This window comes from Stenotrophomonas sp. FR024 (genome assembly GCF_047500745.2).
Classification (GTDB): domain Bacteria; phylum Pseudomonadota; class Gammaproteobacteria; order Xanthomonadales; family Xanthomonadaceae; genus Stenotrophomonas; species Stenotrophomonas maltophilia_A.
Genome location: NZ_JAXAXM020000004.1, coordinates 247,218 through 302,881, shown reverse-complemented (window position 1 = coordinate 302,881; position 55,664 = coordinate 247,218). Strand labels below are relative to the sequence as shown.

At 65.7% G+C, this 55,664-nt stretch carries 52 protein-coding genes and 1 other RNA gene (1 of these 53 only partly in view); 27 read left to right on the top strand and 26 right to left on the bottom strand.

Annotated elements, in window-relative coordinates; translation table 11 throughout:
- The 6 genes from ACMZ91_RS07035 to ACMZ91_RS07010 all read right to left on the bottom strand — a co-directional run.
- Positions 1–137 carry the start of an endonuclease/exonuclease/phosphatase family protein gene (locus ACMZ91_RS07035; protein ID WP_201118768.1) on the bottom strand. Its footprint begins 718 nt before the window's first position, so only the first 137 of its 855 coding nucleotides appear in the window; it begins with the start codon at positions 135–137; the stop codon falls past the left edge of the window.
- A 156-nt stretch (positions 138–293) separates the two neighbouring features.
- The gene (locus ACMZ91_RS07030; RefSeq protein WP_134951213.1) at positions 294–536 is read right to left on the bottom strand and encodes a hypothetical protein; all 243 of its coding nucleotides are present in this window, start codon (positions 534–536) and stop codon (positions 294–296) included.
- 135 nt (positions 537–671) lie between these two features.
- Complete coding sequence (locus ACMZ91_RS07025) at positions 672–905, bottom strand: hypothetical protein (RefSeq protein WP_032128272.1); 234 nt, start codon at positions 903–905, stop codon at positions 672–674.
- A gap of 87 nt (positions 906–992) precedes the next feature.
- Complete coding sequence (locus ACMZ91_RS07020) at positions 993–1,697, bottom strand: PA1136 family autoinducer-binding transcriptional regulator (protein WP_049423583.1); 705 nt, start codon at positions 1,695–1,697, stop codon at positions 993–995.
- 5 nt (positions 1,698–1,702) lie between these two features.
- Positions 1,703–2,575, bottom strand: a complete 873-nt coding sequence (gene hchA / locus ACMZ91_RS07015) for a glyoxalase III HchA (protein WP_049462603.1) — start codon at positions 2,573–2,575, stop codon at positions 1,703–1,705.
- Between the two features lie 84 nt (positions 2,576–2,659).
- The gene (locus tag ACMZ91_RS07010; RefSeq protein WP_049462604.1) at positions 2,660–4,681 is read right to left on the bottom strand and encodes an esterase/lipase family protein; all 2,022 of its coding nucleotides are present in this window, start codon (positions 4,679–4,681) and stop codon (positions 2,660–2,662) included.
- A 153-nt stretch (positions 4,682–4,834) separates the two neighbouring features.
- Between ACMZ91_RS07010 and ACMZ91_RS07005 the strand changes: the two genes are divergently transcribed.
- Positions 4,835–5,296 (top strand): methyltransferase family protein, encoded by a 462-nt coding sequence (locus ACMZ91_RS07005; RefSeq protein ID WP_197655778.1) that lies wholly within the window; start codon positions 4,835–4,837, stop codon positions 5,294–5,296.
- 14 nt (positions 5,297–5,310) lie between these two features.
- Here ACMZ91_RS07005 and ACMZ91_RS07000 read toward each other — a convergent pair whose 3' ends face one another.
- The gene (locus ACMZ91_RS07000) at positions 5,311–5,796 is read right to left on the bottom strand and encodes a hypothetical protein (protein ID WP_071229467.1); all 486 of its coding nucleotides are present in this window, start codon (positions 5,794–5,796) and stop codon (positions 5,311–5,313) included.
- Between the two features lie 93 nt (positions 5,797–5,889).
- On the bottom strand, positions 5,890–6,360 hold the full coding sequence (soxR, locus tag ACMZ91_RS06995; RefSeq protein WP_071229468.1) for a redox-sensitive transcriptional activator SoxR: 471 nt from the start codon (positions 6,358–6,360) through the stop codon (positions 5,890–5,892).
- 108 nt (positions 6,361–6,468) lie between these two features.
- On the opposite strand from soxR, the gene ACMZ91_RS06990 reads away from it, so the two are divergent.
- Positions 6,469–7,902 (top strand): MFS transporter, encoded by a 1,434-nt coding sequence (locus tag ACMZ91_RS06990; RefSeq protein ID WP_125895154.1) that lies wholly within the window; start codon positions 6,469–6,471, stop codon positions 7,900–7,902.
- A 48-nt stretch (positions 7,903–7,950) separates the two neighbouring features.
- Here the strand turns inward: ACMZ91_RS06990 and ACMZ91_RS06985 are convergent, their stop codons facing one another.
- Positions 7,951–9,456 carry a S8 family serine peptidase gene (locus ACMZ91_RS06985; RefSeq protein ID WP_223224726.1) on the bottom strand — a complete coding sequence of 502 codons (1,506 nt, stop codon included), beginning with the start codon at positions 9,454–9,456 and terminating at the stop codon, positions 7,951–7,953.
- A gap of 507 nt (positions 9,457–9,963) precedes the next feature.
- On the opposite strand from ACMZ91_RS06985, the gene ACMZ91_RS06980 reads away from it, so the two are divergent.
- A complete protein-coding gene (locus tag ACMZ91_RS06980; protein ID WP_111118560.1) occupies positions 9,964–10,572 on the top strand; it encodes a hypothetical protein in 609 nt (202 codons plus the stop codon).
- A gap of 53 nt (positions 10,573–10,625) precedes the next feature.
- Here ACMZ91_RS06980 and ACMZ91_RS06975 read toward each other — a convergent pair whose 3' ends face one another.
- A complete protein-coding gene (locus tag ACMZ91_RS06975) occupies positions 10,626–12,377 on the bottom strand; it encodes a type 4 pilus major pilin (RefSeq protein WP_111118559.1) in 1,752 nt (583 codons plus the stop codon).
- Entirely contained in the window at positions 12,374–12,739 is a 366-nt protein-coding gene (locus tag ACMZ91_RS06970; protein WP_111118558.1) for a conjugal transfer protein TraD, read from the bottom strand. Before ACMZ91_RS06970 ends, ACMZ91_RS06975 begins: the two co-directional genes overlap by 4 nt.
- 462 nt (positions 12,740–13,201) lie before the next feature.
- Between ACMZ91_RS06970 and ACMZ91_RS06965 the strand changes: the two genes are divergently transcribed.
- Positions 13,202–15,067 (top strand): MobA/MobL family protein, encoded by a 1,866-nt coding sequence (locus ACMZ91_RS06965; RefSeq protein WP_258391271.1) that lies wholly within the window; start codon positions 13,202–13,204, stop codon positions 15,065–15,067.
- On the opposite strand, the gene ACMZ91_RS06960 is transcribed toward ACMZ91_RS06965, so the two are convergent.
- Entirely contained in the window at positions 15,033–15,380 is a 348-nt protein-coding gene (locus tag ACMZ91_RS06960) for a helix-turn-helix domain-containing protein (protein ID WP_258391272.1), read from the bottom strand. The genes ACMZ91_RS06965 and ACMZ91_RS06960 overlap by 35 nt on opposite strands.
- Before the next feature lie 106 nt (positions 15,381–15,486).
- Between ACMZ91_RS06960 and ACMZ91_RS06955 the strand changes: the two genes are divergently transcribed.
- From ACMZ91_RS06955 to ACMZ91_RS06940, 4 genes are all read left to right on the top strand, one after another.
- Positions 15,487–15,795 (top strand): hypothetical protein, encoded by a 309-nt coding sequence (locus ACMZ91_RS06955; RefSeq protein ID WP_111118557.1) that lies wholly within the window; start codon positions 15,487–15,489, stop codon positions 15,793–15,795.
- Between the two features lie 478 nt (positions 15,796–16,273).
- Complete coding sequence (locus ACMZ91_RS06950) at positions 16,274–17,482, top strand: DNA cytosine methyltransferase (protein ID WP_111118555.1); 1,209 nt, start codon at positions 16,274–16,276, stop codon at positions 17,480–17,482.
- Positions 17,482–18,399: a NotI family restriction endonuclease gene (locus ACMZ91_RS06945; protein ID WP_414578132.1), complete on the top strand. Its 918-nt coding sequence runs from the start codon at positions 17,482–17,484 to the stop codon at positions 18,397–18,399. Before ACMZ91_RS06950 ends, ACMZ91_RS06945 begins: the two co-directional genes overlap by 1 nt.
- Positions 18,400–19,361: 962 nt before the next feature.
- The gene (locus tag ACMZ91_RS06940) at positions 19,362–19,538 is read left to right on the top strand and encodes a hypothetical protein (RefSeq protein ID WP_176556913.1); all 177 of its coding nucleotides are present in this window, start codon (positions 19,362–19,364) and stop codon (positions 19,536–19,538) included.
- A 265-nt stretch (positions 19,539–19,803) separates the two neighbouring features.
- On the opposite strand, the gene ACMZ91_RS06935 is transcribed toward ACMZ91_RS06940, so the two are convergent.
- Both ACMZ91_RS06935 and ssrA read right to left on the bottom strand, forming a co-directional pair.
- On the bottom strand, positions 19,804–21,378 hold the full coding sequence (locus ACMZ91_RS06935) for a tyrosine-type recombinase/integrase (RefSeq protein WP_414578002.1): 1,575 nt from the start codon (positions 21,376–21,378) through the stop codon (positions 19,804–19,806).
- Between the two features lie 119 nt (positions 21,379–21,497).
- Positions 21,498–21,890, bottom strand: a transfer-messenger RNA (tmRNA) gene (gene ssrA, locus ACMZ91_RS06930).
- A 489-nt stretch (positions 21,891–22,379) separates the two neighbouring features.
- Here ssrA and ACMZ91_RS06925 point away from each other — a divergent pair.
- Complete coding sequence (locus ACMZ91_RS06925; protein WP_262220589.1) at positions 22,380–22,832, top strand: GNAT family N-acetyltransferase; 453 nt, start codon at positions 22,380–22,382, stop codon at positions 22,830–22,832.
- 141 nt (positions 22,833–22,973) lie between these two features.
- On the top strand, positions 22,974–23,546 hold the full coding sequence (locus tag ACMZ91_RS06920; protein WP_197655779.1) for a hypothetical protein: 573 nt from the start codon (positions 22,974–22,976) through the stop codon (positions 23,544–23,546).
- A 101-nt stretch (positions 23,547–23,647) separates the two neighbouring features.
- Here the strand turns inward: ACMZ91_RS06920 and smpB are convergent, their stop codons facing one another.
- Positions 23,648–24,151, bottom strand: a complete 504-nt coding sequence (smpB, locus tag ACMZ91_RS06915; RefSeq protein WP_010484447.1) for an SsrA-binding protein SmpB — start codon at positions 24,149–24,151, stop codon at positions 23,648–23,650.
- Positions 24,152–24,208: 57 nt separating this feature from the next.
- Here smpB and ACMZ91_RS06910 point away from each other — a divergent pair, with 57 nt between their 5' ends.
- Both ACMZ91_RS06910 and ACMZ91_RS06905 read left to right on the top strand, forming a co-directional pair.
- On the top strand, positions 24,209–24,634 hold the full coding sequence (locus ACMZ91_RS06910) for a type II toxin-antitoxin system RatA family toxin (RefSeq protein ID WP_010484449.1): 426 nt from the start codon (positions 24,209–24,211) through the stop codon (positions 24,632–24,634).
- A 3-nt stretch (positions 24,635–24,637) separates the two neighbouring features.
- Positions 24,638–24,895 carry an RnfH family protein gene (locus ACMZ91_RS06905; protein ID WP_032128285.1) on the top strand — a complete coding sequence of 86 codons (258 nt, stop codon included), beginning with the start codon at positions 24,638–24,640 and terminating at the stop codon, positions 24,893–24,895.
- Positions 24,896–24,931: 36 nt separating this feature from the next.
- On the opposite strand, the gene ACMZ91_RS06900 is transcribed toward ACMZ91_RS06905, so the two are convergent.
- Positions 24,932–25,324 (bottom strand): outer membrane protein assembly factor BamE, encoded by a 393-nt coding sequence (locus ACMZ91_RS06900; RefSeq protein WP_010484453.1) that lies wholly within the window; start codon positions 25,322–25,324, stop codon positions 24,932–24,934.
- A gap of 103 nt (positions 25,325–25,427) precedes the next feature.
- On the opposite strand from ACMZ91_RS06900, the gene fur reads away from it, so the two are divergent.
- Complete coding sequence (gene fur, locus ACMZ91_RS06895; protein WP_005409235.1) at positions 25,428–25,835, top strand: ferric iron uptake transcriptional regulator; 408 nt, start codon at positions 25,428–25,430, stop codon at positions 25,833–25,835.
- Positions 25,836–25,893: 58 nt separating this feature from the next.
- Here the strand turns inward: fur and ACMZ91_RS06890 are convergent, their stop codons facing one another.
- Positions 25,894–27,138, bottom strand: a complete 1,245-nt coding sequence (locus ACMZ91_RS06890) for an SGNH/GDSL hydrolase family protein (RefSeq protein ID WP_197655780.1) — start codon at positions 27,136–27,138, stop codon at positions 25,894–25,896.
- 97 nt (positions 27,139–27,235) lie between these two features.
- Here ACMZ91_RS06890 and ACMZ91_RS06885 point away from each other — a divergent pair, with 97 nt between their 5' ends.
- Positions 27,236–28,153: a LysR family transcriptional regulator gene (locus ACMZ91_RS06885; RefSeq protein ID WP_197655781.1), complete on the top strand. Its 918-nt coding sequence runs from the start codon at positions 27,236–27,238 to the stop codon at positions 28,151–28,153.
- 121 nt (positions 28,154–28,274) lie between these two features.
- On the opposite strand, the gene recN is transcribed toward ACMZ91_RS06885, so the two are convergent.
- Positions 28,275–29,936 carry a DNA repair protein RecN gene (gene recN / locus ACMZ91_RS06880; protein WP_197655782.1) on the bottom strand — a complete coding sequence of 554 codons (1,662 nt, stop codon included), beginning with the start codon at positions 29,934–29,936 and terminating at the stop codon, positions 28,275–28,277.
- 115 nt (positions 29,937–30,051) lie between these two features.
- Here recN and hrcA point away from each other — a divergent pair, with 115 nt between their 5' ends.
- The 4 genes from hrcA (at position 30,052) to dnaJ (ending at position 35,082) form a co-directional block, all read left to right on the top strand.
- Positions 30,052–31,116: a heat-inducible transcriptional repressor HrcA gene (gene hrcA, locus ACMZ91_RS06875; protein ID WP_032128289.1), complete on the top strand. Its 1,065-nt coding sequence runs from the start codon at positions 30,052–30,054 to the stop codon at positions 31,114–31,116.
- A 63-nt stretch (positions 31,117–31,179) separates the two neighbouring features.
- The gene (grpE, locus tag ACMZ91_RS06870) at positions 31,180–31,695 is read left to right on the top strand and encodes a nucleotide exchange factor GrpE (RefSeq protein ID WP_032128290.1); all 516 of its coding nucleotides are present in this window, start codon (positions 31,180–31,182) and stop codon (positions 31,693–31,695) included.
- A 182-nt stretch (positions 31,696–31,877) separates the two neighbouring features.
- Complete coding sequence (dnaK, locus tag ACMZ91_RS06865) at positions 31,878–33,803, top strand: molecular chaperone DnaK (protein ID WP_134951496.1); 1,926 nt, start codon at positions 31,878–31,880, stop codon at positions 33,801–33,803.
- A gap of 154 nt (positions 33,804–33,957) precedes the next feature.
- Positions 33,958–35,082 carry a molecular chaperone DnaJ gene (gene dnaJ, locus ACMZ91_RS06860; protein WP_032128292.1) on the top strand — a complete coding sequence of 375 codons (1,125 nt, stop codon included), beginning with the start codon at positions 33,958–33,960 and terminating at the stop codon, positions 35,080–35,082.
- 60 nt (positions 35,083–35,142) lie between these two features.
- Here the strand turns inward: dnaJ and ACMZ91_RS06855 are convergent, their stop codons facing one another.
- Positions 35,143–35,940 carry an AraC family transcriptional regulator gene (locus tag ACMZ91_RS06855; protein WP_414577997.1) on the bottom strand — a complete coding sequence of 266 codons (798 nt, stop codon included), beginning with the start codon at positions 35,938–35,940 and terminating at the stop codon, positions 35,143–35,145.
- A gap of 72 nt (positions 35,941–36,012) precedes the next feature.
- Here ACMZ91_RS06855 and ACMZ91_RS06850 point away from each other — a divergent pair, with 72 nt between their 5' ends.
- The 3 genes from ACMZ91_RS06850 (at position 36,013) to ACMZ91_RS06840 (ending at position 39,830) form a co-directional block, all read left to right on the top strand.
- The gene (locus ACMZ91_RS06850; protein ID WP_134951497.1) at positions 36,013–37,212 is read left to right on the top strand and encodes an MFS transporter; all 1,200 of its coding nucleotides are present in this window, start codon (positions 36,013–36,015) and stop codon (positions 37,210–37,212) included.
- 588 nt (positions 37,213–37,800) lie between these two features.
- Positions 37,801–38,709 (top strand): pyridoxal kinase, encoded by a 909-nt coding sequence (gene pdxY / locus ACMZ91_RS06845; protein ID WP_032128295.1) that lies wholly within the window; start codon positions 37,801–37,803, stop codon positions 38,707–38,709.
- Positions 38,706–39,830, top strand: a complete 1,125-nt coding sequence (locus ACMZ91_RS06840) for a prephenate dehydrogenase (RefSeq protein ID WP_414577994.1) — start codon at positions 38,706–38,708, stop codon at positions 39,828–39,830. The genes pdxY and ACMZ91_RS06840 overlap by 4 nt, the downstream gene beginning before the upstream one ends.
- A 265-nt stretch (positions 39,831–40,095) precedes the next feature.
- On the opposite strand, the gene ACMZ91_RS06835 is transcribed toward ACMZ91_RS06840, so the two are convergent.
- From ACMZ91_RS06835 to ACMZ91_RS06815, 5 genes are all read right to left on the bottom strand, one after another.
- A complete protein-coding gene (locus ACMZ91_RS06835; protein WP_005409247.1) occupies positions 40,096–40,290 on the bottom strand; it encodes a hypothetical protein in 195 nt (64 codons plus the stop codon).
- Positions 40,291–40,360: 70 nt separating this feature from the next.
- Positions 40,361–42,133: an ABC transporter transmembrane domain-containing protein gene (locus ACMZ91_RS06830; RefSeq protein WP_197655908.1), complete on the bottom strand. Its 1,773-nt coding sequence runs from the start codon at positions 42,131–42,133 to the stop codon at positions 40,361–40,363.
- Complete coding sequence (locus ACMZ91_RS06825) at positions 42,126–42,722, bottom strand: IMPACT family protein (RefSeq protein ID WP_049400110.1); 597 nt, start codon at positions 42,720–42,722, stop codon at positions 42,126–42,128. Before ACMZ91_RS06825 ends, ACMZ91_RS06830 begins: the two co-directional genes overlap by 8 nt.
- A gap of 40 nt (positions 42,723–42,762) precedes the next feature.
- Positions 42,763–43,746 (bottom strand): hypothetical protein, encoded by a 984-nt coding sequence (locus ACMZ91_RS06820; protein WP_414577991.1) that lies wholly within the window; start codon positions 43,744–43,746, stop codon positions 42,763–42,765.
- Positions 43,743–44,261, bottom strand: coding sequence for an RNA polymerase sigma factor (locus ACMZ91_RS06815; RefSeq protein WP_229301232.1), 519 nt, complete (start codon positions 44,259–44,261; stop codon positions 43,743–43,745). The genes ACMZ91_RS06820 and ACMZ91_RS06815 overlap by 4 nt, the downstream gene beginning before the upstream one ends.
- 247 nt (positions 44,262–44,508) lie before the next feature.
- Between ACMZ91_RS06815 and ACMZ91_RS06810 the strand changes: the two genes are divergently transcribed.
- A complete protein-coding gene (locus ACMZ91_RS06810; protein WP_100437557.1) occupies positions 44,509–47,349 on the top strand; it encodes a bifunctional diguanylate cyclase/phosphodiesterase in 2,841 nt (946 codons plus the stop codon).
- 19 nt (positions 47,350–47,368) lie between these two features.
- Here the strand turns inward: ACMZ91_RS06810 and ACMZ91_RS06805 are convergent, their stop codons facing one another.
- Both ACMZ91_RS06805 and ACMZ91_RS06800 read right to left on the bottom strand, forming a co-directional pair.
- Positions 47,369–47,962, bottom strand: coding sequence for an LOG family protein (locus tag ACMZ91_RS06805; RefSeq protein WP_032128301.1), 594 nt, complete (start codon positions 47,960–47,962; stop codon positions 47,369–47,371).
- 217 nt (positions 47,963–48,179) lie between these two features.
- Entirely contained in the window at positions 48,180–49,676 is a 1,497-nt protein-coding gene (locus ACMZ91_RS06800; protein ID WP_032128302.1) for an aminotransferase class III-fold pyridoxal phosphate-dependent enzyme, read from the bottom strand.
- Positions 49,677–49,886: 210 nt separating this feature from the next.
- Here ACMZ91_RS06800 and queA point away from each other — a divergent pair, with 210 nt between their 5' ends.
- The 5 genes from queA to secF all read left to right on the top strand — a co-directional run bounded on the left by queA (position 49,887) and on the right by secF (position 55,575).
- Positions 49,887–50,954, top strand: a complete 1,068-nt coding sequence (gene queA / locus ACMZ91_RS06795) for a tRNA preQ1(34) S-adenosylmethionine ribosyltransferase-isomerase QueA (RefSeq protein ID WP_049462689.1) — start codon at positions 49,887–49,889, stop codon at positions 50,952–50,954.
- A 97-nt stretch (positions 50,955–51,051) separates the two neighbouring features.
- A complete protein-coding gene (tgt, locus tag ACMZ91_RS06790) occupies positions 51,052–52,182 on the top strand; it encodes a tRNA guanosine(34) transglycosylase Tgt (RefSeq protein ID WP_049462688.1) in 1,131 nt (376 codons plus the stop codon).
- A 134-nt stretch (positions 52,183–52,316) separates the two neighbouring features.
- The gene (yajC, locus tag ACMZ91_RS06785) at positions 52,317–52,661 is read left to right on the top strand and encodes a preprotein translocase subunit YajC (protein ID WP_005409257.1); all 345 of its coding nucleotides are present in this window, start codon (positions 52,317–52,319) and stop codon (positions 52,659–52,661) included.
- Positions 52,662–52,722: 61 nt separating this feature from the next.
- Positions 52,723–54,579 carry a protein translocase subunit SecD gene (gene secD / locus ACMZ91_RS06780; protein ID WP_049462687.1) on the top strand — a complete coding sequence of 619 codons (1,857 nt, stop codon included), beginning with the start codon at positions 52,723–52,725 and terminating at the stop codon, positions 54,577–54,579.
- A 15-nt stretch (positions 54,580–54,594) separates the two neighbouring features.
- Complete coding sequence (secF, locus tag ACMZ91_RS06775) at positions 54,595–55,575, top strand: protein translocase subunit SecF (RefSeq protein WP_049462686.1); 981 nt, start codon at positions 54,595–54,597, stop codon at positions 55,573–55,575.
- Positions 55,576–55,664 lie beyond the last annotated feature (89 nt).

Sequence of the window (55,664 nt, the reverse complement as noted above, 5' to 3'; positions counted from 1 at the left end):
CCCGGTTCGGTATCGGCCGGGGTACGGACATTGAACGACATCACTTTCAGTGGCACCGGCGCAGCAGCCCAGGCGACGGCAGGCAGAGCAAGCGCCAGCAGCGCACACAGCGCAGGGCGACGGAAACGCGACAACATCGTGGAATCCCTCCATTCCATGAAAACGGTTTCATGAAGCATGCCATGGACGGTGGGGTCGGCGATATGCCGGGATGGGCGGATGGAAGATGCCGGGCGGGCGGTGAAGGTCCCGCCCGGCGGATCGCGCGGGCGCGATCAGGAGGTCATGGGTGCTCAGTCGGCGGGCAGGTACCACTGGCCATTCTGGTCAATCCAGTACACCTGGATGTAGGGAGTGCCGTCCTCGTCGAAGTACGTCACTTCGCAACGTTGATGGTAATAGGGCCCCATCTTGACCCGAACGCAGTTCGTGTTCTCCGGACCACCGCCACCACCGCCGGCGGTGGCCTGGGACGGCGTGGAGAGAGCTCCCACGGCAAACATCAGTACGGCCATCGAGGCCAGGTGCAGTTTCATGGGCATCATCCTTGTGTCTGCAATCGCGCATCTGCGCGGTGTCGTGCAACTACCCCCGGGTAGAGCATGCACCCGAGCGGCAGCTGCTACATGCGCGCCGGCCCTGCGGGCGGCCCGGCGCAGTCCCCTGCCGGCTCAGTCGCGCAGGTAAGGGTTGCCGTACTCGTCGATCCAGTACTCGGCTTCGTACACGTTGCCGAACTCATCGGTGTAGGTTTCCGTGCAGTGCTGGTGGACCCGGTTGTGGTCCACTTTCACCGGCACGCACGAAACATTTTCTTTCGGTCCCCCGGCATTGGCGTCCGCCACCGGAGCCAGGGTTGCCGTTGCCATCACCAACGCGGCCATCGCGGCCAGTTGCAGTTTCATAAGCATCGTCCTTGCTTTCTGCAATCGCGCACATGCGCATGGCGTGTGTAACACGCGAACCAGAGCGCCGGAAGTGTCTTGCCCGGATCAGTCCTCGATCTCGCCGCGCCGACTGGCAGCACGCACCGCCTGCGCGGTGGTTGCCACGCCCAGGCGCTGGCGCGCGCGTCGCAGATGATTCTCCACCGTACGGGCGGAAAGCCCCAGCGTGGCCGCGATTTCCGCCTGGCGACGGCCGGCGGCGACCCAGCGCAGCACCTCGCGTTCGCGCGTGCTCAACGCACTTCCGGAAAGCTCGGTGGGCGTCTCGGAAAGCCGGCGTGCGGCACGGAATGCTGCAGCTGCAGCAGCATCCAGCAGCAGTCGCGCGCTGGCCGATGCATCGATCGCTGTCCCGGCAAAACTGATCGCGCCTTCCAGCCCTGTGGTGCCGAACACCGGCACCTGCAGACCGTGCAGGCCTTCACCACGTGGCTGCTTTACCACCTGATAGCGTTCGCCGCGAACGCCCTGGCGCTTGCTCCAGAAGAACGGCGCGTCACTGTCCAGAACGTGGCGATTGACCGGACAGGCGTGCAGGTAGCGCGCGAGGTCGGTAGTGCTGCCGTCGCCGAACCAGTCGCCCTCGATCCAGTACACGCGCTGGGTACCGCGTTCCAACCCCGTGCCGGTGGCGAACACCAGCACGCGGTCGTAGCCCAGCGGTGCAGAGATGCCGCGTAGTACCGCGCCCACCGCACTCAGTGAGCGGGCGCGTTCCAGTTCCAGCAACGCCTGCACCAGATCGCTCACGCCAGTCAGCGCCCGGCCAATGCGTCGAGCAGCGTGCGCGCGGCCAGCTTGCCCAGCGCATTGCCGGCCAGCGGGCTGTCGCCGGTCAGCAACAGGCGGTCCTGCAGCACGCTGCCATCGATGCCGTCGTTGACGATCTGCACGCCCTGCTGCGCCAGGCGCTCACCGAAGAACCACGGCAGCTGCCCGGGCATGTAGCCGATCTCCGGCGTCTGCCGGTCCATCGCATCGGGGAAGGCACAGATGCGGTAGCCGCGGAACAGCGAACCACCGTCGGACTCGTCAACGCCTGCGGCCAGCAATGCGGCCGGGCCGTGGCAGAGGGTGATGATGTGACGTTGCTCGGCCATCGCCCAGTGCAGGGCCGCCTTTACCGCGCGACTCTGCGGCAGTCCGATGAGGGCGCCGTGGCCACCGGGAATGAACACGGCTGCATAGTCCGACGCGGCATCGAGGCCTGCCACCACCTCATCCAACGGCAGTGGCTGGCGGAAGCGGGCTTCGTAGCGGTCGTACAGTCCGCCGATCTCCTTGTCCTCATGCGGGAACGCCCACCACTCGAACTTGGCGGCGTTGCCGGACAGCGTCGCCACATCGATGTCGAAGCCGGCCTTGTCCAGGTGGTACATCGGCAGCAGGGTTTCCACCGGATGGTTGCCGGTGGAGAACAGGTGGCCGTTTGCGGTGGGCAGATAGCGTTCGTCCGCAGCGATCATCAGCACCTTCCAGCGGCCATCGCGGCGAGCGTCGGGATAGTCGGCGCCGGACAGGTCGCTCTTCGCCGATGTGAACTGTGACAGCGAGTACGGCGACGGGAAGAAGGCGTCGCGCTCGGCCGGATCGGGGCTGGGGTGGCGGCTGGGCTCTTGCGTGTTCATGCGGACCTCCAGTGGGGTAGTGGAGCCAGCATAGAAGGGCGGATGCGTACAGGCGATGAGGGTTTTCCCCTCATTCGCCCCCTGCTATTTCACCACGGCGCCGTGCTGTTGCATGTCTTCATGCAGGATCCGCCGCAGTTCGACGATGGCCGGCGTGGCTTCCTGCACGCTGTGCCCGGACACGATCACCTTCTCCGAATCCGCGTGCGGAAGGTGCGAGCTCCAGTAGGGCACCAGCCCGTCGTCGGTCTTTTCCAGCGGACCATCTGCCTTGGCGCGCGCGATGATCGAGTGGTAACGCACCTTCGGTGCCATCGGCAGGTCGGCCACGGCGCGCACGAAGGGATCGTCCTTGTCCAGGTTCTGGATGCTGTTCATCTGGTAGCCGTGCTTGCCGTCGTTGCGATCGATCTTGCCGTCGTTGGCGATGGTGGCCACGTCCTCCAGGACGGTCAGTGGCAGCCGTACCAGGCGGCCGATCCAGCGGCCGAGGCGGGTGCTCGCCACATCGGTACCGCGGTGCGGCGTGGCAATGAATACCACGCGCGATACTTCCGGTTCCGGCAGGAAGGTCAGCACCGGCGCGCCCTTGGTGCGCAGCAGCTCCTGCTGCGCAGGCGTCATCTGTGCGGTCGCCAGCAGGGTCTCTACCAGGTGGTCGCCGGAAGAAGACACCATCAGCCGTGAGATCACCCCACCCATGCTGTGCCCGACCAGCACCATGTCATGCGAGGCCTGCGCCTTGCCGCTGGGGTCGAAGTGCTTGAACACCTCATCCAGCGTGTGGCGCATCGCATCGTGGCTCATCGCGATGGGCATGTTGGTCGGGTAGTAGAACTGCCAGACCTGGAAGTCCTGGCGGATCTCGTCGTCGCGCATCAGCTCGTTGGCGACGTTGACCCAGGCTTCCGGGCTGCTGGCCAGGCCATGGATCATCAGCAGCACGCGGCGGTTTGGGTCGTAGGGCTGCATCATGTACAGATGCGGCGTGTCGATGCCGCCCTTGCCACCGAACAGCGAACGCAGCGATTGGTGGCTGAAATTGGAGCGCGCCAGCCACAGTGCGTAGCCTGCGGTGAAGTTCGCGGCCAATGGCACCTGCTGCCCATGCAGGGTGACTTCCGTGACCTGGTAGGGATCGTGGATCTCCAGTTCCGGCTCGTCGTCGTGCAGTACTTCCCACAGGTTCTTTCCGGAGAAGCGCAGCAGCACCGTCATCGATGGCGACGGCATCTCGCTCCAGCTCTGCGTGACGGGCGTGGTGGCCTGCGCGGCGGCTGTGGTGGCCGGCGGCGTGGTGGCCGTAGTGGCGGCGGGATCATCCATCACGGCCACCAGTTCGGCACCGAAGCCATCGCGGCGATGCACGCTGCGCAGCGTGCCGGTGAACGACAGCGAGGCTGCCGGTACCAGTTCGGTGGGCGTACGCGTATCCAGCGGTGATGCTTGGCCCGACGGCGCCAGCACGAACGTCCAGCGGCCCAGCTGGAAGTGGCTGGCTTCACCATGCACGCGCCCGGTGGCATAGGCGTTGTACAACTGCACCGAGGCTTCCTGCACGGCCAGGTTGTAGTAGTCGCGCACCTGGGTCTGGCGGTCTTCGAAACCGCGCTGGTTGGCCGTGCGCTCGGTGAAGAACAGGTAGGCGTAGGCCTGCCGCGCGACCTGCATCCACGCGTCCAGGCGCGGCTGGAAGTCCGCATCCAGTTCGGTGATCGCGCTCTTGGCGCGGCCTGACGTGGAGTACTCGCGCTTGGGCGCGGGCAAGGTCATCGCATACTGCAGCCACAGCTCGGCCAGGCTGGAGCGCTTGTCCTCCTCGCGCACCACGATGCTGCCTTCCATGGCCTCGATGCAGGGCAGGCCTGGCTTGGCGCAGACGCCTTCGTCGAGGCCGGCGACGCGCAGGGTTTCCATGGTGGCCGAACTGAGCTTGCCGGTGGTCAGGATGTCGCCGCGTTTCAGGGCGATGTACTGGCCGGGGGTGACCGAGGCCACCTGCACCGACGGCCCGAACTGGCGCAACGTCGCGCAGCCGCCCAGAGTGAGCAGCACGGTGATGATGAGGGTCGTGCGGCCGATGAAGCCCAAGCCCGTGGTTGCCATACGATCCTCCTGCGCGGTGGCGCCACTCTAGCGGTCGGCATGTCAAAGCGGAAGATACCGGGCGGTCGGTTTGGAGCGCGGAAATGCCGCCAACCGGGCGATTCAGGCATTCCCGTGTGACACTGGGGTGAACAGGATGAATGCGGGGCTGCGATGCGATGGCTTGAGACCCGTGTTCCTCCGCCTCTTGTGATGCTGTTGTGCGCCGCCATCGGCTACATGGGCAGCCGATGGCAGCCGGGCGGGGCGCTGCAGCTACCCGTGCCGGAGGTGCTTGCGGGTCTGGTGATGGCCTTCGGCGTGGTATTGAACCTGCTGCCGAAGCTGGCCTTCCGGCGCGTGGGCACCACGGTCAACCCCCTGCGGCCAGCGACGTCGAGCGTGCTGGTCACGCACGGCGTGTACCGCTACACGCGCAACCCGATGTACCTGGGCCAGGCCACTGTCCTGGCAGGTGCGATGCTGTACCTGCAGAACCTGACCGCACTGCTGGCCGTGCCGCTGTTCGTGCTGTACATCAACCGATGGCAGATCATGCCGGAAGAGCGGGCACTGTCGGCCCGCTTTCCCGAGGCATACGCAGCCTTCCGCCAGCGGGTACGGCGCTGGCTCTAGCGCGGGTCAGGCCGTCACGGTGTGATCTGGCACTTCACGGCAGCGGAATAGCCTTCGTAATCATCACCGGCAATCACGTGCAGGGTGTGGTGCTTGTCGATGCGCTTCACGTAGGACGGTGCTTCGGTGTTGGCGTATTCGTTGACCGTGGTCACCGACCAGGTCTTGGCCAGGCGCTTGGGGTCGACACCGTTCAAGTAGACGAAGATGCTCTTCTCGCCCTCGGCGACATTCACGTCGGCATGGGTGACGGTACCGCCGAACAGGGCGACCGGCGTGGTTTCCGGCTCGAACGTGCCGCCAGGCTTTCTGGCCAGGCCGGCTGCCTGCAGGGCATCGATGGCCTCGGCTTCGCTGAAGGTCGAGCCTGCCTTGCAGGCCAGCAGGGCTTCGAGTGTTGCGGTGCCGGGCGGCGCGATGGCGGGTGCAGCCGCGTGCGCAGCCGGGGTCGCGGCACAAGCAGCCAGGAGCAGGGCAGAGGTGATGATCACGGTTCTCATCGCAGGTCCTTCTGTAGATAGTGGGCAGCAACACGGACGGAGGATGCCGCCTCATTGTGCGATGTTCCAGTCAGTGCCGCGTGCAGCAATGGATCATGACCCATTCCGGTTGCCGTCGTCCGATTCAAGCAAGACGGCGCCGTCGCCGCGTTGTGACAACTGGTCGCCAGGGTTTCGCAACGGACAGTCCTTCAGTGACAGGCAACCACAGCCGATGCAGCCGTCGAGCTGGTCGCGCAGCTGGACCAGGCTGCGGATGCGCTCGTTCAGCATGTCGCGCCAGTTGCTGGACAGCCTTGCCCAGTCCTTCGAACTGGGCGCCCGTTCGGCTGGAAGATCATCCAGCGCGATCTTGATCGTGGCCAAAGGAACGCCCGCCCGCTGTGCGACCTTGATCACGGCAATGCGCCGCAGCACGTCGCGGCGGTAGCGGCGCTGGTTGCCGTTGTTGCGCCAGCCATGGATCAGTCCCTTGGCTTCATAGAAGTGCACGGTGGCAATGCTGACCCCGCTGCGACGCGCGACTTCGCCCACGGAAAGCGGAACGCTGACATCGATCTTCATGGCCGGGGTTCCTTGACCTCATCAATACATGAGGTTTTATAAGGCAGTTCCCTTTTTCCTGCATGTGAACCCTGGGCTGCAGGTCATGAATCATAGGTTTGAACGAAAATGGAACAGCAAGGCATCGCCGTCCCCGGCACCCGCTGGGGCGATCTCCTGTCCGGCCGCAATGCAGTGCGCTCACTTGCCCTGGCGGGCGGGGTCGCACTGCATGCGGTCAACGTCTACATCGCCACCACCATGTTGCCAACCGTGGTGGAGGACATCGGTGGCCTGGATCTCTACGCATGGAACACCACGCTCTTCGTGGTCGCGTCCATCCTGGGTTCGGCACTGTCGATCAAGCTGCTTGAACGTGCCGGGCCTCGTGGAAGCTATGCACTGGCGACGCTCATCTTCGCAGCCGGTGCCGTGATCTGCGCGCTCGCGACCTCGATGCCGATGATGCTGGTGGGGCGGCTGGTGCAGGGTGTCGGCGGCGGCTTCCTGTTCGCACTGGCCTACGCCATGATCCGGCTCGCGTTCGAAGAACCGCTCTGGCCCCGCGCGATGGCCCTGGTTTCGGGGATGTGGGGCGTGGCGACGTTGATCGGGCCTGCGGTGGGCGGCGTCTTCGCCGAATGGGGCGTATGGCGGGCCGCATTCTGGTCGGTCACCGCGGTTGCCGTGTTGTTCGCGCTGCTGGCGTCGAACGTCCTTCCGCAGAGGGAGGCATCGTCTTCAGCTGCGGCCAGGTCCTCGGTCCCGTGGCTGCAGATCCTGCTGCTGACCCTGGCCGTCATCAGCGTCTCCCTTGGCAGTACATCCTCGAGCGCAGTCAACAATTTCATTGGCATCGTGATGGCCGTGTTCCTCGCAGTGGTGCTGGTGAGGATCGAGTCCCGCGCGAAGCAGACGCTGCTTCCTTCCGGCGCTCTCCGGCTCCGCTCGCGGCTGGCCGCGTTGTATGGGCTGATGTCGCTGCTGGTGGTGATGATCACCAGCGGCGAGGTCTTCGTGCCACTGTTCCTGCAGGTGCTGCATCAGCAATCACCGCTTGCTGCGGGCTACCTCGCGGCGCTGATGGCGGCCGGTTGGACGCTCGGGTCGTTGGTCGGCTCCGGCTTCAGCGGGCGCGCCGTTGACCGGGCGTTGATGATCGGCCCGGCGCTGGGGTGGGTGGGCATGATCGGGCTGGCGCTGCGGGTGCCGGCTGCGGGCAGCGGTACGTGGTTGCAGATGGTGCCGATCTGCGTGGCGCTGGCCGTCATCGGGATCGGCGTGGGTCTGGCTTGGCCTCACCTGCTGACACGTGTTCTGACCTCTGCACCGCCGGAGGAACAGGAGCGCGCCGGTGCGTCGATCACCACCATCCAGCTGTTCGCCACCGCGGCCGGGGCAGCGCTTGCCGGGATGGTCGCCAATGCAGCGGGACTGATCGAGCCGGGCGGGGCCGAGGGAACCGCGCGTGCGGCCCGGTGGCTGTTTGCCACCTTCGCGTTGGCGCCGATGCTGGGCATGCTGCTGGTGAAGCGATGCCGCTTTCCGGCAGACGTGAACTGAGGAACGGAGGAGGGCGCAGCGACCTTGCCGGGCCGCTGCGCCATGCCATCAGTTGCTGGCTGCCTTCACGGCTTCGGCCGCGTCAATGATGCCTGGCCCGCAGCCACCCGGGCAGTTCGCTGCGGCGATCGGGTGCGCAGTGCGACGCAGGATGTCCTTGACCTGGTCGGTGGTCTTGGGCACCGGCGCCACCGCTTGCATCAGCGCGACGATGCCAGCGACGTGAGGCGCCGCCATCGAAGTGCCGGACATGAAGTCGAAGGCGTTGTTACCCACCGTGGACAGGATGCCCTGCGCCGGATGCTGACGGGTCGGGGCGCAGTTTGCCTGGCTAGGCGGCGTGGCCAGCGGCAGGAACTCGCCGACGGACGCGCGGCAGGACCAGGTTTCACCACCGGGTGCGGTGATATGGATGCCTGCGCCATAGTTGGAGTAGAACGCGCGTCGCCCGCCCTGATCGTTGGCAGCCACCGCGATCACGCCCTTGCAGTTCGCCGGAGCAAACTCGGACACATCCAGATTGCTGTTGCCGGCGGCGACCACCACGATCGTGCCCTGCGCGGTGATGTCGTCGATTGCATCCTGCTCGGCCGGCGAGCAGGCGCGGCGGCCGCCCAGGCTGAGATTGATGACTTCGGCCGGGTTCGCATTGGCCGGGACGTTGGGCACGTTGATACCGGCACTCCAGAGCATGCCATCGATGATGTCGGCGGAACCGCCATTGCCCTGGTTGCCGAGTACGCGTACCGGCACGACCTTCGCGTTGTAGGCCACGCCGGCCACGCCGATCTGGTTGTTGGTCACCGCAGCGACCGTTCCGGCGACGTGGGTGCCGTGTGCGATGCCCGAGGCATCGAAGGCATCGGCGTCGCGTCCATCGCCATCGTCGGATCCGCCACAGCCGGGATTCATTCCGCCGATGATGCACTGCCAATCACTGAACGGACGGGTCGACGAGATCATGTCGTAGCCCGGCAGCAGGTTGGCCTGCAGGTCGTTGTTGTTGAGGTAGCCCGAATCGACCACAGCCACCACCACGCCCTGGCCAGTGGAGCGATCCCACGCGCCGGGCAGGCGCGCACCACTGGTCGGATTGCTGTAGTGCCACTGCTCGCCGTAGCGTGGGTCGTTCGGTGTGGCGAATGCGCTCATCATGTAGTTCGGCTGCACGTACTCCACATCCGGATCGTCGGCGATGCGCTGCATCAGGATCTGCGCTTCCGGGAGGTCCAGTGGCTTGTCCGTGGTGACCACGTCGGCCCCGCCGCCCATGCGGCGTTGATGGGTTACGGACGCGGCTGCTGGCGGTGCGTTGCCGATCGAACGCTTGCTGCGCTGCTGGACGCCGAGGCGCTTCTTCAGCGCATCCTGCGCGGTGGTGGCGGAGACGCGCTTGCTGCTGCCGTCCCGGTACTTGACGATGAAACTGCTGTACTGCTCGTTGCTGGCCATGCCTCGCGTCCATACCCGTTCGGTGGGTTGGGCGAAGGCGGGGGCGCTGGCCAGGACCAGGGTGATGGCGCTGGCAAGGGAAACCCGAAGCGACGTACGCATGGATACAGTTCCTTTGTGGAAGATGTGTCGAACAGGCCGTGCCCTTCGGGCTCGGCTTGGATGTGAAGGGTGCAGGTGTCCCGTGGTCTCCTTTTGATGGCGACCAAGGACGAACGGCTTCGCGGACACATCCCCCCCAAGGAGAGGGTGGGAAATTTCTGAAGTGGTTTAGTGATGTCGAAAGCGAGAGAAGATGGCGGTTGCCGACATTGCTTGACGGCATCGGACCGCGATTGCGCCGCGGCGTCGAACTTCGCAGCGGCGTAGAGCAGCCAATAAAAAAGCCCGGAAACCCACGCTGGTGGAATTTCCGGGCTTCTCCGGTCCTTGACGAACCGTTCGTTGGTGGAGGTGGGCGGATCGTCCCAGCACCTCTTTCTAAGCAGTTGAACTGCAAGGAAAAGTTGCCGGGCCCGCTCCCTCAAAACGATACCTCAAACGATACCCAATCGTAGCATGCAGGCACGGTAAGGGGCTCGTGGGCGGCCGTTCTCGAAAGAGGACGGCATGCTGTGGAAACTTGTGGCGGTGATGGCTTTGTTGGCCGGCGTTCCGGCCTGGGCGCAGGGCGGTTCGATTCCGCCCACCGGAACGGAGCAGGGTTGGAAGGGGCTGCACCTGGCGGAACTGGTAAGCGAGCCCGGGGAAGGCCTGAGCGATTTCATGCTGCGCATTGCCCCGGTCCTGGACCAGCACACCCGTGAAAGCGGCCACGAGGTTTGCGGCATGGTCGCCCAGTCTGCGGATGCAGAGCGGTTTGGCATCCGCTTGGGCACGACGAAAGGGGCGATGACCTGTTCCATGTCGCGGTCCAACGTGCCCGACGGCATGCACGCCCTGAACGTCTCTATCCACTCTCATCCCCACACCCGTTCAGTGCTGCCGACCGCCGCAGACGTGTCCTTCTACGCGGAAAATCCGCTGTCGTCGGGCCGAATGGTGAAGCGTGGGCGTTCTGAGCGTGTGGGCGGCGCCTACTTCTCAAGCGGCGATTATGCCGCCGGCCCGGGCTACCTGGTGGCAGAAGGTCAGTTGCTCTACCAGGAGGGCAAAGGGACCGAACGAAACCTGGGCCACTTCGTTGTTACGCCGGGGGAGTTGGCGGAACCCAAATAAACCGAAATGAAGCCAAGAGGAAGCCCCGCAATGCGGGGCTTTCTGATGCTACGTCAGGGCAGAACGCGGTAGTAAAACGCAACGCTGCCGCGTATGACGGAGCCATTGTCAGTGGAGGCGTTGCCACGAAACTCAAACTCCACGCGCTTACCGTTGAAGCTGAGAACCTGGTTGCTAGCCGTGAATGACGTCGGGCTTCCCGGACGTGCGGTGTTGCTGCTGCTCCCACCGCCAGTGATGGTTGCAGTGATGCCATTGAACGTGATTTCTATCTGTCCATTGCCCCGCACTGGTCCCCAACTGCTGGACCACTCGGAACTCTGGCCCGCCAGGTAAGTCCAGCTCGTGGCTTCGGTCAACGTGCGGTTGCCCACGGTTCCGTAGGCATTGGCCACAGACAGATTGACGAATCCCGAGGTAACCACCAGCCCCTGCGTGGCGCAGGTGTTGGATGTAGTCCCCCACCCGCTGGTAGCCGTGTAGGTGCCGCTCCAGCTATCCGACGTGCTCGACACCGGCGAGCCGGTGGCGGCCGGGCACACCCAGGACGTGGTGCGCGTGCCGTTCTCGACGCGGCTGCGCTGCTGCCAGTGCTCGCCCACCTGGCCAGCCGGGCAACCGACGTTTTGGCGTTCGGCCGGCGCGTCGCGGGAGATGGCCACGGAGGTAGGCGACGGAGCCACGCACGCGGGCGCGCAGGTGCTGGAAACAGTCGTCCACGGTCCATAGGTCCCCGTGGCCCAGGCCTCGTAAGGCCCGCCCACCTCGCCGCAATAGCCCTCTCGTTGCTGCCAGTGCTCGCCCACTTGGCCAGCTGGGCAACCCACGTTTTGAGATTGCGTCGGCGGCACCGTGCAGACCGGCAAAACCGTCGGCGTGCTCGGAGGTAAAACTCCCGGCGTTGGCGGCGGGGTCGTCGGTGTCGCTGGTGCTGGCGGGGCCGTAGGCACGGCTGGGGGTGGTGCTGAGGGCGTGCCAGGCGTCACCACGCCAGGCGTTCCAGGCACAGCATCGCCCACGCTGGGGGCTCCATTGACCGGGGCGACTGGCGTGGCTGGGTTGGTCGGGTTCACCGATGGCGGAGCCGTAGGCAGCGCGATGGACGACACCGCAACCGACGAGCCGGACGCCAGACCGGAGAAATACACGAAGCCCAGGCGGTCCCCGCCGTGCTGCTCGCACGCAACGGCGGCGCTGGCCGGGTCGTATTTGTTGTTCACATAGACGCTCTCGCCATTGACCTGCGCATCGGCCACGGCCGGGTCACCGGCCATCGCGGCAACCAGCTTGGCGCATGCCGCCTGGGGCACGTCGCGGGTTTCGACTAAAAACGAGTCGTTTCCACGTTTCACCGTGTTAGGCAAGAACGACACCAAGCCGCCCCATGCGTTGCGTAAGCCATCGCTGTGCCGCAGCCGCTGCGCGGCCAGCCCATCGGTTCGCACGAGGGACGTGGACAGCCCAGAGTAGCCGCCCAGGATTCCTAGGCTGCGGTCGATGGCGTTGGCGGTTTCACTGAAATCTAGTTGAGTTTGTTTCACGTCGGCGGCCACCGATGTGGGGCCAAACAGCAGCCAGCCGGCGGCCGCCATGGCCGACAGTGCGGCGAGCACCAACAACACTTCCACCAGCGTATAGCCGCTCGGCTTCTGGCCACGCGGAGCGTTTGGCGGGGGCGTCGGGCACTCCGTCTTGCGCTTGCGACGCGCGTCGAGCAGGTCGCCCAGCGAGCCCAGGAAGTGAGCACGCAGGGCTTCCCGCTGCTGTTCAAGCAGCGGGTCCGTGGGTCTCTTATCGTCGCTCATGACCGGGCCGCCTCTCGTGCGGCCGCACGAGCTTCGAGGTGTTTGATGCCGCGCTCGCGTAGTGCGTCCCGCCTTTGTGGTTCGCGCTCGAGTTGGCTGGCGATGACCAAAAGGGCACCGACTATCTCTGCCTCATCCCAGCCATCGGCACCTGCTGCGATGACCAGGCCGCCCAAGCCAATCTTGCGATGCGCATCGGCCGAGCGGAACAGTTTGGCGCGCTCCTTGGCCTTGTCGCGCGCGGCTTGGCGGGCCTGCCTCTCTTTCTCTTGCTTCTCAGCGACCAGGAGTTTTGCTTGTTCCTTCGCCGCGGCTTCCAACATCTTCGCCAGTTTTAGTTTTTGCTTTTCAATATCTGCCACGGCACGCCTGCATTAAGTCCTGATAAATCATGCAAGCAGATTCAGCGCGGAGCGCAAGGGGGCAGCGCCCATTTTCTGGCGCGAGCGAGCAGCGAGCGCCGCTTTTGACTTTGGCTAAAAAGTTGACAGTTCCGTTGTGCATGTAACTCTGATTCAGGGGGCCAGCGAGCGCAGCGAGCAGCCCCGGTTCTCTTGAGTTTGATGCGGGTGCGAAGCGCCCAAAGAAAACAACAAGAGCGCACTTAGAGTAATCCCTTCGGGATTACGTGCGGTCAGGGGCTTCGCCCCCGACACCCCGGCGCGCTTCGCACGCCAGCCCCCCATTGCTCGCCCCCCAAGGGGCTGCGCTCGGAGACTGGATTGGCGATTTACCACCTCACTGCTAAGGCTTACTCGCGCTCGGGAGGACACTCGTCCACCGCTGGCGCTGCCTATCGTGCAGGGGTGCGGATTGAAGATGCATTGACCGGGACTGTCCACGACTACACGCGCCGCCAAGGCGTCGCGTTTTCGGCGCTCTGCCTTCCCGGCGGACAGACCGCCGACCGGGCCGAGTTTTGGAATCGGGTCGAGGCCCACCACAAGCGTGGAGACGCCATTACTTGCCGCGAGGTGGAGGTGGCGCTTCCTGCCGAGCTCTCTGCCGAGAAGCGCCAAGAACTGGCGCATGGCTTTGCCCGCCATTTGGCCGAGCGCTACGGCGTGGCCGCTGACGTGGCCATCCACGAACCGAGCAAGGGCGGGGACGGGCGCAATCACCACGCCCACATTTTGCTCAGCGCGTGCAGCGTCAACCCAGACGGAAGCTTGGGGAAGAAGGCTGTGGCGTTGGACCCGATTGCGTGCAAGCGCGCCAAGCAACCCACACTGGCCGAAAGGGAACGCGAGTTCTGGGCCACTGCCGTCAACCGCCTGCTGGCCAGCGAAGGCATGGCTGCACGCGTGGACCATCGTTCGTTGTTGAGCCAGCAGGCCGCGGCCGTCCAAAACGATGACTTCGGCATGGCGGCCCAGTTGGACCGCCCGGCCACCAAACACGAAGGCAAAGCGGTCACCCAAGCCCGCCGCCGTGGCGAACGGTTGCCGCGCGCCAAGCGAAACGACCGGGTCCGCCGAGCGGCCGACAGCCGCGTCATCGCCCACGCCGAGCGCTTCGAGGCATTGAGAGCCCAAGCCGCAGCCGAGGGGCGCTTGGCCCATGTGGACGAGCAAGCCCTGCACGCACAAGCGCTTCTGGAACGCCGCAAAGAATCGGCGGTGCGCTTGCGCGCTGCTGCCCAGCCATCCCCCACCGAGGCCCCACGCCATGACCGAACTACCACCAATCCCCAGCGCCGACGCGCCCCCGCTCTCACGCGAGATAGCGTTGATGCTCTCCGAGTCAGAAAACCCGGAGTTGGCAACGAGCGCATGCCTGCGCTGCGCCCACTCCACAACCTTAACCCTGGGCTGGCCGGTGGCGGACGACCAGCCGCCGAAGGGGCCGGATTTAGTCGTGTTTTGCGGACAGATGCACCGCGACATCACGACCCTCGTCCGGCGGTGCTCCGCATTCCAGTCCAACTCCTGACGCCCAAGCCAGGGGCCGCCGTCCAGGCGCGTGCACAGCGTCCCGCTGCGCACAAAGCCGGAGCATCCATGCCCCGGCCGGCCCCCGTTGGGGGCGGTCAGCAGGGAAAGGGGGCGGCAGGCATCGAGCGCGCTTCACGCAAAACCACACCCGACAGACAGGCAGAACTCATGGCAGGCGAGCAAGTCGCAAAAAGCTTGGACGAGATGATTGAACGGATGTTTAAGGTGGCGCGCCGGGCCCTTCAGTCCAGCAATGCCACGCCTGAGCAGCGTTCTGTCTCTCGCACGCTCCTCCAACGGCGTGACGACTTGGCCGAAAAGCGCCAGGCGCATGAGGATGCCAAACAAGCCAGGGAGGACGCCAGGCTGGCCCGCCGCAGGGCCGTGGCCGATGCCAACACGTTCTCGGTGCCCACCGATTTGCGCTCCACGTTGCTGCGCAAGGTAGGACGGCCTACCGCGAAAGACCGGGCGGCGCAGGCGATGCAAGAACAGAGGCAGCAGGCCCGGATCCAGGAGCAGCAGGCCCGCGCGTTGCGCGAGCAGACCAAAGAAGCCACAGACAAGGCCGGGGTGGCGTTCGAGCTAGCAACAGCGGATTTCCTGACGCAGTTCCCGCACCAGTTCCCGCCCGCCAAACCCACTGCCGAGCTTGCACCGACGCGGGACATGTCCCCAGCGCCGCCGACCCCGGACCAAGCCGTGCGACCACCGGAGCCGGTCAATCCGCCCCGCCGTCCGTCGCGGCGGCCTTGAGGAGGGCGGCGACGGCCTTGGCGCGTTGCTCCGGAGACAACTGAGCAAGCGCCAGCACCGCGTCCGCCGTGGCCTCGTCCTCGGCGACGAGGTAGGCCATGGGGACCTGCAGCACCTCGGCAAGCTTCCCCAGGCCGTCCAGGTCGATGCCCCTGGCCTGGCTCTCGTAACGGTTGACCCGATTGGCCGCCACGTGTTTTTCAAGCCCCATTTTCAGCCCCAGCGCCCGCTGGCTGGGCACGTCGCGTAACGCACGGGCTTGCTTCAGCCGAGCGGCAAACAGGGCGCGGGGGTTGGGTGGGGCCTTGGGCACGGGCAGGACCGAAACGACGAGCAAACCACAGCATGACGGCGGGGCTCCCTTTGAGGTAGTTTCTACCTGAAAGGTAGCATCCCGCTGCCTGCCAATGGAATGACTGATGAGCTACCAGCCTGCGCCGACCGTCTCAGTGATGAGCCCACAAGCCCGTTTCACCCTGTGCTTTTGCATCGCTGTCCTGCTGACCGGGCCGTTTGGGCTCATCATCGGGCCGGTGCTGTCCCGCCTGCTGCGGCGGAAGGCAGAACGGCTTCATCCGGGAGCCGCCTATGCCGCAGCCCAGCGCAGTGCGGGGCATTTCAACGCAGGCCAACTTTGGGCAATCACTCTTTGTGGCATTTTTGGCATCATCGGCCTCCTGATGTTGCTTCCAACGTTGCTCTTCCTCGCGCTCAGCGTCGTCGCGTAGAGAGGTTCCATCCAGAGCGCAGCGTGGGATCCCATTCAGGACCCTAGCGACCGTCGGCATGACAAAGGAGCACATGTGGCTCCGTTTGGTTGGCTTCCTGTCTCATCTCACGAGACGGGAAGCCGCTACTATGACCGACTACGTAAGGTTCTTCCCGACAGCCGCCGATCGGGCTCCGGTTCGAGCCCCCGGGTAGGGCCTCGCCAGTTGCCGATGGGCACATATTTGGATACACAAACGTGTATCCATGCGACACTTAAGCCATGATGAGCAAAGATGCTGGACTTCGTATCCGCGTGGCGCTGCAACTCCGCGAGGCGTTCCAAGCGGCGTGTTTGGCCGAAAATCGGCCAGCATCAGAAGTTCTGCGTGAGTTCATGCAGGCATTCGCCGACCGGCATCAAGACGGACGGCAACCGGACATGTTCGCGGCACCTGCTACCAGAAAGAGGCGCCGATCAACCAAGAGAAATACGATATGAGCCTCAAATCATTGGACTTGTTTGCAGGTGCGGGCGGCCTGTCCGAGGGGCTGCGCGAAGCAGGGTTTACGCCGCTTTATGCCAACGAGATTTCGCCTCGCTATGCTCAGACCTATGCGATTAACCATCCGAAGACTCAGGTGGACAGCCGCGATATCCGGCAGGTCGATGCACGTAAAATCCGCAATCGCCTCGGATTGAAGCGAGGCGAGCTTGACTTGGTGGCTGGCGGTCCGCCGTGCCAAGGGTTTTCGATCAATGCGCCGAAGCGTTCCACCGAGGATAGGCGGAATCATCTATTCCGAGAATACCTGCGTTTCGTCGCCGAATTTCAGCCGCGCACGGTCATGATTGAGAACGTGCCCGGCATGGTGTCGTATGAGGGCGGAGCGACACTGGATGCGATCCTTGAATCACTGAAACAGCTTGGCTACGACGCCGACGTGCGCATCCTGTATGCGCCCCATTACGGCGTCCCCCAAACCCGGTGGCGAACGATCATTCTTGGCGGGCGAGATGGCCTGAACCCTGCGGAACTATTCCCTGAACCGCTGCGCAGCGCGCCAGTCCGTGTGAACTTCACTGCACAGTTTGCCGGTCGGAGTCTGGTCGCCCTGCCACGTTCACTGGAACTGCCGTCACATGTCACAGTGCGTGATGCCATCGGTGATTTGCCCATTCTGACCAATGGTGAACTCGGTGCGGCAGAGAAGCCTTATGGGAGTGTGGCCAGCAATCCATATCAGCAGCTGATGCGCATTGGATCGACAGGGGTAACTTGTCACGAGGCCCCGCGGTTGGGAAAAATAAACATGGATCGCCTAGCTTTCATTCCGCCAGGCGGAAACTGGACGGACATTCCCGAAGCGCTGCTGCCGCGGGGGATGCGCATGGCGCGACGCAGTGACCACACTAAGCGTTATGGGCGTGTCGACCCTGATGGATTGGCATCGACCATTCTGACGAAATGTGATCCGCATTGGGGAGCTTACTTCCACTACGATCAAGAGCGTGCTTTCACGGTGCGCGAGGCAGCGCGCATTCAGTCATTCCCCGACACCTATATGTTCTGCGGCTCCCGGGTAGAGCAATACGAACAGGTCGGCAATGCTGTTCCGCCGTTGTTGGGCGCGGCCGTGGGTCGAGCCATCGCCCACGCGCTTCAAAGTGGGCGCAAGTCTCGTCGCAAAGTCGGCGCAGCCTAATGGCGGGAAAAATATGGGAGTTCTTCGGGTATCGCGCTGATGACTGCTCAGCAGCCGCTGTGCAGGCCGCAGACTCTAGACAATGCCCATTTCTAGGCGAGGTTTGCGAAAAGCGTCTGAGCGATGGCGAGATAGCGGGCGTTTGCACTATCAAACCGGTAAAGTCTGAGCCAGTGATCTGCTGCCCGATTCGCTTATACGCCGAGAACTACAAGGTGCTGTCCGACGTGGCGCGCATCGCATTCGGCGGGGATCTGCTGTTGTTTGCTGGTGCTGAAGCCGCCAAGATTGCACGACGTGAAGAGCGACCGGTGGTTGCAGTATTCGGCAAACGCTGGGGTGGCGAACTGCGTCTCCCCCAGAAGGACGGCATAGGAAGCTACTTCGTCGATTGGGTTTTGGCGCTGCTAGATGCCAAAGGCGCTTTGCAGGAGTTTATCGCCGTCGAAGTGCAGACTATTGACACCACTGGCAACTACCGCAACGGACGGCAGGGCCTGCTGACGCCGACACGAACGAACCCGGCGACGACGGCAGGTCTAAACTGGGAAAACGTAAACAAACGTATCTTGCCGCAGCTTATCTACAAGGGACAGGTTTTGCAGCGAGAGGAACTATGCCGCAAGGGCTTGTTCTTCGTCTCACCCGGGCCCGTGTATCAGCGCATCATGGGCCGGCTAGGCGGTGCTGCCGGCTTGGTGCGCTATGCACTACAACCGGCTTCGATTACTTTCCTTGCCTACGAACACGACACAGCGCTGAATCTGCCTGCCGGCGCACTTGTTCCTTTGCGTGCGTTAATGCCGCACTCAACGACGGTCTACAAGGTGCAGGAGGCGTTCAACAACGTGACGCTGCCCGACGAGAATGTCTATCGAGACGCCATCGTGGCTGCGCTGAACGGGCCACGACGATAACCGAGCGGCCCAGCTTTAAGAAAGCTAAGCTACGGGCGGCTGGCGCGGCACGAAACTCATCTTTTAGATGAGGCGCTTGCCATCTCGCAGGTTTCCAAGAATAAGACGCCCCCGGCTTGACAAAAGCCGAGGGCGTTTTATTTTGATTTCACGGCCCCCGAGTTTGACCGACTCGGAGGCGAGCAAGGTAGATGACAGCTACGACATGCCCAGGCAAGGCCCCTTGAGGCCACTCTAACAAGCCTGGACGGACCCGCAAGCCCCTCCTCCTTTCTCTCCTCCCTGTCTGCCCAGCCCGAAGGCCGTTGGTAGCCGTAACTCGTTGCCGGTGGAAAGACCGGCTGCGCACAAGGATATCTGGGAGCCCGCAAGGGCTTGGGTTGACCCCACCAGGGTGCGCAGGCTTTGAAGCAGGGGGACCGGGCGCTGTATGGCCTGCAACCTGCGCCAACCAGGTAGTTCAAGCGTCGCAGAGGCGTGGGGAGTGCTCAATCTGGCCCCACTCGTGTGCCCTGTCGCGGTCCGACTATCAGCGGTTTGTGGCCCAAGGATGGCAGCTAGGATGATATTTCTCAGCGACGGCTGGGGAGCGGGCAAGCCCACAGGAGAGACGCCACATAGTGGTGACGGAACCCTGAGCCGGCGCGGTTGGACCGCGTGAATCCGTCGTAGCGGTGTAGTCCTTCTATCACCGCGCCCGACTGTCGGGCCGTCCTTCGGGGCGGTAACCAACGGGGGCCAAGTCACCCCTGCCGCTTCGCGCGGAGGTCCTAGGGGAGACTTTGCCCTTCATCGTCGGGGGGAGCCGGAGGCGACCCCCAAGATGAAGGGCAAAGCAGGGGGGCTTAGCGAAGCTTTAAGGGGAAGATGGGCAGGCCCGTGCAGGCTTTTCCTGTTTCAGGAAAGCGTATCGGCGCATGTCGGCCCCTTGCGCATCCAGCGAGATGCGCTAAAAACTGTTGATGGACAGTGCCACCCGCCGAGCCGCCGCCAAGGCGGCAGACAAACTTCTGAAAGCCGCCGGTTACGACACGCGGGGCAAAAACTTGCGCAAGACCATGAAGAAGAAACGCAAAGCGGCCCATGTTGCCCGTCAAGGGAAAAAGACCGGGAAAATGCGCGGCAGCCTGGCGCGCTGAAAAATATTTCACCGGTTGTTAGGTTAAAGACTTGCAAGCGCCTGAAATGCATGAGAAAACATAGGGGTCGGCAACGTTCACCGCCCTTTGGGTGGCTTAGAAAGACCCGCCGATTGTTCACCGCCCTCCGGGTGGCTTAGAAAAACATGTTCACCGCCCTTTGGGGCGGATAGTAGGTTCCCCCATAGGGGGTAGTGAATCCTGGCGATGCCGCTAGTATTCAGTCTGGTTTCCCCATTGGGGATAGCAACACCAAAGCCCTCGCTCACGCGGGGGCTTTGCTTTTCTTGGCTTGGCGCGTCTTTGCGGCTTTCTCCCTGCGACGCTCGATGTGGGCCACTTGCTTGAAGGCCCGGTCAAACTGCCCCGGCACGTAAGCCGGCAGCGCAACAGGCGGCCCGTATTCGTTCAACGCCGCATAGCGCTTGGGAATGGTGCCTGGGTTCACGTAATGCTTGAGGCCGCTGGGCAGGGTCAAGTCGTGCCCGGTGATTTCCTGGGTCACCTGGATGGCCGTCCCAAGTTCGTTGACCAGCGTGTTGGCCACGTTGTGCCGGAAGCAGTGGAACGACTTCAATCGGCCGGTCAGGCCGCGCTTGATGGCGTAGGCGCGGAACTGGTCGCCCATCGTGTCCCCGTAGCCGCCGGCTTCCGAATGCTGGAGGTGCGGGAACAGGCGGTCGAACCCGGCACGCTTCACGTCCTCGACGAACGTCAGAAACCCGGCCTGCAGCACGGTATCGGACAGGGGAACGAAGCGCGAAGAATGCGTGTTCTTCAGCCGCTGGTCCGGGCGTAGGGCGCGGATGTGGATGCCCCAATGGCCGCCCACCTCTGCAACGTCGTCCACGTAGAGCTGGGCCACCTCGTTGACGCGCGCCCCCGTGGCCACGCCCAGGATGGAGCCGAACCAGCGGTGCGGGTATTTGCTGGCCCACAGCGGGAATGCCTCGGTATCAAAGAGCGCGGCCAGCTCTTCTGGCGTGAACGGTTCGCGGGTCGGGGCGTCGGTTTGGGACTTGGAGCGGTTCATGATGGCCTTGTGCGGGGCTTTGGGGATAAGGGCCTCGTCGGCCTGAGCGTTGAAAAACGCGGCCAGGTGGTCGCGGCGCTTCTCCTGGGTGCGTTCCAGCAGGGTCGGGTGGCCGCCTCTTTTGGCCTTCGCCAGCACTTCCTTGGGCGTCAGGCCACGAAACTCGGCCTTCTTGCTGGCGTTGGCCGGGTAGACCGCCAGCGCATCCAGAAAAGCCCGCACGTCCGTCGCCGTCACGTCTTCAATGGGCTTGTCGTCGCCCAGGGCGAGGAACAGCCGCAGGGTGTATTCCGTATCCATCACGTTGCGCACGGCGCGCTGGGCCCGCCGCATATCGTTGAGGTAGACGTCGATGCGCTCGGACAGGAGCGGGCCGGAGGGAGGCGCAGGCGGTGCCAGCGGGCGTGGGGGCTCCCAGCCGTGCATGCCGGCCATGAGCGGATCTTTTGCCGCCAGGGCGTTCAAGTCCTGCACGGTCTGCCGAAACAGCCGGCGGTCCTCGGCCGTGTTGATTTCCACGCCGCCGAGCGTCAGCCCGTTGGGCAGCCGCACTTGCTGGATGGTCAGGTCGTTGTGCCCGTTCTCGCGCACCCGTCGCAAGATGTCCTTGATGTCGTCGTTCACCATCGCCCCTGTTCGAATGGCTCGGAAAGACTCCGATAGTGCCACCGCCATGCGTGCAGCGACCAGCCTGGCGGTATCGCCTCGGCCGGGCAGGGCACGAACAAGGAAGCGGCAACCCAGCACCTGGCGTAAATCCACGGGCACAAGAAAGCGGGCGTAAAGCCCGCTGGCGCGCTTCAACAAGAAGGGTTTGGGCAAAACGATACCTCAAACGATACCTGAAAGGGGTATCGTTTGAGGCGCGTTTTCTACCAAAAAGCCTTGAAAAATCAATGCACTTAGCGTAGATTTCAAGGCGAGAATGGTGGAGGTGGGCGGAATTGAACCGCCGTCCGAAGGCACTCCATCCCCAGCACTACATGCTTAGCTCACCGTTGAATCTCATCCCCGAGCAGCACGGTGTGCAAAGCGCACCCGGGAACCAGCCTGTTGTGTTCTAGTGCCGGACTGACAGGCAGCCGCCCAGCGCGATTCCATGATAATGACTCTACGCTGCGAGCATGGACACAAGCAGTTTCGAGGCTCCGCCTAAGTCGGCAGAAGGTCACGCACCGCAGTTTTTAGGCTGCGAGAGCGACCGGAGCGTAGTTGTCGTCGTTGGCAACTAGAGTTTTGCAGCTGGATTTACGAGGAAAGCTACCCCCTCGGCATGCGCCAGGCGACTTCACAACCCCCGTCGAAACCAATGCACCCCCGGTTTCTTCAAGCATTGCAAGGCTTTGGGGTCAGTGCCGTCATGAAAGCTGACACTGACCCTGCCCAACGAGACGGATCTTACGGCAATCTTCCTGAACAGTCACGCGGGTGAGCGTCCGGCTCCCAGCTGATTGGCACGTTGCGATTCCTTGGGGCGCCGTGCTCGAATTTCCGGATACCACTCCACGGGGGGCTCATGGCCATTTCCGTCAGCCCCGGCAACTGGGGACAGTATCGGATCGGGCAAGAGGTGCGCGGTGGCATGCTGTCGGCTGAATCGTCCTGGTACATCCAGCCACACGCAGATCGGGCGGCGAAGGCCCTCGCGGCAGCGTTTCCGGCAACAGGTCCTGCATCAGGGCTGCAGGCCGATCTGTTGTTGAAGGCAGTGGCATCGGTCTGTGCTCAAGACGGGCCGCAATAGCGCCAAACGCTGAAGCGGGCCGGCGTAGGTGCGATCAGGCTTGATAGCATCCAGATTCCTGAAGTTGAGCCAGTGGAAGGACGCCATGACGCTAGATGTTGCAGTAACAGATGAACCCAGCGACGAAGCGCTGGAGGTGATTGGCACTGGCTTGGACCAATTCAATCTGGAGGCTGCAGGGTATGCCGATCGACGCGCGCTGGCGGTACTGGTTACCGATCCGGCCAGCGGCAAGGTGGTAGGGGGCCTTACCGGGCGAACCTCACTGGGCATGTGGTTCGTGGATCTGTTCCATCTGCCAGCGGCCCATCGCGGCAACGGGCTGGGGTCGCGTGTGCTGAAGGCCGCAGAGGATGAAGCGCGGCGTCGCGGTTGCCGTTCCGGCGTGCTGTACACCCTCAGCTTCCAGGCGCCCGACTTCTATGTGAAGCATGGATGGGTCGTGTTCGGCCGGGTGCCATGCGATCCGGCCGGCACATGCAGGGTGTTCCTCAGCAAGGATCTGTCGGTGGGGTGAGCGCTGCGGGCGAGCCGCGCGTCCTGTCAATCCGCAACTTGTTGTAGAGCGTCTGTCATAGCGGATTGCTAACTTCGTGGACACGAATTTGCGACACACTGGCGATGACCATCCGAGCCAGGACAGACACGGAGACCATGGGTGACCGATGCAAGCCAACAACGCAGCCTGCGGCAGCTGATCGGGCCGGTCGGTGCCGACTACCAGCGGCGTGCGTTGCCGCCGGGCTGGGTCTGGGCGGTGCTGGCGGTGCTGCTGGCGGCCACCTGGGTGACGGAGTTGCCGGCCACGGCAGCTGCGGCACTGGTCGCCAGCGCGGTGGTGGTGCACTGGTCGCAGCGCGGCCGCATCCATTGGCTGGGGTGGCGCCTGCCGGGCCTGGCGGTGCTGGCTGCCCTGCTGTGGGGGCCGGAGGTGCTGTCGCAGTGGTTCGAGCACGGGCTGGCTGTGGTGCTGATGTCGCTGGCCAGTCTCAGCATCGGCGTGCATGTGTGGCAGTCGCGACAGATGGCACGCCAGCTGCAGGGCGCGGCCGATGCACTGGACGACGCCCAGTTGCTGGCGTTGCTGCCGGCTGATGCCGCGAACCTGGCCAAACAGTGGCGCTTGGGCGATGACCGTTACGCACCGGAGCTGGCGGTAGTGATGCACCTGGCGGTGATGCACGCGGCGCTGTCGCCGCGGATGCGCAGGCAGGGCATGCTGGCGGGGTGACCCGCCTTTTGTAGAGTCGGGCCATGCTCGACTTCGGCGTTCCACAAATACCGTAAAGCAGTCGAGCATTGCTCGACTCTACATGGTCGTTCGCAGCCGCCTTACGCGTCGCGGTTGCCGCGACGCATCACGCGCTGCTTCTCGATCGCCCAGTCGCGGTCCTTGGCGGCATCGCGCTTGTCGTGGGTCTGCTTGCCCTTGGCCAGCGCGACTTCGAGCTTGATCTTGTTCTTGCTCCAGTACATCGCGGTGGGCACGATCGTGTAGCCATCGCGCTCGACCTTGCCGACCAGCTTGTCGATCTCGCTCCGGTGCAGCAGCAGCTTGCGATCGCGCCGGTCGTTGGCCACGACATGGGTCGAGGCCTGGATCAACGGAGTGATCTGCGCGCCGATCAGGAAGATCTCACCATCCTTCACGTAGGCGTAGGCGTCGACGATGTTGCCGCGGCCAGCACGGATCGATTTCACCTCCCAGCCCTGCAGGGCCAGGCCGGCTTCGAAGCGGTCTTCGATGTGGTACTCGTGGCGGGCACGCTTGTTCAACGCGATGGTTTTGTTGGCCGTCGCGCTCTTTGCTTTATCCTTGCCGCTGTTCTTGCTCATTTCCGTATTGTCTCCGATTCGGGCCCGCCCGGTCGATTGCCGAAACGTCCTGTATTCATGCCTACTATCCGCCGCAGCGCCCTGGTCGAACATTCGGCCGCGCGCATGTTCGACCTGGTCAATGATGTCCAGGCCTATCCGCGCCGTTTCCGCTGGTGTTCGGCTGCCCAGATCCTGGAGCAGGGCGAGGACCGGCTGGTAGCGCGCCTGGACCTGGGCCTGGGCTCGTTCAGCACCTGGTTCCAGACTGAAAACACACTGCAGCGCCCGCACAGCATCGATATGCAGCTGCGCGATGGCCCGTTCAAGCAGCTGCACGGCCGCTGGGAGTTCCATGCGCTGGCCGAAGATGCCTGCAAGGTCACCCTGACCCTGGACTTCGAGCCCAGTTCACGCCTGCTCGGTCCGGCGCTGGCGTTGGGCTTCCAGAGCCTGGCCGACCGCATGGTCAACGACTTCATCCGCGTTGCCGACGAGGCCTGAGCGATGATCGAGGTCGAGGTGGTGCTGGCCTGGCCGCAGCGGGTGCTTTCGCGCCGGTTGCAGCTGGACGAGGGCGCGACCGTGGCCGAGGCCATTGCCGCTGCTGCGCTGGAAGGCAGTGCCGACTGCCCGGCGGCGGCCGTGCATGGGCTGCTGGCGCGCCCGCAGCAGGTGCTGCTGGATGGCGACCGCATCGAGCTGCTACGCCCGTTGCAGGCCGACCCCAAGGACAACCGCCGGCGTCGCGCGCTCGGCGGTTGATTCCTGTCGCCCGTCCGCGAGGACGGGCAGGGGGCGTCAGCGACCCTTCTTCTTCTTGTCCTTCGGCAGATTGCGGCCGAACTGGCGCACGGTCTGCTGGGCCAGGGCCTTGTCGTTACCCGGGAAGTAATCGCCTTCCCAGCGGGTCACGTTGTCATTGTCGAAGAACACGGTGAAGTTCTTCACCTCGGTACGGCCCAGGCGGTTCACGCGCTGGCTGGAGGTGTAGTCCCAGCGCTGGGCGTGGAACGGGTCCGGAATGGACGGGGTGCCCAGCAGCGCAGTGACCTGCTGCTTGCTCTGCCCGACCTGCAGCTTGGCCACGGCATCTTCCCGGATCAGGTTGCCCTGATAGATGGGTTGCTTGTAGATGATGCCGCACCCGGTGGTGGACAGGGCGACGGCGGCGACCAACAGGAGATTGCGCATCGGGACTGGCGGTTGGGGAAATCAAACCGATGATACACTCCCGGCGTGCCACCGCGACCCAATCCGAGGCAGCTGGCGCTAAATCGCCAATGAACGGAGACCTATGGAAACCCACGACCTGCGAAAAGTCGGCCTGAAGGTGACCCATCCACGGATGCGGATCCTGGCGCTGCTTGAACAGCGCAATGCCCAGCACCACATGACCGCCGAAGACATCTACCGCCAGCTGCTCGAGCATGGCGACGAGATCGGCCTGGCGACGGTCTACCGGGTGCTGACCCAGTTCGAGGCCGCCGGCCTCGTGCTCAAGCACAATTTCGAAGGCGGCCAGGCCGTCTACGAGCTGGACCGTGGCGGCCACCACGACCATATGGTCGACGTGGACAGCGGCAAGATCATCGAGTTCGAAAGCCACGAGATCGAGGAGCTGCAGCGCAAGATCGCGGCCGACCACGGCTATGAGCTGGAAGAGCATTCGCTGGTGCTGTACGTGCGCAAGAAGCGCAAGTAAGCCGTTCCAGCCAGCTGGATGCGACGAAACCCCGGGCCTGCCCGGGGTTTTTCGTTGCTTACGGCAGATCCGCGCCATGTGTGAGGGGCCCCATCAACACCTCCAGATCCACCGCCTCGGCCATGGCCCGGTTACCCGCATCGCCCGGATGCAGGTGGTCGCCGGAGTCGTAGGCCGCGGTCATCCGTGGAGGGTCGGCCGGATCGCGCAGCGCCGCATCCAGGTCGATCACCGCATCGAACGGGCTGTCGCTGCGCAGCCAGGCATTGAGCTGTTGGCGCAGGGCCTCCTTGTCCGGCTGGTAGTAGTCGTCCAGCGGCGTGCCGGGCAGGGCGCCGGCGAACGGCGTCAGGGTGGCGCCGAGGATGCGTAGACCCCGCCGATGGGCCTGCTCGGCCAGGGTGCGATACCCCGCCTGCAGTTCGGCCAGCGTGGGCCGGGCCTGGTTCCGGGCGAAGGCGGTGCCGGGCCAGCTGATGTCATTGATGCCGATCAGCACGACTACGCTGACCACGCCTGGTTGATCCAGCACGTCACGCCGGAAGCGGGCCAGGGCGGATTCGCCCATGCCATCGCGCAGCAGCCGCCCCCCGGAAATACCGGCGTTGACCACGGCAACGCCCCGCGGTGCCAGACGCGTCGCCAGATGGTCGGTCCAGCGCTGGTCCTGATCGAGGCTGGCGGTGGCGCCATCGGTAATCGAGTCGCCGATCACCACCACGCTGCGTGCGCTGGCAGCGGCCTCGACCTCGATACCGGCCAGGAACAGGCGGGCAGTGGTGCTGCTGGCCCCGCTCAGAGCCTGGGCCAAGCTCTGGTCGCCGGGCGCAATCCAACTGGTCTGCCGACCCTCCCAGTGGAACGTTTGCACGGGCGTCGGCCCCGGCACAAAGACACTGATCTGCAACGCCTGGTGGTCATCCGTGGCCAGTGGCAGCGGATCGCTCAGCCGTTCCTGACCGGGGCCGATCAGCACCCCGGGCTGGCCGTCGAAGCTGAGCGGCTGCGGGGTGACACCCGCGTGTGCGGCCACGCTGGCCGCCCCGATCCGTAACGGCTGGGTGCCGTAGGCATTGCTCAGCCGCACCCGCAGCCGGGGCCCGCCCAGGCTGATACGCGCCGTCTGGCGGAAGGTCTGGTCCTGCAGCGTGGCCGGAACCAGGGTGGGGAACAGGAAATCGGCGCCCCAGACCGGTTGCGGACTGGCCTGCCAGCTGGCGACCCAGTGCGGGGCCGGGGCGGCACTGGCTGCGCTGGACAGGGCGATCAAGGCGGTCGCGGTGAGCTGGCTGAGGCGGTTCATCGGGCAATCCCGGGAGGAGGGAGGGCCATGGTGATTCTCCGTCGATCTGTGAACTAGACTGCGCATGGATAATCATCTGTGAACTGGATTCATCGCCATGGCGCGACCCGACATCAACCGATCCGGCGAACTGGAAGTGTTCGTGCGGGTGATCGAGACCGGTGGCTTCTCCGCCGCGGCCCGTACCCTGGACATGACGCCGTCGGCAGTCAGCAAGCTGGTGGCACGGCTGGAGCAACGGCTGGGTACGCGCCTGCTGCAGCGTTCCACCCGCCAGCTGCAGCTGACCCCGGAAGGCTGCGCATTCTACGAGCGTGGCCTGCGCGTGCTGGCCGACCTGGAGGAGGCCGAGCGCTGTGCCAGCGCCCATGCCGAGCCGCGCGGACGCCTGCGGGTCAATTCCAACGTGCCGTTCGGCCAGCATTTCCTGTTGCCGCTGCTGCCGGCATTCCTGGAGCGCAATCCGCAGGTGGGGGTGGATCTGACCTTGAACGACGAGGTGATCGACCTGCTTGAGCAGCGCACCGACGTGGCGGTGCGGGCCGGCCCGCTGAAGAGTTCCAGCCTGGTGGCGCGACGGCTGGGTGCGACGCGGATGATGATCGTGGCCGCGCCAGCCTACGCGCAGCGGCATGGACTGCCGCGCAACGCTGAGGAGTTGATGTTGCACAACCGTCTGGACATCGGCCATGCGCGTGCGATGCAGGGCTGGCCGCTGCTGCAGGACGGACGCGAGCGGATGGTGCTGCCCAGTGGCAATGCCCGCGCCAGCAATGGCAACGCGCTGCGGCAGCTGGTGCTGGGCGGGTTGGGCCTGGCGCGGCTGGCGACCTACCAGGTGCAGGAGGACATCGCCGCCGGACGCCTGCTGCCGGTGCTGGAAGAGGCCAATCCCGGTGACCTGGAAGAGGTCCATGCGGTGTTCCTGGGGCAGGGTGGCTACCTGCCGCTGCGGGTGCGCGCCTTCCTCGATTTCCTGGTGGAAACGGTGGATCTGGCGCGGCCACGGGGGTAGTGCCGGCCGCTGGCCGGCAACCTCATGATCTTCGTTCACCTGTGTTGGGTTGCCGGCCAGCGGCCGGCACTACCTCGCGCGTTGTAGATCCACGCCATGCGTGGATAACCGCGAACAGGCCTCAGACCTGCAGCAGCTTGCGGGCGGCGGCGCGCGCTTCCTTGCTCACTTCCACGCCGCCGAGCATGCGCGCCAGCTCTTCCTCGCGCGCCTTGCTGTCCAGCTTTTCCACTGCGCTCTGGGTCATGCCCTCCACCGGCGCCTTGCTGACGCGGTAATGCGCGTGGCCCTTGGAGGCGACCTGCGGCAGGTGGGTCACGCACAGTACCTGGCGCTTCTCGCCGAGCGCGCGCAGCTTCTGGCCGACGATGTCGGCCACCGCGCCGCCGATGCCGGAGTCGACCTCGTCGAACACCATGGTCGGCACCGCATCCAGGTCCAGCGCGGCTACTTCGATGGCCAGCGAGATACGTGACAGTTCACCGCCCGAAGCGACCTTGCGCAGCGCACGCGGTGGCTGGCCAGCGTTGGCCGCGACCAGGAACTCCACGCGCTCGGCACCCTGCGGATCGGGCTTGCCGGCATCCTGCGGCTCCAGTTCGATCAGGAACTGGCCACCGCCCATGCCGAGCTCGGCGATGATGCCGGTGGTGGTAGCCGACAGCTCGGCGGCGGCATTGCGGCGGCTGACGGTCAGCACCTCGGCCTGCACGCGCCAGGCCGCAGCGGCCTTGTCGATCTCGCCGGCCAGGCGCTGCAGGCGCTCGTCGGCACCGCGCAGCTGCTCCACTTCGGCATGCATGCGCTCGCGCTGCGCGCCCAGCTCGTCCATCGGCACGCGGTGCTTGCGGGCCAGGTCGTGCAGGCGGCCGAGGCGACGCTCGTTCTCCTCGAACTGCTCCGGGTCGGCATCAAGGTCGTCGTGCACGCGGTCCAGCAGCGACAGGGCTTCGTGCAGCTGGATCGAGGCGTTCTCGATCAGGCCGTCCACCTCGCCCAGACGCGGGTCGTGTTCGATCAGGCGCGACAGCTCGTGGCGCACCTGCTGCAGCAGGTCCAGCGCGGAACTGCCGTCGTCGCCATTGAGCTGGTTGCTGGCCGCCTGGCAGGCGCTCAGCAGGGCGCTGGCGTGGGCCTGGCGGCGGTGGCTGGCACCGAGTGCGACGATCGACTCCGGTTCCAGATCTTCGCGGTCCAGTTCGCGCAGCTGGTGCTCCAGGAAGCCGATCCGGTCACTGACGTCGCCCTGTTGCGACAGCGCCAGCGATTCATCGATCAGAGCCTGCCAGGCCGCGGCGGCGCGGCGCACCTGGCGGCGCTCGTTCTCGTTGCCGGCATAAGCGTCCAGCAGGGCCAGCTGCGACGGGCGCGTCAGCAGGGCCTGCTGTTCGTGCTGGCCGTGGATCTCCACCAGCAACGAGGCCAGGTCGCCCAGCTGGGCCAGGGTCACCGGACGGCCATTGATCCACGCCCGCGAACCGCCGTCGGCACGGATCACGCGGCGCAGCTGGCATTGTTCCTCGTCGTCCAGCTCGTTGTCGGCCAGCCACTGGCGCGCGGCCTGCAGCTGGTCCAGCGCGAACTCGGCGGAAAGTTCGGCGCGCGCAGCGCCGTGGCGGACCACGCCACTGTCGGCGCGCAGGCCGGACAGGAAGCCCAGCGCGTCGACCATCAGCGACTTGCCGGCGCCGGTCTCGCCTGAAACCACGGTCATGCCTGGCCCGAACTCCAGTTCGGTGGCGCGGACGACGGCAAAATCCTTGATCGAAAGATGTCTGAGCATGGGTAAGGGGGTATCAGCAGCCGCGCAACGCTAGCACGCGGGCGAGGGAGGTCCAATGACTTGCCAAGGTGATGCGCCGCCATTATCTAGTGTCCGTGTCTCACAGGTTGATTCCATGCACGGTTCTCCCGACCAGCTTGCCCCGCGTGCGCGCCATCTGCTGCGCACGCTGATTGCGCGTTACATCCAGGACGGCGAGCCGGTCGGCTCGCAGACGCTGGCGCGCGTGGCCGGCCTGGAGGTCAGCCCGGCCACCATCCGCAACATTCTCGGCGACCTGGAAGACCTGGGGCTGCTGGCCTCGCCGCACACCTCGGCCGGGCGCATCCCGACCGCGCATGGCTATCGGGTGTTCGTCGACAGCCTGCTGCAGATGCAGCCGCCGGGCGAGGGCGAGCTGGCCCGGTTGCGCCAGGAGCTGGCCAGCGGCGGCAGCACCCAGGCCCTGCTCGGCAGCGCCTCGGAGCTGCTGTCGGCGATGAGTCACTTCGTCGGCGTGGTCAGCGCGCCACGGCGCGAGCAGTTCGCCTTCCGACAGATCGATTTCGTGGCGCTGGACGGGCGCCGGGTGCTGGCGATCCTGGTGTTCGCCGACAACGAGGTGCAGAACCGGGTCATCGAGACCCGTCAGGACTTCGCGCCAGGCCAGCTGGAGCAGGTCGCCAACTACCTCAATGCCCATTTCGCTGGCCTGCCGATGGCCGAGATCCGCACCCGCCTGCTGCTGGAGCTGCGCGATGCCCGTTCCGAGCTGGAGCAGCTGCTGGCGCACAGCATCGAACTGGCCGAGCAGGCCCTGCAGCCGGCCGCCGACGACATGCTGGTGGCCGGCCAGACCCGGCTGATGGGGGTGCAGGACCTGTCGGACCTGGAGCGCCTGCGCGAACTGTTCGAGCTGTTCTCCAGCAAGCGCGAGATCCTGCAGCTGCTTGAGCGCACCATCCAGGCCCCGGGGGTGCGCATCTTCATCGGCGAGGAGACCGGCATGATGCCGTTGCAGGGGGTCTCGCTGGTCACCGCCCCGTACACCGCCAATGGCCAGGTACTGGGCGTGCTGGGCGTGATCGGCCCCAAGCGGATGGCCTACGACCGCATGATTCCGCTGGTCCAGGCCACTGCCGATGTGCTTGGCGCGGCCTTTTCACCGGCCGGGCGCACTCCCGGCACATCCGACGCTTGAAACGCAGCATCCCGCCCACACTAGGGTGGGTGGAGGCGGAGATTGACCGCCAGGGACCCAGACATGAACCACGAACATCCAGATATCGAATCCCAGCAGACTGCCGCCGATGCGGCCGCCGCCGCCGGCGTCAACGACGAAGTGGAGCGCCTGCGCGCCGAAGTCGAGCAGATCAAGGCCGATGCGCTGCGTGAGCGCGCCGACCTCGAGAACCAGCGCAAGCGTGTTGCCCGTGACATCGAGCAGGCCCGCAAGTTCGCCAACGAGAAGCTGCTTGGCGAGCTGCTGCCGGTATTCGACAGCCTGGATGCCGGCCTGAAGGCCGCCGGCGACGACCCGCATCCGCTGCGCGAAGGCCTGGAGCTGACCTACAAGCAGCTGCTGAAGGTCGCTGCCGACAACGGCCTGGTCCTGCTGGACCCGATCGGCCAGCCGTTCAACCCGGAACACCACCAGGCGATCAGCCAGGTGCCGACCCCGGGCGCCGCCCCGGGCAGCGTGGTGACCGTGTTCCAGAAGGGCTACCTGCTCAACGAGCGCCTGCTGCGGCCGGCGCTGGTGGTGGTGGCCGCCGATTGATCGGCCGGGCCGGGCGATGCCCGGTCCCGGTCGTGCCAGGCCATGCCTGGCAAGGTTTTCCAGGCGCTGAACACAGCGTTCGGGAGATGGCTTGAATGTTCCACGAGCCTCCCCCACATCGTATTCATCCACCGGCCGAGCGGCCGGACTGACCCCAACAAGCATCCTCAGGAGTCTCCCCCATGGGCAAGATCATTGGTATCGACCTCGGCACCACCAACTCGTGCGTGGCGATCATGGACGGCGGCAAGGCCCGCGTCATCGAGAATTCGGAAGGCGATCGCACCACCCCGTCGATCGTCGCCTACACCAAGGACGGCGAAGTCCTGGTCGGCGCCTCGGCCAAGCGCCAGGCCGTGACCAACCCGAAGAACACCTTCTATGCGGTGAAGCGCCTGATCGGCCGCAAGTTCACCGACGCCGAAGTGCAGAAGGACATCGCCCACGTCCCGTACGGCATCCTGGCCCATGACAATGGCGACGCCTGGGTGTCGACCAGCGACGGCAAGAAGATGGCCCCGCAGGAAATCTCGGCCAAGGTGCTGGAAAAGATGAAGAAGACCGCCGAGGACTTCCTCGGTGAGAAGGTCACCGAAGCGGTCATCACCGTGCCGGCCTACTTCAACGACAGCCAGCGCCAGGCGACCAAGGACGCCGGCCGCATTGCCGGCCTGGACGTCAAGCGCATCATCAACGAGCCGACTGCGGCTGCGCTGGCCTATGGTCTGGACAAGGGCGACAACAAGGATCGCAAGATCGTGGTGTACGACCTGGGCGGCGGCACCTTCGACGTCTCGGTGATCGAGATCGCCAACGTCGACGGCGAGAAGCAGTTCGAAGTGCTGGCCACCAACGGCGACACCTTCCTGGGCGGCGAAGACTTCGACAACCGCGTCATCGAGTACCTGGTTGAAGAGTTCAACAAGGACCAGGGCATCGACCTGCGCAAGGATCCGCTGGCCCTGCAGCGCCTGAAGGATGCTGCCGAGCGCGCCAAGATCGAGCTGTCCAGCGCCCAGCAGACCGAAGTGAACCTGCCGTACGTCACCGCTGACGCGTCGGGTCCGAAGCACCTGAACATCAAGCTGACCCGCGCCAAGCTGGAAGCCCTGGTGGACGACCTGATCAAGAAGTCGATCGAGCCGTGCCGCGTCGCCCTGAACGATGCCGGCCTGCGTTCGAGCGACATCAGCGAAGTGATCCTGGTCGGTGGCCAGACCCGCATGCCGAAGGTGCAGCAGGCGGTGACCGAGTTCTTCGGCAAGGAACCGCGCAAGGACGTCAACCCGGACGAAGCCGTGGCACTGGGTGCTGCGATCCAGGGCGGCGTGCTGGGCGGCGACGTCAAGGACGTGCTGCTGCTGGACGTGACCCCGCTGTCGCTGGGTATCGAAACCATGGGCGGCGTGTTCACCAAGATCATCGAGAAGAACACCACCATCCCGACCAAGGCTTCGCAGGTGTTCTCCACCGCCGAGGACAACCAGTCGGCCGTGACCGTGCACGTGCTGCAGGGTGAGCGCGAACAGGCCCGCTTCAACAAGTCGCTGGCCAAGTTCGACCTGTCCGGCATTGAGCCGGCCCCGCGCGGCCTGCCGCAGGTGGAAGTGTCCTTCGACATCGACGCCAACGGCATCCTGCACGTGTCGGCCAAGGACAAGAAGACCAACAAGGAACAGAAGGTCGAGATCAAGGCCGGTTCGGGCCTGTCCGAGGAAGAGATCGCGCGCATGGTCGCCGACGCGGAAGCCAACCGCGAAGAAGACAAGAAGTTCCAGGAGCTGGTGCAGGCCCGCAACCAGGCCGACGCCCTGATCCATGGCACCCGCAGCGCCATCACCGAGCACGGCAGCAAGGTCGGCGGCGATGTCATCGGCAAGGTCGAGGCGGCGCTGGCCGACCTGGAAACCGCGATGAAGGGTGACGACAAGGCACAGATCGAAGCCAAGTCGAAGGCACTGGAAGAAGCCGGCCAGTCGCTGTTTGCCGCCGCTTCGGCCGACCAGGGCGGTGCCGCCCCGGGTGCCGACGCCGGCAATGCGGGCAAGCCGCAGGATGACGTGGTGGACGCCGAGTTCACCGAAGTCAAGGACGACAAGAAGTCCTGATCCGGACCGACACGGGACGCTGGCCATCAGCGTCCCGTTGTCGCATCAGGGTCCTGACCGCCCACCGGCGTGTCGGGGCGCCCGACGCAAGAGCGGACCTGGTTCCGCTCTTCCGCTTTGACGAATCCCGACTTTCCGGAACCCGATTCACGATATGAGCAAGCGCGATTACTACGAAGTGCTGGGCGTTGCCCGCACCGCCAACGACGAAGAGCTGAAGAAGGCCTACCGTCGCTGCGCGATGAAATTCCACCCGGACCGCAACCCGGGTGATGCGGCGGCCGAAGCCTCCTTCAAGGAGTGCAAGGAAGCCTACGAAGTGCTGTCCGACGGCAACAAGCGCCGCATGTACGACAGCCATGGCCACGCCGCGTTCGAGCACGGCATGGGCGGTGGCGGTCCGGGCGGCCCGGACATGAACGATATCTTCGGCGATATCTTCGGCAACATTTTTGGCGGTGGCGGCGGTGGTCCGCGCCAGGCCCGTCGCGGCGCCGACATCGGCTACGTGATGGAACTGGACCTGGAAGAGGCCGTGCGCGGCGTCGAGCGCCGGATCGAGATCCCGACCCTGGCCGAGTGCGGCGACTGCGATGGCAGTGGCTCCGAAGACGGCAAGGTCGAGACCTGCAATGTGTGTCATGGCCGCGGCCAGGTGCGCATCCAGCGCGGCATCTTCGCCATGCAGCAGGCCTGCCACAACTGCGGCGGCCGTGGCCAGATCATCGCCAAGCCCTGCAAGACCTGCCACGGCAACGGCCGTGTCGAGGAAGACAAGGTGCTGTCGGTGAAGGTGCCGGCCGGCGTCGACACCGGCGACCGCATCCGCCTGCAGGGCGAAGGCGAGGCCGGCCCGGCCGGTACGCCGCCGGGTGACCTGTACGTGGAAGTGCGCGTGCGCGAGCATGCGATCTTCCAGCGCGATGGCGACGACCTGCACTGCGAAGTGCCGATCCGCATCTCGCAGGCGGCACTGGGCGATACCGTGCGCGTGGCTACCCTGGGCGGCGAAGCGGAGATCCGCATCCCGGCCGAGACCCAGACCGGCAAGCTGTTCCGCCTGCGTGGCAAGGGCGTGCGTTCGGTGCGCAGCCGTAGCGAAGGCGACCTGTACTGCCGTGTGGTGGTGGAGACCCCGGTCAACCTCACCAACGAGCAGCGCAAGCTGCTGGAGCAGTTCGAAGCCACCTTCGTCGGTGAGGAAGCGCGCAAGCATTCGCCGAAGTCGGCCACCTTCATGGATGGCGTGAAGGGTTTCTGGGACCGGATGACGTCCTGAGTTTTTCGACGGAAGCGATGAACGATAGCGCCGGGCCATGCCCGGCGTTGTCGTATGCGGTCAACGGAAAAACGCCGCCGGCGTCTGCCCCAGCTGCCGCTTGAACATGCTGGTGAACGCGCTGGGGCTGTCGTAGCCCATCGCCAGCGCCACATCGATGACCTTGTCGCCGACCGCCAGTCGCTCCAGGGCGGCCAGCAGCCGTGCCTGCTGCCGCCACTGCCCGAAGGTCATGCCCAGTTCGCTGGCGAAATGGCGCTGGATGGTTTTCACGTCCATCTGCAGCGCCTGCGCCCAGTCCTGCAGGGTGGCGTCGTCGCCGGGATGTTTCTGGATGTGCTGGCAGATCCGCTGCAGGCGCGGGTCGGAGGGCGAGGGCAGGTGTAGCGGCAGCACGTCCATGCGGTGCAGCTCGTCCAGCAGCAGGCGCACCACGCGGCCGTCGCGGCTGTCATCTACATGCGCGGTCTCGATCAGGCTGGCGGCGAGCAGCAGCTCGCGCAGCAACGGCGCTACCTGTACCGCGAACGCCTCGTCCGGCAGCTGCGGCGCGAAGTCCGGTTCGACATACAGGCTGCGCATATGCACCTCAGCGATGCAGTCCACCGCATGGGCCATGCCGGCCGGCACCCAGATCGCGCGGGTCGAGGGCACCACCCAGCGGCCGCCGTCCGCACGCACCACCATCAGTCCGGACATGGCGAACACCAGCTGGTGACGGCGATGCCGGTGGGGCGCGATGTGGGTGCCGGGTTTGTAGTGGCGGGCGCGGCAGGTCACCGGGCGGTGCACCGGAACCTCGTTCCACGGCGCAGTCTCGCGGACCGGGCAGGGAGTGTCCTTTTTGCGATATGCCATGACCCGAACGCGGCAGAAGGGAGGGGGAGGCCACCGTAGCATGCGTGGCTCGCCCCCAACCTGACTGTGTCCATGTCGACCCTGGCTTCTCCCGCAACGACCTCACGCCCGGTGGCCCCCGGCGTGCTGGCCGCCATTTCCACCTCGCATGTCGTCAACGACATGATGCAGTCGCTGATCCTGGCCATCTATCCGGTGATCAAGGGCGGCTTCAATCTCAGCTTCACCCAGATCGGCCTGATCACGCTGACCTACCAGCTCACCGCCTCGATCTTCCAGCCGTTGATCGGCATGGCCACCGACCGTCGCCCAGCCCCGTACTCGCTGCCGATCGGCATGGCCTCGACCCTGTGCGGCATGCTGCTGCTCGGCTTCGCACCGAACTACGCGGTGGTGCTGATGGCGGCGGCGATGGTCGGTATTGGCTCGGCCATCTTCCATCCGGAAGCCTCGCGCATCGCGCGACTGGCCTCGGGCGGCCGTCACGGCTTCGCGCAGTCGGTGTTCCAGGTGGGTGGCAATTTCGGAACAGCGCTGGGCCCGTTGATCGCTGCCGCAGTGATCGTGCCGTATGGCCAGCACGCCGCATCGTGGTTTGCCGGCGCCGCTCTGATCGGCATCGCTCTGCTGACCTATGTCGGCCGCTGGTACGCGTTGCATCTGGGCACGCCACGACCGGTCAGCACGGCTGCGATGGCGCCGCGGCGTCCGCCGCGCACCGTGGCCAAGGTACTGGCGATCCTGCTGGTGCTGATCTTCAGCAAGTACTTCTACATGGCCAGCATCGGCAGCTACTTCACCTTCTACCTGATCCACCACTTCGGCATTCCGGTGGCGCAGGCCCAGCTGCATCTGTTCGCGTTCCTGGTGGCGTCCGCCGCCGGCGGCTTCCTTGGTGGCCCGCTGGGTGACCGCATTGGCCGCAAGCCGATCATCTGGACCTCGATCCTGGGCGTGGCCCCGTTCGCGCTGATGCTGCCGCATGCTGATCTGCTGTGGACGACCGTGCTGGCGGTGCTGATCGGCTTCGTGCTGTCCTCGGCGTTCTCGGCGATCGTGGTGTACGCGCAGGAAATGATGCCGCACCGCATCGGCATGGTGTCCGGCCTGTTCTTCGGCTTCGCCTTCGGCATGGGCGGGCTTGGGGCGGCTGTGCTGGGCCTGCTGGCGGACAAGACCAGCATTGAGTACGTCTACCAGTTGACCGCGTTCCTGCCGCTGTTGGGTATCGTGGCGGCGTGGCTGCCAACGTCGCGGCCTGCTGCTCACTGAGGGGGTGGGGTTTGCAGGGCTTGCAGCCCTGCACCTGCCGAAGCCAAGGCAACGGCAACGGCAACGGCAACGTCAAATTCAAAAGCTGGCTTTCCGTGGGTTGGCGGGGTGGGTCCGGTTGAGGGGGACGGCGTAAATACGTCCCTGTAGCCTCGGTCGCGCCATCCATGGCGCTCACGCCCCCTCAACCGGACCCACCCCGCCTTCGACAGATTCCCGCGGTCTGTCGGAACGGGGTACTGCTCTGGTGGGTGTCGACCTTGGTCGACACGGATGAATTCGTTCGATATCTGACAGATGTGTCGACCAAGGTCGACACCTACCAACAGCCGCGCGGAACAACAGGCGCAGTTACCAACAGCCGCGTGAACCTGTCGAAGGTGGGGCGGTGTCGGATTGCGGGGTGTCAGCGGCATGGATGCCGCTGCGAAGCCTACAAGGACGTACTTGCGGCGTCCCCGCACTCCGACACCGCCCCGCCACCCCACGGAATGCCGCTTTGGCTTCGGCCGTTGCGGTTGCCGTTGCATTGAGCAGGTGCAGGGCTGCAAGCCCTGCCGAAAACTCCCTTGGGCGTAGAATGCGGGCATGAGCGAATCCCTTGATAACCACCTGGTCCACGGCCGCCGCCAGCGGCCGGATGGTCCGTCGCCGATCGATGTCATCTCGGTCCAGTCGCAACTTGTCTACGGCCACGCCGGCAACAGCGCCGCCGTACCGCCGATGCGTGCGCTCGGTGTGCGCGTCGCGGAAATCCCGACCGTGTTGCTGAGCAATGCGCCGTTCTACGACACCACGCGCGGTCGGGTGCTGCCCGCCGACTGGTTCGCCGACCTGCTGCTGGGCACCCACGAGCGCGGCCTGCCGCAGCGGGCGAAAATGCTGGTTTCCGGCTACTTCGGCAGCACCGCCAACGGTGCCGCCTTCGCCGACTGGCTGGACAACATCCTGCCGGTCTGTCCGCAGCTGCGTTACTGCCTGGATCCGGTGATTGGTGACACCCACACCGGCCCCTACGTGGAACCGGGCCTGGAAGCGATCTTCGCCGAGCGATTGCTGCCGCATGCCTGGCTGGTGACCCCGAACGCCTTCGAACTGAATCGTCTGACCGGTATGCCGGCACTGGCCGAGGCTGATGCCATCGCCGCCGCGCGCACGCTGCTGGACCGTGGCCCGCACTGGGTGATCGCGCACAGCGTGGGCGGTAACCCGGGTGAGCTGGTGACCCTGGCGGTCGGTCGCGAGGAAACCTGGCGCTGGACTTCGCCGCTGCTGCCGGTGGACGTGGCCGGCACCGGTGACGTGCTGATGTCGCTGGTGGTGTCGTTCCTGTTGCGAGGTGAATCGATGCAGCAGGCGATTTCGCGTGCGATTGCCGGTACCCACGCGGCGCTGGAGGCGACTCTGGACAATGGCTTCGAAGAGTTCGACGTGATCGCGGCGGCGCCTGCCGCACTGGCCGAAGGCACGCGCTTCCGCGCCGAACGCGTGGCATGAGCGGCCTGCTCGAACGCACGCCGCGCACGGTCGGCATCGTCGGCAGTGCCGGCGCCTATGGGCGCTGGCTGAGCCGCTTCTTCCAGCAGCACATGCAGCTGCAGGTGATCGGCCACGATCCGGCCGATCCGGACTCGCATACGCCGGAACAGCTGCTGGCGCAGGCCGACGTGCTGGTGTTCTCGGCACCGATCCGGCACACGCCGGCGTTGATCGCACAGTACGTCCAGCAGTCGGCCGGCCGCGAGCAGGACCGGTTGTGGCTGGACGTGACCTCGGTGAAGGAAGCGCCGGTGCAGGCGATGCTGGCCTCTCAAGCCGAAGTGGTCGGCCTGCACCCGATGACCGCGCCACCCAAGGCGCCGACCCTGAAGGGCCGGGTGATGGTGGTCTGCGAAGCGCGGCTGCAGCACTGGCAGCCATGGGTCGATACGCTGTGCACGGCGCTGCAGGCCGAGTGCGTGCGGGCCACGCCGCAGCATCACGACCAGATGATGGCGCTGGTACAGGCGATGGTGCATGCCACCCACCTGGCTCAAGCCGGCGTGCTGCGCCAGTACCAGCCGCAGCTGGGCGATCTGGCCGCGATGATGCCGTACCGTTCGGCATCGTTCGAGCTGGACACGGCGATCATCTCGCGCATCCTGTCGCTCAACCCGGCGATCTACGAAGACATCCAGTTCGGTAACCCGTACGTGGCGCCGATGCTGGAACGGCTGGTCGGCCAGCTGCAGGCCCTGCAGGCGCAGGTCGGGCAGGGCGACGACCGTGCGCGTGGTGAATTCCGCGAGCAGCTGCTTTCGGCCAACCGCAGTGCCTTCGGCGAGCAGGCGCTGGCGGATGGCAACTACACGTTCGAACGCGTGGGGTACCTGCTGGCCGACCTGACCGAGCGCAACGCGCTGTCGGTGCACCTGCCGGAGGACCGGCCCGGCTCGCTGCGTGAGCTGCTGAACGTGTTCGAGCAGCATGGCATCAGCCTGGCTTCGATCCATTCCTCGCGTACGCCCGGCGGTGAAGTGCACTTCCGCATCGGATTCGTGGCCGGCAGCGATGCGGCGGCGATTACCCGGGCAGCAGCCGACGTGGACGCCAGCGGCATCGGGCGGGTACTGGGCTGAATTCATCCACAGGCGGTGTGGATGGTTCCTGAGCAAACGTGTGGATAACCTTGCTCAGGCCTTGCCAGCCAAGGCTGTCAAGATGCTTGGCCAAAAAATGATCACGCCTTTTGTAGAGTCGAGCCATGCTCGACCGCCTTGGGCAAAAGCGTGTCGACCAAGGTCGACACCTACCAGAGTCAAGAAAGCGGGTCGATCAAGGTCGACACCCGCCAGAGCGGGGCGATACGAAATCGGGTAGCGCCGGGGTCATGCCCGGCGAACCTCAGATCGTCAGCCGCAGCTCGCCGCCACTGGTGGTGAACTCGCGGCCATCGCGCACCAGCGGCCGCCCGTCATCCAGTTCGTAGCGTGGCGTGGCTTCAGAGTGATGCCCGCTGCCATTCGCCTCGGGCTTGAACTCGATGATGATGTGGCTTTCGCCGTTGCTGTCGACGGCGGGAAACTGACGGAACGACATCGTGCACCTCCTTCAGCGGATGGGGCTGTTGCGCGGCCAGCTTGGCCGCGCCGATGTTAGCCGGACGTCATCAATCGATGAACTGCAGGCGCGCAAGTTCAGCGTACAGTCCACCTTCGGCCAGCAGCTGTGCGTGCGTGCCCTCGGCGACGATGCGGCCCTGGTCCATCACCACGATGCGGTCGGCCTTGAGCACGGTGGCCAGGCGGTGGGCAATGACCAGTGTGGTGCGGCCCGCCATCAGCCGCTCCAGGGCCTGCTGCACGCCGTGCTCGCTCTGCGCGTCCAGCGCGCTGGTCGCTTCGTCCAGCAGCAGGATCGGCGCATCCTTCAGCAGCGCACGGGCAATCGCCACACGCTGCTGCTGGCCACCGGACAGGCGGGCACCGCGCTCGCCCAGCTCACTGTCATAGCCCTGCGGCAACGCGCGCAGGAAGCCATCGGCCTCGGCGGCACGCGCGGCAGCCTCGACTTCGGCGTCGCTGGCCTGCAGGCGGCCATAGCGGATGTTGTCGCGCGCACTGGCAGCGAACAGCGTCGGCTGCTGCGGCACCAGCGCCAGCTGCGCACGCAGCTCGGCTGGGTCGACCTGGCGCACGTCGATGCCGTCCACGTCGATGCGGCCGCTGGCTGGATCATGGAAGCGCAGCAGCATCGAAAGCACCGTGCTCTTGCCCGCCCCCGACGGACCCACCAGCGCCACGGTCTCGCCGGGGTGCACGTGCAGGTTGAAGTGGTCCAGCGCGGCCTGGTCCGGTCGCTGCGGGTAGTGGAACACCACGTCGTCGAACCGGATCTCGCCACGCAGCGGCTGCGGCAGCGCGTGCGGCTGTGCCGGCGCGCGGATCTCGATGTCTTCCTGCAGCAGTTCGCCGATACGGCCCATGCCGCCGGCCGCGCGCTGCAGCTCGTTCCACACTTCGGCCAGCGCGCCCACCGAGCCGCCACCGATCAATGCATACAGCACGAACTGGCCCAGCGTACCGGCGCTGAGGCGGCCGTCGATGACGTCGTGCGCGCCCAGCCACAACACACCGACGATGGCGCCGAACACCAGCAGGATGGCGCTGGCGGTGACCAGCGACTGTGCGCCGATGCGGCGACGGGCGGCGCCGATGGCATCACCGAGTGCCTTGTCGAAGCGCCCGCGCTCGTACGGCTCGCGTGCATGTGCCTGCACCGTGCGTACCGCACCCAGGGTTTCACTGGCCAGGCTGTTGGCATCGGCGATGCGGTCCTGGCTGTTGCGTGCGACCGTGCGCAGCTTGCGCGAGCCGATGATGATCGGCAGCACCGCCAGCGGAATGCCGAGCAGCGACCATGCGGCCAGCCGCGGGCTGGTGACGAACAGCATTGCCAGGCTGCCGATGACGGTGACCGTGCTGCGCAATGCTACGGACATGGTCGAGCCGACCACGCTGCGCAGCAGTTCGGTGTCCGCGGTCAGGCGCGAGACCAGCTCTCCGCTGCGGCTGCGGTCGTGGAAGCCGGCGCCCAGCTGGATCAGGTGGGCATACAGCTGGCTGCGCAGGTCGGCCACGACCTTTTCACCCAGCAACGATACGAAGTAGAAGCGCGCCGCCGTGCCCAACGCCATGACGACCGCCACCAGCATCAGCAGGGCGAAGGCACGGTTGATCTGGCCGCCGCTGCTGAAACCGTGATCGATCATCTGCTTCACCGCCGGAGGCAGGCTCAGCGTGGCTGCAGAAGACACCGCCAGGGCCAGCAGCCAGGCGGTGAACAGGCCGCTGTGGCGGCGCACGAACGGCCACAGCGTGCGCAGGCTGCCGAGGCGCCGCAGCGGCGGGGTCGAAGCGGGGGCGTCGTCCTTGTCAGTCATCCTGGTCGTCGTCTTCTATGCGGATACGGTCACGGGTGGCGTCGCGCAGGCGGATTTTCAATGCGTCGACCTGATCGGCAGGCAATTCGATCCGCAGGCACACACCATTGGCATCGAACTGTTCATCGCGCTTTTCGGCACCGAAGGCGGGCAGGGTGGCATGCAGGGTACCCAGGTCCTCGAAGCCGGCCAGCAGCTGCAGCCGGGCCATCGCCACCAGCGGCAGGCGCGGGGCGGTGCGCAGGCACTCGGCGGCGGCGCCGCCGTAGGCGCGCACAAGGCCACCGGCACCGAGCTTGATACCGCCGAACCAGCGCGTCACTACCACCATCACCCGGTCGAAACCCTGGCCGTCGATCGCCGCCAGGATCGGACGTCCAGCCGTGCCGGCCGGCTCGCCATCGTCGCTGGAGCGATAGTCCTGCCCATGCCGGTAGGCCCAGCAGTTGTGGGTGGCATCGGCCACCGCAACCTGCTGCAGGAACGCCATGGCCGCTGCGGCGCCATCGATCGGCGCGGCATGGGCGATGAAACGGCTGTGTTTGACTTCCAGCGTGTGGCTGACCGGCTGGGCGAGAGTATCGAGCATTCCCGTCATTCTACGGGGTTGCCGGGTATTCCCGTCCGCTTCAGTCGTCCAGCAGCGGGCGCAGGTCGCGCGGCAGGCGTGCTTCCGGGTACTGCTGCATGTAGCGCTCCAGGCTGGCACGGGCCAGATCGCGCTGGCCGTCGTCGCGTCGTGTACGGATCTTCTGCAGCCACTGCCGGCGCGGCAGTCGTGCGTCAGCGTCCACCTCGGCCTGCACGGCATCCGCGCTCAGGCCCGCATCGCTGCCGCAGCGCATGATGCCAGGTGCGGAACGGCTGGGAGCCTCGCGCTTCGTCGAGGTGATTTCTACCCGGTCCAATGCCGGGGCCTGTTCGGCCTGCACGCTGTTGGGCTCTGGCGTGCCTGCCGAGCGCGCCTTCAGCGAACCACTGGCGACAACCGGCGCCATCAGCGGCGCGGGTGCCGAGTAGGCGGTGGGAGCCGGAGGCGCAGGGGGGGCTGCTGCCGGCGCTGCGGCCGGAGCGGGCGGCAGGGCCGCAAAGGAGGTATCGGCGGCCGCATCCGCAGCCATCGATCGTGCAGCCTGGGCCTGCGCAGGCTTGCTTGCGCGCGCGTTGGCCGGTGCCGGGGCAGCGGCAACCGGGGCTGCCTCGGGTGCTGCGGGCGCAGCGGCCGGTTCCGCAGTCGCCACCGCGCTGTCGGCTGCACTGCGCTCAGCGGCCTGATCGGCAGCCGCGACGTCTTCTGCCGCAGCCGGTGCCGCCGCAACAGCGGCCTCACCCGCCGGAATCGGTGGCGGTTCCGGACGCAGCTGCCAGGCGATGCCGATGGCGAACACCATCGAGGCGGCGATGCCGAACACCGCCGGCCAACGCGGGCGTGTGCGCTGCGTACGTGGTGCTTCGGGAGAGGCGACCGCATCGGCAGCCGGAGCGTCCACGGCAGCGCGGGCCGCGGCCAGGATGGCGGCGTCCAGTGCGGCGGGCGGTGCCTGTTCGGCGCGACGGCCGAGTAGCCGGGCCAGCTCGCGTTCTTCCGGCGTCAGCGGTTCGTCTCGGTTCATGCGTTCAATCCCGCACGCAGCTTGTCCATCGCATAGCGCAGCCGCGATTTCACGGTTTCCCGGCCTACGCCGGTGATCTGGCCGATCTCCTCCAGGCTCAGTTCCTGATCCAGCCGCAGTTGCAGCACTTCGCGCTGCTCCGGCGGCAGTTGTTCCATCGCCAGCTGGATGCGGCGACGTTGTTCGAATTCGGAAAGCTCGCCTTCCGGGGTCTGTCCATCCTCGATCGCGGCCAGGCGCAGGTCGGCATCGGCCGGGGCAGCCGGCCGGTGGCGGGCGGCGCGCCAATGGTCGTTCAGGCGGTTGTGGGCGATGCGGAACAGCCAGGTGCTGAACGCCGCGTCCGGTTGCCACCCCGCACGGGCGCTGATCACCCGCTGCCAGACGTCCTGGAAGATCTCCTCGGCCAGCGCGTTGTCGCGCAGTTGCCGCAGCAGGAAGCCGAACAGGCGCTTGCGATGGCGCGCATACAGGCTTTCAAACGCGCGCAGGTCGCCACCGGCCCAGGCCAGCATCAAGGCTTCATCGGTTGGCAGTGCGCTGGCTTCCACGGCGTACAGGGTAAGGCCTGCAGGCGATGGCGCATAGCCGGTGGCGAGGGCGGGCAGGGCGAGGGTCATGGCTCGGAAGGGGCTACGGTCAGCAGGAAAAACGTACGGGCGCACGATTCGGGGTTTACGGGCTTCCATTGCCCCCCGGGTGGCGCGCTATGCTCGGCGGCTCAGGGGAGGCGACGCACTGACGGCGCCAAGAGATTGTCATTTGTCCACGCATGCTGAACCGGCGGAAGAGCCACCACACGAGGCCGTGCTGAGCGCGGCGCTGGTGCGCGCGTTGCATGCGCTTCTGCCGGAAACGGCCGTGGTCCGCGTCGGCTGGGATGACCCGCAGCTTGGCCGTGGCCAGGGGGCCTGGCCGAGGGCGGCTGCCGGAGGTGATGCGGCAGCGCCAGGCGTGGGCGACGGCCAGCACGGCTGGGAACATGATGGGGCGCGCCTGCTGTTGTCGGTGGAAGGCGCGGTGCCTTCGCCGGCATGGTGGGGGGTTGCCCGGCAGGCGATGGAGCTGGCGCTGCAGCGCGGCCGCCAGGCCGGCCAGATCAAGGCGCTGGAAGAGGCCGAGCGGTTGCAGCAGGCCTTGTTCCAGATTGCAGATCTGGCCGGTGCCGACCTGGAAATGCCCGAGATGCTGCGCCACGTGCATGGTGTGCTGGGCACGCTGATGTATGCCGAGAACTGCTACATCGTGGAATACGACGATGTGCGCGACCAGATCCGTTTCCTGTACTTCGCCGATCAGGTCGATGATTTCGTCGCCGATCCCACGCAGAGCCATGACGCCAGCGAGATGCCGCGCAGCCTGACCGTGGCGTTGCTGCGTCATGGCAAGCCGCTCAGTGGTCCCTCGCGCGAACTGCTGGCGCAGGTGATGGAGCAGGAGCACGACCCGCAACGCGGGCCCGAAAGCTTGGATTGGCTGGGCGTGCCGATGCTGCGCGATGGCCGCGTATGCGGTGCCATCGTGGTTCAGAGCTATGAGCAGGCGGCCCGCTATGGCGAGGCCGAACGCGCATTGCTGGGCTTTGTTGCGCAGCACGTGCAGACTGCGATGGACCGGCGCCAGGCGCAGGTGCGGCTGGAGCAGCAGGTGGCGCGGCGCACCCAGGAACTGCAGCGCGCCAATCACAGCCTGCAGGACGAGGTGGCCGAGCGTCGACGCGCCGAACAGCTGCAGACCGCCCTGTACAACATCGCCGAGATGGCGATGTCGGCCGACAGCCTGGCGCAGTTCTACGGACAGGTGCATGGGGTGGTCGGGCGCCTGCTCGACGCTCGCAATTTCTACATCGCCCTGGTCAACCCGGCCGGCAACGGCCTGGACTTCGTCTATTCGGTGGACGAGCACAACGCCAGCCGCGCGCCGCGACCGTTCAGCCGGGGCTTGACCGAGTACGTCGTGCGCAACCGGCGGCCACTGTTGGCATCACGTGCGCAGATCGACGCGCTGCTGGCCAGTGGCGAAGTGCGTGAATCCGGTGCGCGTTCGCACTGCTGGCTGGGCGTACCGCTGCTGCGCGACGACGAAGTGGTCGGCGCGATCGTGGTGCAGAGCTACAGCGAGAACAGCATTTTCAGCGTGCATGACCAGCGCCTGCTGACCTTCGTCGCGCAGAACATCGGTACCGGCCTGGCCCGTCAGCGCGACCAGCAACGGCTGCGCTCGGCGCATGCCGAGCTGGAGAAGCGCGTGGAGGAGCGCACGCGCGAACTGGCCGAGGTCAACGAAAAGCTGCTCGGCCAGATCGGCGAGCGCCTGCGTGCCGAACAGCGCCTGACCCACCAGGCCATGCACGATGCGCTGACCGGCCTGCCCAACCGCCTGCATCTGCTGGACCGCCTGCAGGATGCGCTGGCACTGGCCAAGCGTGAGGGCGGCCCGGTGTTCGCCGTGCTGTTCCTCGATCTGGACCGCTTCAAGCTGGTCAACGACAGCATCGGGCATGCTGCCGGCGACCGCATGCTGGTGGAAGTGGCCAAGCGCATCGTATCGATGGCCGGCACCGAGGACGTGGTGGCCAGGCTGGGCGGTGACGAATTCGCAGTGCTGCTGCAATGCCCGCAGGGCCTGGCCCAGGCCTTGGACTTTGGCCAGCGCCTCCTGCTGGCGCTGCAGGAATCGATGTGGATCGCCGGGCGCGAACTGTTCCCGTCCGGCAGTCTGGGCATCGCGCTGTGGAACCCCCGCTACCGCACCGGCGAAGAGCTGCTGCGTGATGCCGACGCGGCAATGTACCGGGCCAAGGCGCAGGGCCATGACCGCTGTGCGATCTTCGACGAAGACATGCGCGAGCAGGCCATGCGCAGCCTCGATCTGGAAGCCGACCTGCGTCGTGCGATCAACAACCGCGATTTCGTCCCGTTCTACCAGCCGATCGTGCGCCTGTCCGATGGCGAGGTGGTGGGCCACGAAGCGCTGCTGCGTTGGCAGCATGAGCGCCGCGGCCTGCTGCTGCCGGGGGCGTTCCTGGAGCTGGGCGAGGAAAGCGGCCTGATCGAGCAGGTCGACTGGCTGATCTACGAACAGGTGATTGCCGGTCTGGCCGAGGGCGGGCAGAGTTACGTCTCGGTGAACGTATCACCGCGCCATTTCCGCTCCGCCGGGTTCAGCGGCCGCCTGTTCGGCCTGCTGGATGCATGTGGTGCCGATCCGCACCGGCTGCGCCTGGAGATCACCGAGGTCGCACTGCTGGACGATGGCCCGCACACGCTGGGCATCCTGCAGGGCCTGCGCGAGCGCGGCATCCAGGTGCAGCTGGACGATTTCGGTACCGGCTTCTCGGCGCTGTCCTACCTGCACCGTTTCCCGATCAGTACGCTGAAGATCGACCAGAGCTTCATCGCCGGCCTGCATGGGCCGGAAGTGCAGAGCACGCGGGCGCTGGTCGAGGGCGTGCTGTCGTTGGCGCGTACGCTGGGCATCGAGACCATCGGTGAGGGCATCGAAACCGAGGCGCAGCGGCAGACCCTGCGCGAACTGGGTTGCGACTACGGCCAGGGCTATCTGCTGGGGCGGCCCGCACCGTGGAGCTGCGCGGCGGTCTGAGCCGCCGCGCAGGAAAGCATCAGCGCAGGGCGGCGCGACGCTTTTCGTCGATCCACTTCGAGGCCTGCGCTGGCTTGTAGTTCTTCATCCACTCCAGCATCTCTTCGATATCCGAGCCGTACCACAGGTCCTGGCGCTGGTCCGGGTGCAGGAAGCGCTCTTCCACCATGCGGTCGATCATGCCGATCAGCGGGGCGTAGAAACCTTCCACGTCGAGGAAGGCGCACGGCTTGTTGCCGATGCCAAGCTGGCGCCAGGTCAGCATCTCGAAGATCTCTTCCATGGTGCCGAAGCCGCCGGGCAGCGTGACGAAGCCATCGGCGAGGTCGAACATGCGCGACTTGCGCTCATGCATTGAACCGACGATCTCCAGCTCGGTCAGGCCGCGGTGGGCCACTTCCCAGTCGGCCAGCTGGCGTGGGATCACGCCGGTCACTTCGCCGCCGGCGGCGAGCACGGCATTGGCCACGGTTCCCATCAGGCCGACATTGCCGCCGCCGTACACCAGGCGCATCCCGTCGCGGGCGATGCGATCGCCCAGGGCAAGGGCGCGTTCGGTATAGGCCGGCTTGCTGCCAGCGTTGGAACCACAGTACACACAGATCGATTTCATGGATCTTCCTGTCTCTTGGCCGGAAACGAAAACGCCCCGTCGCCGACCGCAGGGCGGTCAGGGACGGGGTGTCCAAGGATTATGAGGCCTTGAGAGGCCTTCTGTAGAGCCGAGCCACGCTCGGCTGTTCTTCGTTCAGTAGAGTCGAGCTTGCTCGACTATCGCGGCGCCTGAACGAAGTGCAGTCGAGCAAGCTCGACTCTACAAAGAACGAGACTTACGCCGCCGCTGCCTGCTCGCGGCGCGGGCCTTCACGCAGCGCGCGGCCGACCATCCCCACCAGCAGGTCCAGCTCTTCGCTGTCCATGCCGAAGTGCGGAGTGAAGCGCAGCGAGTTCTCGCCACCGTGAATCACGTTGATGCCGTGCTGGCGCAGCCATTCCTCGGTGGAGTTGGCGCCGTAGCACTTGAACTGCGGCGCCAGTTCGCAGGAGAACAGCAGGCCGGTGCCCTGCACCTTGGTGATCAGTCCGCCCAGCTCGTTCTTCAGCTGTTCAAGCTTGCGCACGGCCTCGGCACCACGCTCGGCGATGTTGGCGCGCACCTGCGGGGTCAGCTGGGCCAGGGTGGCGCAGGCCACGTCCAGTGCACGCGGGTTGCTGGTCATCGTGTTGCCATAGATGCCCTTGCGGTACAGCTGCGCGGCATGCTCGGTCACCGCCAGCACCGACAGCGGGTACTGCGCGGCGTTGAGTGCCTTGGAGTAGGTCTCCATGTCCGGCGGGTCCAGGCCTTCGAAGCCCGGGTAATCGACCACCGAGAGCACGCCATGCGCACGCAGGCCGGCCTGGATCGAGTCGAGCAGCAGCAGGCTGCCATGGGCACGGGTCAGTTCGCGGGCAACGGCATAGAACGACGGCGGCACCGAGCGGCCCGGGTCGCCTTCGCCCATCACCGGTTCCAGGAACACCGCCTCGATGAACCACTGGTTGCGTGCGGCATCCTCGAACACCTTGCGCAGGCCGGCTTCGTCGTACGGCGCCACGGTGATCACCGAATCCTCGCCACGGTAGCTGGCCAGGTGCTGCATGTAGCTCTTGCGGCTGGAATCCGAATAGAGGGCAGGGCGGTCGGTGCGGCCATGGAAGCTGCCCTTGACCACCACGCGCTTGATCGCAGCACCGGCGTGGCGTGCGCCCGGGTCGGTCTGCAGCTTGGCGTTGACGTCGGCGATGCGCGCGGCCAGGCCGACCGCCTCGGAACCGGAATTCAGGCACATGAAACGGGCGAACGGGCAGCCGCCACGGCGGTGGCCGATCTCGGCGCGCAGGGCGGTGATGAAGCGCTGCTGCGACAGGCTGGGGGTCATGATGTTGGCCATCACCTGCGGGCGGGCCATCGCCTCCAGCACGGCGTCCGGGGTGTGCCCGAAGCCGAGCATGCCGTAGCCGCCGGCGTCGTACAGCACGGCGCCTTTCAGGGTGACCACCCACGGGCCGCGCGCAGCCAGTGCCACATACGGGGTCACCGCGTCATCGGCATAGAAATTGACGAAACCGTCCTGCATCGCGTCGATCTGCGCCTGTTCGTCCTGCGCCAGCAGCGGCCCCAGGTCGGCCTGCACGCGCGCGAATTCCTCGGCGGCGGCGTCCACCGCGGCGATCAGCTGCGGGTGGTTGGCGGACAGGGCGGTCAGGGTGGCGTCGTCCAGGCCGGAGGTGAGGCGGGTGCCGGGCTGGTTGCGCAGGGGGGCGAGGCGTTCGATGAAGCTCATTGCAGATCTCCTGAAACAATGGGTCGCACGGGTCTTCAAAAGCAAAACGCGCGTCATCACGCGCGCTTGGGGCAGGCTCGTGCAGCGGACTTCCGACTCGATGCTAGCACTTGTTTTTTTGCGCGATAACCCCGCAGAAACCTGCTGCATAGCAGCATTTTGCGCGACGTTCGCCGCGAAGCACGCCGGCTCGCAGACGCTGGACGTACAATGCGCGCCATTGTCGACCTGTTGCCGCCCACTGCCTTGAAGAAGTCCGATTTCAACTACGACCTGCCGGCTGAACTGATCGCGCAGGCGCCCCTGGCCGAACGTTCCGCAAGCCGCCTGCTGCTGGTGCCTCCGGCGCCCGATGCCTTCACCGACCTGCAGGTGCGCGACTTGCCGTCGCTGCTGCAGCCGGGCGACCTGCTGGTGTTCAACGACACCCGGGTGATCCCGGCGCGCCTGTTCGGGCAGAAGGCCAGTGGCGGCCGCGTGGAGATTCTGATCGAGCGCCTGCTGGGTGGCCAGCAGGCCCGCGCGCAGGTGGGCGCCAGCAAGTCGCCCAAGGCCGGCAGCCGCATCGCGCTGGATGCCGGTGGCGAAGCCGAGGTGCTGGGTCGCGATGGCGAGTTCTACGTGCTGCAGTTCCATGTGCCGGAATCGCTGGAACAGTGGCTGCTGCATGCCGGCCGCCTGCCGCTGCCGCCCTATATCCAGCGCGAGCCGGGTGTGGATGACCGCGAGCGCTACCAGACCGTGTTCGCGCGTGAAGTGGGCGCGGTGGCCGCGCCGACCGCCGGCCTGCATTTCGACGAACCGCTGCTGGCCGCATTGAAGGACAAGGGCGTGGACTTCGGCCACGTCACCCTGCACGTGGGTGCGGGCACCTTCCAGCCGGTGCGTGCCGATGACCTGAAGGACCACGTGATGCACCGCGAGTGGCTGAATGTCGGTGCCGAGCTGGTGCAGCAGGTGCGGCGCACGCGCGCCGCTGGCGGCCGCGTGATCGGCGTCGGCACCACCGTGGTGCGCGCGCTGGAAAGCGCGATGCGCGATGGTGAACTGCTGCCGTTCGCCGGTGAAACGCAGATCTTCATCACCCCCGGCTACCGCATCCGCAGCGTCGACGCGATGGTGACCAACTTCCACCTGCCGGAAAGCACGCTGCTGATGATGATTTCCGCGTTCGCCGGCAAGGAGCGCGTGTTCGAGGCCTACCAGCACGCGATCGAGCAGCGCTACCGCTTCTTCAGCTACGGCGACGCGATGTTGCTGTTCCCGCAGGCGGGGTAGGGCAGCCAGGGAGGGCAGGGTCCCCTGTGGGTGCGCACCTTGGTGCGCACGCCTTCTTGGGAGACAATAGGCGACTATTTGCCTGAACGACCGCTCCATGTCCCGATTGCAGTTCCAGCTCAAGACCCGCGACGGCCGTGCCCGCCGTGGCCGCCTGACCTTCCCGCGTGGCACGGTGGAAACGCCGGCCTTCATGCCGGTGGGGACCTATGGCTCGGTCAAGGGCATCCTGCCGGACCAGGTGCGTGCGCTGGGCGCCGAGATCATCCTCGGCAACACGTTCCACCTGTACCTGCGCCCGGGCCTGGACATCATCGCCGACCACGGCGGCCTGCACGGCTTCTGCCGCTGGGATGGCCCGATCCTGACCGACTCCGGCGGCTTCCAGGTGTTCTCGCTGGCCCACCGCCGCAAGATCACCGAGCAGGGCGTGACCTTTGCCTCGCCCACCGACGGTGCCCGTGTGTTCCTGGGCCCGGAAGAGAGCATGAAGATCCAGAAAGTGCTCGATTCGGACGTGGTGATGATCTTCGACGAGTGCACCCCGTACCCGGCTACCGAGGATGTGGCGCGCCGCTCGATGGAGCTGAGCCTGCGCTGGGCCCAGCGCAGCCGCAACGCGCATGACGAGCTCGGCAACGACGCGGCCCTGTTCGGCATCGTCCAGGGCGGCGTGCACACCGACCTGCGCAGCCGCTCGGCCGAGGCCCTGCAGGCGATCGGCTTCGACGGTTACGCCATCGGCGGCCTGGCCGTGGGCGAACCGGAGCACGAGCGCAACGCCATGCTCGACCACCTGGACCCGGAACTGCCGGGCGACCGTCCGCGCTACCTGATGGGTGTGGGCCGGCCGGAGGACCTGATCGAGGGTGTCGCACGTGGCGTGGACATGTTCGACTGCGTGATGCCGACCCGCAACGCCCGCAATGGTCACTATTTCACCTCGTTCGGCACCGTCCGCATCCGTAATTCCCAGTACGCACGGGACATGGATCCGATCGAGCCCGGCTGCGGCTGCGTGGCCTGCACCGGCGGTTACACGCGTTCGTACCTGCGCCACCTGGACCGCTGCAACGAGATGCTGGCGCCGATGCTGGGCACCCTGCACAACCTGTTCTATTACGAAAAGCTCATGGCCGACATCCGCGCGGCGATCGAGGCGGGAACCTTCCTGGCCTTCCGTGAGTCTTTCTACGCGGCACGCGGGGCGGTAGCACCGCCCCTGTAACCCGAACACCCCCTGCCAAACGGCCCAAGGACGAACGCCCGGGGCCGTGGCATACTTCAAGGCTGACCCAGATCCGCGGTCGACACCTCGTGCCCGTGAAAGGGCCGAAGCGCCGCCCAACCAAAGGACCAACAATGAACCTGCTTGCCTTCCTGATTCCCGCCGCCCACGCCCAGGCCGCCGGCGGCCAACCGCAGGGCATGGGCCTGACCACGCTGCTGTTCCCGGTCATCCTGATCGCCATCATGTACTTCCTGATGATCCGCCCGCAGATGAAGCGGCAGAAGGAGCACAAGGCCATGCTGGAGAAGATCAAGCGTGGCGACGAAGTGCTGACCAACGGCGGCATCGCCGGCATCGTCACCGACATCGGCGACAACTTCATCACCATTGAAGTGGCGGACAACGTGCGCATCCGCGTGCAGAAGGGCGCTGTCGGCAACGTGCTGCCGGCCGGTACCCTGAAGTCGGCCCAGTAAGCCACTCCCTTTCCGATGCACAACCGCGGCGCCGGGGATGGCGCCGCGCGGGACCCAAGCAATGCTCGAATTTCCACGCTGGAAGTACGTCGTCATCCTGATCGTACTGGCGCTCAGCGCGCTGTACGCGCTGCCCAACATCTACCAGAAGGACCCGGCCCTCCAGATCACCGCCAACCGTGGCGGCCAGATCGACGATGCGCTGCGTGACCGTGTGCTGGCCGACCTGAAGACGGCCGGTGTCGCCACCGTCGGTGCCGAGAAGGAAGGGGAAAGCCTGATCGTCCGCCTGCCGGACCTGAAGGCGCAGTCCGCTGCCAGCGACGCCCTGCGTGACACGGTCGGCGAAAAGTACACCGTGGCCCTGAACCTGGCCTCGACCGTGCCGGACTGGCTGGCCAACCTGGGCGGTCGCCCGATGGTGCTGGGCCTGGACCTGCAGGGCGGCGTGCACTTCGTGCTGCAGGTCGACCAGAAGGCCGCCCTGGACAAGCGCCTGGACGCCTACACAGAAGACGTGCGCAGCACGCTGCGCGACGCCCGCATCCCGTACCAGTCGGTGGAACGCCGCGCTGACAACAGCATCGTGGCGAACCTGAGCCCGTCCGCCGGTGACGACGCCGCGCAGCGTGCCCGCACTGCCCTGGTGAAGGCGCAGCCGACCCTCGGCTACGACGTCAGTGGCAATCGCATCACGGTGACCGTGCCGGAAACCGAGATCACCCAGATCGCCAACGGCGCCATCGAGCAGAACATCAACACCCTGCGCAACCGCGTGAACCAGCTCGGCGTGGCTGAGCCGATCATCCAGCGCCAGGGTGCCGACCGCGTGGTGGTGCAGCTGCCGGGCGTGCAGGACACCGCCGAAGCCAAGCGCATGATCGGTGCCACCGCTACCCTGGAATACCGGGCCGTGGTGGACGGTAATGCACAGGACGCCATCAACTCCGGGCGCATTCCGCCGGAAGCGAAGGTCTACCAGCGTCGTGATGGCGGTGGTCCGGTCCTGCTGAACAAGCGCGTGATCGTCACCGGTGACCAGATGGTCGGCGCGCAGGCGGTGACCGATTCGAACAGCGGCTCTCCGGCGGTCAGCGTGACGCTGAACAATGTCGGCGGCCAGCGCATGTTCGACTTCACCAGCGCCAACGTGAACAAGCCGATGGCGGTGGTCTACACCGAGCGCGTGCCGACCGTGACCGTCGTCGACGGCCAGGAAGTGCGTGGCTTCAAGGTCAACGAGGAAGTGATCTCGGTGGCCAACATCAACGGCGTGTTCGGCAAGAACTTCCAGACCACCGGCCTGCAGAAGAAGGAAGCCGAGGACCTGGCCAAGCTGCTGAAGTCCGGCTCGCTGGCCGCGCCGATGGACTTCGTCGAAGAGCGCGTGGTGGGCCCGAGCCTGGGTGCCGAGAACGTCAAGAACGGTATGCGCGCGGTGGTGTTCGCATTCCTGTTCACCCTGGTGTTCTTCAGCGTCTACTACCGCATGTTCGGCGTGATCACCTCGATCGCGATGCTGTTCAACCTGCTGATCGTGGTGGCGGTGATGTCGCTGTTCGGCGCGACCATGACCCTGCCGGGCTTCGCCGGCCTGGCGTTGTCGGTCGGCCTGTCGGTGGACGCCAACGTGCTGATCAACGAGCGTATCCGTGAAGAGCTGCGTGCCGGCGTGCCGGGCAAGACCGCGATCGTGACCGGTTACGAGCGTGCTTCCGGCACCATCCTCGACGCCAACCTGACCGGCCTGATCGTCGGTGTGGCGCTGTTCGCATTCGGTACCGGTCCGCTGAAGGGCTTCGCGCTGACCATGATCATCGGTATTTTCGCCTCCATGTTCACCGCGATCACCGTGTCGCGTGCGCTGGCGACGCTGATCTACGGCCGCCGCAAGAAGCTCCAGAACGTGGCCATCTGACGGGACGACACGCACATGAAACTGTTTCCGCTGCACATCCTCCCGAACGACACCAAGATCGACTTCATGCGCTGGCGCCATGTCGCGATGGTCGTCACGGTCATCGTGTTCCTGGCCTCGGTTGCCATCATCGGCGTCAAGGGCTTCAACTACGCTCTGGACTTCACCGGCGGCACCCTGATCGAAGCCCGCTTCGACAAGGCGGTGGACGTCGAGCAGGTCCGTACCAAGCTCGAGGAAAGTGGCTTTGACGGTGCCCAGGTGCAGAGCGTCGGTGGCAACACCGATCTGCTGATCCGCCTGGCCCCGCACGGTGAGCACGCTGCCGGTACCGGCGACGCCGCGCACGAGGACAAGGCCACCGCCGCCGCCGTGGTGAAGGCACTGTCCACCGCCGACAACCAGGCCACCGTGCTCCGCAACGAGTTCGTGGGCCCGCAGATCGGCAAGGACCTGGCGATGAATGGCCTGTACGCCACGATCTTCATGCTGGCCGGCTTCCTGATCTACATCGCGGTGCGCTTCGAATGGAAGTTCGCGGTCACTGCCAGCATCGTGGCGATGTTCGATCTGATCGTGACGGTCGCTTACGTGTCCCTGCTGGGCCGTGAGTTCGACCTGACCGTGCTGGCCGGCCTGCTGTCGGTGATGGGCTTTGCGATCAACGATCTGATCGTGGTCTTCGACCGCGTCCGTGAGAACTTCCGCAGCCTGCGCGTGGACTCGATGGAAGTGCTGAACCGTTCGATCAACCAGACGCTGTCGCGTACGGTGATCACTGCGGTGATGTTCTTCCTGTCGGCGCTTGCCCTGTACATGTACGGCGGCAGCTCGATGGAAGGCCTGGCCGAGACGCACATGATCGGCGCGGTGATCGTGGTGCTGTCCTCGATCCTGGTGGCGGTGCCGATGCTGACGATCGGTTTCCTGCGCGTCAGCAAGCAGGACCTGCTGCCGAAGGCGAAGGACATCGAGGCCCTGGCCCGTCGCCCGTAAGCACCCGCTGCATGCAGCACACAGAGAACCCCGCGCAAGCGGGGTTTTTTGTTGGCAGGGCTTGCAGCCCTGCACCCGCGGTAGTGGGG

Coding starts and splice junctions, on each gene's coding strand:
- ACMZ91_RS06825 (WP_049400110.1), bottom strand. CDS start 42,722: ATGCTCGATACTCTCGCCCAGCCGGTCAGCCACACGCTGGAAGTCAAA.
- ACMZ91_RS06990 (WP_125895154.1), top strand. CDS start 6,469: ATGGAACAGCAAGGCATCGCCGTCCCCGGCACCCGCTGGGGCGATCTC.
- recN (WP_197655782.1), bottom strand. CDS start 29,936: ATGCTCAGACATCTTTCGATCAAGGATTTTGCCGTCGTCCGCGCCACC.
- fur (WP_005409235.1), top strand. CDS start 25,428: ATGGAAACCCACGACCTGCGAAAAGTCGGCCTGAAGGTGACCCATCCA.
- tgt (WP_049462688.1), top strand. CDS start 51,052: ATGTCCCGATTGCAGTTCCAGCTCAAGACCCGCGACGGCCGTGCCCGC.
- grpE (WP_032128290.1), top strand. CDS start 31,180: ATGAACCACGAACATCCAGATATCGAATCCCAGCAGACTGCCGCCGAT.
- yajC (WP_005409257.1), top strand. CDS start 52,317: ATGAACCTGCTTGCCTTCCTGATTCCCGCCGCCCACGCCCAGGCCGCC.
- ACMZ91_RS06805 (WP_032128301.1), bottom strand. CDS start 47,962: ATGAAATCGATCTGTGTGTACTGTGGTTCCAACGCTGGCAGCAAGCCG.
- ACMZ91_RS06945 (WP_414578132.1), top strand. CDS start 17,482: ATGGCGGGAAAAATATGGGAGTTCTTCGGGTATCGCGCTGATGACTGC.
- secD (WP_049462687.1), top strand. CDS start 52,723: ATGCTCGAATTTCCACGCTGGAAGTACGTCGTCATCCTGATCGTACTG.
- ACMZ91_RS06975 (WP_111118559.1), bottom strand. CDS start 12,377: ATGAGCGACGATAAGAGACCCACGGACCCGCTGCTTGAACAGCAGCGG.
- ACMZ91_RS06850 (WP_134951497.1), top strand. CDS start 36,013: ATGTCGACCCTGGCTTCTCCCGCAACGACCTCACGCCCGGTGGCCCCC.
- soxR (WP_071229468.1), bottom strand. CDS start 6,360: ATGAAGATCGATGTCAGCGTTCCGCTTTCCGTGGGCGAAGTCGCGCGT.
- ACMZ91_RS06885 (WP_197655781.1), top strand. CDS start 27,236: ATGGCGCGACCCGACATCAACCGATCCGGCGAACTGGAAGTGTTCGTG.
- queA (WP_049462689.1), top strand. CDS start 49,887: ATGCGCGCCATTGTCGACCTGTTGCCGCCCACTGCCTTGAAGAAGTCC.
- hrcA (WP_032128289.1), top strand. CDS start 30,052: ATGCACGGTTCTCCCGACCAGCTTGCCCCGCGTGCGCGCCATCTGCTG.
- pdxY (WP_032128295.1), top strand. CDS start 37,801: ATGAGCGAATCCCTTGATAACCACCTGGTCCACGGCCGCCGCCAGCGG.
- ACMZ91_RS06830 (WP_197655908.1), bottom strand. CDS start 42,133: ATGACTGACAAGGACGACGCCCCCGCTTCGACCCCGCCGCTGCGGCGC.
- ACMZ91_RS06815 (WP_229301232.1), bottom strand. CDS start 44,261: ATGCTGGCCTGGGCCGGTGGCGACCTGCGCGCGTTTGAAAGCCTGTAT.
- ACMZ91_RS07030 (WP_134951213.1), bottom strand. CDS start 536: ATGAAACTGCACCTGGCCTCGATGGCCGTACTGATGTTTGCCGTGGGA.
- hchA (WP_049462603.1), bottom strand. CDS start 2,575: ATGAACACGCAAGAGCCCAGCCGCCACCCCAGCCCCGATCCGGCCGAG.
- ACMZ91_RS07025 (WP_032128272.1), bottom strand. CDS start 905: ATGAAACTGCAACTGGCCGCGATGGCCGCGTTGGTGATGGCAACGGCA.
- dnaJ (WP_032128292.1), top strand. CDS start 33,958: ATGAGCAAGCGCGATTACTACGAAGTGCTGGGCGTTGCCCGCACCGCC.
- ACMZ91_RS06950 (WP_111118555.1), top strand. CDS start 16,274: ATGAGCCTCAAATCATTGGACTTGTTTGCAGGTGCGGGCGGCCTGTCC.
- ACMZ91_RS06905 (WP_032128285.1), top strand. CDS start 24,638: ATGATCGAGGTCGAGGTGGTGCTGGCCTGGCCGCAGCGGGTGCTTTCG.
- ACMZ91_RS07000 (WP_071229467.1), bottom strand. CDS start 5,796: ATGAGAACCGTGATCATCACCTCTGCCCTGCTCCTGGCTGCTTGTGCC.
- ACMZ91_RS06890 (WP_197655780.1), bottom strand. CDS start 27,138: ATGAACCGCCTCAGCCAGCTCACCGCGACCGCCTTGATCGCCCTGTCC.
- ACMZ91_RS06980 (WP_111118560.1), top strand. CDS start 9,964: ATGCTGTGGAAACTTGTGGCGGTGATGGCTTTGTTGGCCGGCGTTCCG.
- ACMZ91_RS06840 (WP_414577994.1), top strand. CDS start 38,706: ATGAGCGGCCTGCTCGAACGCACGCCGCGCACGGTCGGCATCGTCGGC.
- smpB (WP_010484447.1), bottom strand. CDS start 24,151: ATGAGCAAGAACAGCGGCAAGGATAAAGCAAAGAGCGCGACGGCCAAC.
- ACMZ91_RS06835 (WP_005409247.1), bottom strand. CDS start 40,290: ATGTCGTTCCGTCAGTTTCCCGCCGTCGACAGCAACGGCGAAAGCCAC.
- ACMZ91_RS07005 (WP_197655778.1), top strand. CDS start 4,835: ATGCGATGGCTTGAGACCCGTGTTCCTCCGCCTCTTGTGATGCTGTTG.
- ACMZ91_RS06855 (WP_414577997.1), bottom strand. CDS start 35,940: ATGGCATATCGCAAAAAGGACACTCCCTGCCCGGTCCGCGAGACTGCG.
- ACMZ91_RS06800 (WP_032128302.1), bottom strand. CDS start 49,676: ATGAGCTTCATCGAACGCCTCGCCCCCCTGCGCAACCAGCCCGGCACC.
- ACMZ91_RS06955 (WP_111118557.1), top strand. CDS start 15,487: ATGAGCTACCAGCCTGCGCCGACCGTCTCAGTGATGAGCCCACAAGCC.
- ACMZ91_RS06820 (WP_414577991.1), bottom strand. CDS start 43,746: ATGAACCGAGACGAACCGCTGACGCCGGAAGAACGCGAGCTGGCCCGG.
- ACMZ91_RS06985 (WP_223224726.1), bottom strand. CDS start 9,456: ATGCGTACGTCGCTTCGGGTTTCCCTTGCCAGCGCCATCACCCTGGTC.
- dnaK (WP_134951496.1), top strand. CDS start 31,878: ATGGGCAAGATCATTGGTATCGACCTCGGCACCACCAACTCGTGCGTG.
- ACMZ91_RS06900 (WP_010484453.1), bottom strand. CDS start 25,324: ATGCGCAATCTCCTGTTGGTCGCCGCCGTCGCCCTGTCCACCACCGGG.
- secF (WP_049462686.1), top strand. CDS start 54,595: ATGAAACTGTTTCCGCTGCACATCCTCCCGAACGACACCAAGATCGAC.
- ACMZ91_RS07010 (WP_049462604.1), bottom strand. CDS start 4,681: ATGGCAACCACGGGCTTGGGCTTCATCGGCCGCACGACCCTCATCATC.
- ACMZ91_RS06910 (WP_010484449.1), top strand. CDS start 24,209: ATGCCTACTATCCGCCGCAGCGCCCTGGTCGAACATTCGGCCGCGCGC.
- ACMZ91_RS06940 (WP_176556913.1), top strand. CDS start 19,362: ATGGACAGTGCCACCCGCCGAGCCGCCGCCAAGGCGGCAGACAAACTT.